Source organism: Streptomyces sp. JH34, from assembly GCF_029428875.1.
GTDB lineage: Bacteria > Actinomycetota > Actinomycetes > Streptomycetales > Streptomycetaceae > Streptomyces.
The window spans coordinates 4,670,669-4,725,434 of the sequence record NZ_JAJSOO010000001.1 but is presented as its reverse complement, the minus strand read 5'-3'; the positions used below and the strand labels follow the sequence as shown (position 1 = coordinate 4,725,434).

The 54,766-nt window shown below is 68.5% G+C and carries 58 protein-coding genes (2 of these 58 cut by a window edge); 31 read left to right on the top strand and 27 right to left on the bottom strand.

Annotated elements, in window-relative coordinates:
• From LWJ43_RS21180 to LWJ43_RS21170, 3 genes are all read left to right on the top strand, one after another.
• Positions 1-182, top strand: partial view of a hypothetical protein gene (locus tag LWJ43_RS21180; RefSeq protein WP_103510037.1) — the 3' portion only. 88 nt of this gene lie to the left of the window's left edge; only the last 182 of its 270 coding nucleotides appear in the window; its start codon lies beyond the left edge, outside the window; the stop codon is at positions 180-182.
• Entirely contained in the window at positions 175-792 is a 618-nt protein-coding gene (locus LWJ43_RS21175; RefSeq protein ID WP_277333795.1) for a DUF6879 family protein, read from the top strand. The genes LWJ43_RS21180 and LWJ43_RS21175 overlap by 8 nt, the downstream gene beginning before the upstream one ends.
• Before the next feature lie 90 nt (positions 793-882).
• Entirely contained in the window at positions 883-1,734 is an 852-nt protein-coding gene (locus LWJ43_RS21170) for a methionyl-tRNA formyltransferase (RefSeq protein WP_030881320.1), read from the top strand.
• 22 nt (positions 1,735-1,756) lie between these two features.
• On the opposite strand, the gene LWJ43_RS21165 is transcribed toward LWJ43_RS21170, so the two are convergent.
• From LWJ43_RS21165 to LWJ43_RS21155, 3 genes are all read right to left on the bottom strand, one after another.
• Positions 1,757-3,913, bottom strand: coding sequence for a tetratricopeptide repeat protein (locus tag LWJ43_RS21165; protein ID WP_277333794.1), 2,157 nt, complete (start codon positions 3,911-3,913; stop codon positions 1,757-1,759).
• Positions 3,910-4,320, bottom strand: a complete 411-nt coding sequence (locus LWJ43_RS21160) for a hypothetical protein (RefSeq protein WP_277333793.1) — start codon at positions 4,318-4,320, stop codon at positions 3,910-3,912. The genes LWJ43_RS21165 and LWJ43_RS21160 overlap by 4 nt, the downstream gene beginning before the upstream one ends.
• A 564-nt stretch (positions 4,321-4,884) precedes the next feature.
• Positions 4,885-6,168 carry a hypothetical protein gene (locus tag LWJ43_RS21155; protein ID WP_277333792.1) on the bottom strand — a complete coding sequence of 428 codons (1,284 nt, stop codon included), beginning with the start codon at positions 6,166-6,168 and terminating at the stop codon, positions 4,885-4,887.
• Positions 6,169-6,266: 98 nt separating this feature from the next.
• On the opposite strand from LWJ43_RS21155, the gene LWJ43_RS21150 reads away from it, so the two are divergent.
• On the top strand, positions 6,267-6,986 hold the full coding sequence (locus LWJ43_RS21150; protein ID WP_277333791.1) for a hypothetical protein: 720 nt from the start codon (positions 6,267-6,269) through the stop codon (positions 6,984-6,986).
• A 150-nt stretch (positions 6,987-7,136) separates the two neighbouring features.
• Here the strand turns inward: LWJ43_RS21150 and LWJ43_RS21145 are convergent, their stop codons facing one another.
• The 9 genes from LWJ43_RS21145 to LWJ43_RS21105 all read right to left on the bottom strand — a co-directional run bounded on the left by LWJ43_RS21145 (position 7,137) and on the right by LWJ43_RS21105 (position 14,209).
• The gene (locus tag LWJ43_RS21145; RefSeq protein WP_277333790.1) at positions 7,137-7,328 is read right to left on the bottom strand and encodes a hypothetical protein; all 192 of its coding nucleotides are present in this window, start codon (positions 7,326-7,328) and stop codon (positions 7,137-7,139) included.
• A gap of 314 nt (positions 7,329-7,642) precedes the next feature.
• Positions 7,643-9,412 (bottom strand): relaxase/mobilization nuclease domain-containing protein, encoded by a 1,770-nt coding sequence (locus tag LWJ43_RS21140; protein ID WP_277333789.1) that lies wholly within the window; start codon positions 9,410-9,412, stop codon positions 7,643-7,645.
• A complete protein-coding gene (locus LWJ43_RS21135; protein ID WP_277333788.1) occupies positions 9,412-10,077 on the bottom strand; it encodes a MobC family plasmid mobilization relaxosome protein in 666 nt (221 codons plus the stop codon). Before LWJ43_RS21135 ends, LWJ43_RS21140 begins: the two co-directional genes overlap by 1 nt.
• A complete protein-coding gene (locus tag LWJ43_RS21130) occupies positions 10,074-10,298 on the bottom strand; it encodes a hypothetical protein (RefSeq protein ID WP_277333787.1) in 225 nt (74 codons plus the stop codon). Before LWJ43_RS21130 ends, LWJ43_RS21135 begins: the two co-directional genes overlap by 4 nt.
• A 101-nt stretch (positions 10,299-10,399) precedes the next feature.
• Positions 10,400-11,464, bottom strand: coding sequence for a DUF2637 domain-containing protein (locus LWJ43_RS21125; protein WP_277333786.1), 1,065 nt, complete (start codon positions 11,462-11,464; stop codon positions 10,400-10,402).
• On the bottom strand, positions 11,461-12,027 hold the full coding sequence (locus LWJ43_RS21120; RefSeq protein WP_277333785.1) for a WhiB family transcriptional regulator: 567 nt from the start codon (positions 12,025-12,027) through the stop codon (positions 11,461-11,463). The genes LWJ43_RS21125 and LWJ43_RS21120 overlap by 4 nt, the downstream gene beginning before the upstream one ends.
• Positions 12,028-12,151: 124 nt before the next feature.
• A complete protein-coding gene (locus LWJ43_RS21115; protein ID WP_277333784.1) occupies positions 12,152-12,859 on the bottom strand; it encodes an ATP-binding protein in 708 nt (235 codons plus the stop codon).
• Complete coding sequence (locus LWJ43_RS21110) at positions 12,859-13,878, bottom strand: hypothetical protein (protein ID WP_277333783.1); 1,020 nt, start codon at positions 13,876-13,878, stop codon at positions 12,859-12,861. Before LWJ43_RS21110 ends, LWJ43_RS21115 begins: the two co-directional genes overlap by 1 nt.
• Before the next feature lies 1 nt (position 13,879).
• Positions 13,880-14,209: a transcriptional regulator gene (locus LWJ43_RS21105; protein WP_277333782.1), complete on the bottom strand. Its 330-nt coding sequence runs from the start codon at positions 14,207-14,209 to the stop codon at positions 13,880-13,882.
• Between the two features lie 367 nt (positions 14,210-14,576).
• On the opposite strand from LWJ43_RS21105, the gene LWJ43_RS21100 reads away from it, so the two are divergent.
• From LWJ43_RS21100 to LWJ43_RS21085, 4 genes are all read left to right on the top strand, one after another.
• Positions 14,577-15,041, top strand: a complete 465-nt coding sequence (locus tag LWJ43_RS21100; RefSeq protein WP_346771992.1) for a helix-turn-helix domain-containing protein — start codon at positions 14,577-14,579, stop codon at positions 15,039-15,041.
• A gap of 494 nt (positions 15,042-15,535) precedes the next feature.
• Positions 15,536-15,769, top strand: coding sequence for a hypothetical protein (locus LWJ43_RS21095; protein ID WP_277333781.1), 234 nt, complete (start codon positions 15,536-15,538; stop codon positions 15,767-15,769).
• Between the two features lie 4 nt (positions 15,770-15,773).
• Positions 15,774-16,946, top strand: a complete 1,173-nt coding sequence (locus LWJ43_RS21090) for an MAB_1171c family putative transporter (protein ID WP_051754706.1) — start codon at positions 15,774-15,776, stop codon at positions 16,944-16,946.
• A gap of 59 nt (positions 16,947-17,005) precedes the next feature.
• Positions 17,006-17,527 (top strand): phosphatase PAP2 family protein, encoded by a 522-nt coding sequence (locus LWJ43_RS21085; RefSeq protein ID WP_277333780.1) that lies wholly within the window; start codon positions 17,006-17,008, stop codon positions 17,525-17,527.
• Positions 17,528-17,652: 125 nt separating this feature from the next.
• On the opposite strand, the gene LWJ43_RS21080 is transcribed toward LWJ43_RS21085, so the two are convergent.
• Positions 17,653-18,540: an aminoglycoside phosphotransferase family protein gene (locus LWJ43_RS21080; protein ID WP_277333779.1), complete on the bottom strand. Its 888-nt coding sequence runs from the start codon at positions 18,538-18,540 to the stop codon at positions 17,653-17,655.
• Positions 18,537-19,928: a helix-turn-helix domain-containing protein gene (locus tag LWJ43_RS21075; protein ID WP_277333778.1), complete on the bottom strand. Its 1,392-nt coding sequence runs from the start codon at positions 19,926-19,928 to the stop codon at positions 18,537-18,539. The genes LWJ43_RS21080 and LWJ43_RS21075 overlap by 4 nt, the downstream gene beginning before the upstream one ends.
• Before the next feature lie 175 nt (positions 19,929-20,103).
• Here LWJ43_RS21075 and LWJ43_RS21070 point away from each other — a divergent pair, with 175 nt between their 5' ends.
• The 9 genes from LWJ43_RS21070 (at position 20,104) to LWJ43_RS21030 (ending at position 29,323) form a co-directional block, all read left to right on the top strand.
• On the top strand, positions 20,104-20,577 hold the full coding sequence (locus tag LWJ43_RS21070) for an ATP-binding protein (RefSeq protein ID WP_051754707.1): 474 nt from the start codon (positions 20,104-20,106) through the stop codon (positions 20,575-20,577).
• Between the two features lie 39 nt (positions 20,578-20,616).
• Positions 20,617-21,069 carry a DUF6415 family natural product biosynthesis protein gene (locus LWJ43_RS21065; RefSeq protein WP_277333777.1) on the top strand — a complete coding sequence of 151 codons (453 nt, stop codon included), beginning with the start codon at positions 20,617-20,619 and terminating at the stop codon, positions 21,067-21,069.
• A gap of 334 nt (positions 21,070-21,403) precedes the next feature.
• Positions 21,404-21,604: a DUF5999 family protein gene (locus LWJ43_RS21060; RefSeq protein ID WP_277333776.1), complete on the top strand. Its 201-nt coding sequence runs from the start codon at positions 21,404-21,406 to the stop codon at positions 21,602-21,604.
• The gene (locus tag LWJ43_RS21055) at positions 21,601-22,266 is read left to right on the top strand and encodes a hypothetical protein (protein ID WP_277333775.1); all 666 of its coding nucleotides are present in this window, start codon (positions 21,601-21,603) and stop codon (positions 22,264-22,266) included. The genes LWJ43_RS21060 and LWJ43_RS21055 overlap by 4 nt, the downstream gene beginning before the upstream one ends.
• Positions 22,267-22,470: 204 nt before the next feature.
• Positions 22,471-23,706, top strand: a complete 1,236-nt coding sequence (fxlM, locus tag LWJ43_RS21050) for a methyltransferase, FxLD system (RefSeq protein WP_277333774.1) — start codon at positions 22,471-22,473, stop codon at positions 23,704-23,706.
• Positions 23,707-23,756: 50 nt separating this feature from the next.
• Positions 23,757-23,963, top strand: a complete 207-nt coding sequence (gene fxlA, locus LWJ43_RS21045; protein WP_277333773.1) for an FxLD family lanthipeptide — start codon at positions 23,757-23,759, stop codon at positions 23,961-23,963.
• 94 nt (positions 23,964-24,057) lie between these two features.
• On the top strand, positions 24,058-27,123 hold the full coding sequence (locus LWJ43_RS21040) for a lantibiotic dehydratase (RefSeq protein WP_277333772.1): 3,066 nt from the start codon (positions 24,058-24,060) through the stop codon (positions 27,121-27,123).
• Positions 27,120-28,352 carry a lanthionine synthetase C family protein gene (locus LWJ43_RS21035; RefSeq protein WP_277333771.1) on the top strand — a complete coding sequence of 411 codons (1,233 nt, stop codon included), beginning with the start codon at positions 27,120-27,122 and terminating at the stop codon, positions 28,350-28,352. Before LWJ43_RS21040 ends, LWJ43_RS21035 begins: the two co-directional genes overlap by 4 nt.
• Positions 28,334-29,323 carry a thiopeptide-type bacteriocin biosynthesis protein gene (locus LWJ43_RS21030; protein ID WP_277333770.1) on the top strand — a complete coding sequence of 330 codons (990 nt, stop codon included), beginning with the start codon at positions 28,334-28,336 and terminating at the stop codon, positions 29,321-29,323. The genes LWJ43_RS21035 and LWJ43_RS21030 overlap by 19 nt, the downstream gene beginning before the upstream one ends.
• A 904-nt stretch (positions 29,324-30,227) precedes the next feature.
• Here LWJ43_RS21030 and LWJ43_RS21025 read toward each other — a convergent pair.
• Positions 30,228-30,479, bottom strand: a complete 252-nt coding sequence (locus tag LWJ43_RS21025) for a hypothetical protein (RefSeq protein ID WP_277333769.1) — start codon at positions 30,477-30,479, stop codon at positions 30,228-30,230.
• Positions 30,480-30,507: 28 nt separating this feature from the next.
• On the opposite strand from LWJ43_RS21025, the gene LWJ43_RS21020 reads away from it, so the two are divergent.
• The gene (locus LWJ43_RS21020; protein WP_277333768.1) at positions 30,508-30,948 is read left to right on the top strand and encodes a hypothetical protein; all 441 of its coding nucleotides are present in this window, start codon (positions 30,508-30,510) and stop codon (positions 30,946-30,948) included.
• A 263-nt stretch (positions 30,949-31,211) separates the two neighbouring features.
• Here LWJ43_RS21020 and LWJ43_RS21015 read toward each other — a convergent pair whose 3' ends face one another.
• From LWJ43_RS21015 to LWJ43_RS21000, 4 genes are all read right to left on the bottom strand, one after another.
• Complete coding sequence (locus LWJ43_RS21015; RefSeq protein WP_277333767.1) at positions 31,212-31,535, bottom strand: hypothetical protein; 324 nt, start codon at positions 31,533-31,535, stop codon at positions 31,212-31,214.
• A 509-nt stretch (positions 31,536-32,044) separates the two neighbouring features.
• Positions 32,045-32,434, bottom strand: coding sequence for a hypothetical protein (locus LWJ43_RS21010; RefSeq protein WP_277333766.1), 390 nt, complete (start codon positions 32,432-32,434; stop codon positions 32,045-32,047).
• Positions 32,435-32,447: 13 nt separating this feature from the next.
• A complete protein-coding gene (locus LWJ43_RS21005) occupies positions 32,448-33,566 on the bottom strand; it encodes a nucleotidyltransferase domain-containing protein (RefSeq protein WP_277333765.1) in 1,119 nt (372 codons plus the stop codon).
• Positions 33,567-33,615: 49 nt separating this feature from the next.
• Positions 33,616-34,563, bottom strand: a complete 948-nt coding sequence (locus LWJ43_RS21000) for a CBASS cGAMP-activated phospholipase (protein WP_277333764.1) — start codon at positions 34,561-34,563, stop codon at positions 33,616-33,618.
• 217 nt (positions 34,564-34,780) lie between these two features.
• On the opposite strand from LWJ43_RS21000, the gene LWJ43_RS20995 reads away from it, so the two are divergent.
• Both LWJ43_RS20995 and LWJ43_RS32920 read left to right on the top strand, forming a co-directional pair.
• Entirely contained in the window at positions 34,781-35,806 is a 1,026-nt protein-coding gene (locus LWJ43_RS20995) for an XRE family transcriptional regulator (RefSeq protein WP_277333763.1), read from the top strand.
• A gap of 698 nt (positions 35,807-36,504) precedes the next feature.
• Positions 36,505-36,777 carry a helix-turn-helix domain-containing protein gene (locus LWJ43_RS32920; protein ID WP_346772015.1) on the top strand — a complete coding sequence of 91 codons (273 nt, stop codon included), beginning with the start codon at positions 36,505-36,507 and terminating at the stop codon, positions 36,775-36,777.
• 385 nt (positions 36,778-37,162) lie between these two features.
• Here LWJ43_RS32920 and LWJ43_RS20990 read toward each other — a convergent pair whose 3' ends face one another.
• On the bottom strand, positions 37,163-37,918 hold the full coding sequence (locus LWJ43_RS20990; RefSeq protein WP_277333762.1) for a GbsR/MarR family transcriptional regulator: 756 nt from the start codon (positions 37,916-37,918) through the stop codon (positions 37,163-37,165).
• A gap of 584 nt (positions 37,919-38,502) precedes the next feature.
• On the opposite strand from LWJ43_RS20990, the gene LWJ43_RS20985 reads away from it, so the two are divergent.
• From LWJ43_RS20985 to LWJ43_RS20935, 11 genes are read left to right on the top strand one after another with little or no spacing between them, the layout of a single operon-like run.
• Entirely contained in the window at positions 38,503-38,811 is a 309-nt protein-coding gene (locus tag LWJ43_RS20985) for a gas vesicle protein GvpO (protein ID WP_277333761.1), read from the top strand.
• Positions 38,812-38,865: 54 nt separating this feature from the next.
• Positions 38,866-39,312, top strand: a complete 447-nt coding sequence (locus LWJ43_RS20980; RefSeq protein ID WP_277333760.1) for a gas vesicle structural protein GvpA — start codon at positions 38,866-38,868, stop codon at positions 39,310-39,312.
• Positions 39,313-39,315: 3 nt separating this feature from the next.
• Complete coding sequence (locus LWJ43_RS20975) at positions 39,316-40,029, top strand: GvpL/GvpF family gas vesicle protein (RefSeq protein ID WP_277333759.1); 714 nt, start codon at positions 39,316-39,318, stop codon at positions 40,027-40,029.
• Positions 40,030-40,062: 33 nt separating this feature from the next.
• Entirely contained in the window at positions 40,063-40,320 is a 258-nt protein-coding gene (locus LWJ43_RS20970) for a gas vesicle protein GvpG (RefSeq protein WP_277333758.1), read from the top strand.
• Between the two features lie 25 nt (positions 40,321-40,345).
• The gene (locus LWJ43_RS20965) at positions 40,346-40,963 is read left to right on the top strand and encodes a hypothetical protein (protein WP_277333757.1); all 618 of its coding nucleotides are present in this window, start codon (positions 40,346-40,348) and stop codon (positions 40,961-40,963) included.
• Positions 40,956-42,176: an SRPBCC family protein gene (locus tag LWJ43_RS20960; RefSeq protein WP_277333756.1), complete on the top strand. Its 1,221-nt coding sequence runs from the start codon at positions 40,956-40,958 to the stop codon at positions 42,174-42,176. Before LWJ43_RS20965 ends, LWJ43_RS20960 begins: the two co-directional genes overlap by 8 nt.
• Before the next feature lie 37 nt (positions 42,177-42,213).
• The gene (locus tag LWJ43_RS20955; RefSeq protein WP_385451273.1) at positions 42,214-42,687 is read left to right on the top strand and encodes a gas vesicle protein; all 474 of its coding nucleotides are present in this window, start codon (positions 42,214-42,216) and stop codon (positions 42,685-42,687) included.
• The gene (locus LWJ43_RS20950; protein ID WP_277333755.1) at positions 42,684-43,508 is read left to right on the top strand and encodes a GvpL/GvpF family gas vesicle protein; all 825 of its coding nucleotides are present in this window, start codon (positions 42,684-42,686) and stop codon (positions 43,506-43,508) included. The genes LWJ43_RS20955 and LWJ43_RS20950 overlap by 4 nt, the downstream gene beginning before the upstream one ends.
• Entirely contained in the window at positions 43,505-43,765 is a 261-nt protein-coding gene (locus LWJ43_RS33100) for a gas vesicle protein (RefSeq protein ID WP_462100899.1), read from the top strand. The genes LWJ43_RS20950 and LWJ43_RS33100 overlap by 4 nt, the downstream gene beginning before the upstream one ends.
• 51 nt (positions 43,766-43,816) lie before the next feature.
• On the top strand, positions 43,817-44,236 hold the full coding sequence (locus LWJ43_RS20940; RefSeq protein ID WP_277333754.1) for a gas vesicle protein K: 420 nt from the start codon (positions 43,817-43,819) through the stop codon (positions 44,234-44,236).
• Positions 44,237-44,283: 47 nt separating this feature from the next.
• Complete coding sequence (locus LWJ43_RS20935; RefSeq protein ID WP_277333753.1) at positions 44,284-44,757, top strand: hypothetical protein; 474 nt, start codon at positions 44,284-44,286, stop codon at positions 44,755-44,757.
• Positions 44,758-44,855: 98 nt separating this feature from the next.
• Here LWJ43_RS20935 and LWJ43_RS20930 read toward each other — a convergent pair whose 3' ends face one another.
• From LWJ43_RS20930 to LWJ43_RS20900, 7 genes are all read right to left on the bottom strand, one after another.
• The gene (locus tag LWJ43_RS20930; protein ID WP_277333752.1) at positions 44,856-45,902 is read right to left on the bottom strand and encodes a LacI family DNA-binding transcriptional regulator; all 1,047 of its coding nucleotides are present in this window, start codon (positions 45,900-45,902) and stop codon (positions 44,856-44,858) included.
• A 295-nt stretch (positions 45,903-46,197) separates the two neighbouring features.
• Positions 46,198-47,655 (bottom strand): GH1 family beta-glucosidase, encoded by a 1,458-nt coding sequence (locus tag LWJ43_RS20925; protein WP_277333751.1) that lies wholly within the window; start codon positions 47,653-47,655, stop codon positions 46,198-46,200.
• Positions 47,656-47,838: 183 nt separating this feature from the next.
• On the bottom strand, positions 47,839-48,762 hold the full coding sequence (locus tag LWJ43_RS20920; RefSeq protein WP_277333750.1) for a carbohydrate ABC transporter permease: 924 nt from the start codon (positions 48,760-48,762) through the stop codon (positions 47,839-47,841).
• 15 nt (positions 48,763-48,777) lie between these two features.
• Positions 48,778-49,776, bottom strand: coding sequence for a carbohydrate ABC transporter permease (locus LWJ43_RS20915; protein ID WP_277333749.1), 999 nt, complete (start codon positions 49,774-49,776; stop codon positions 48,778-48,780).
• A gap of 169 nt (positions 49,777-49,945) precedes the next feature.
• On the bottom strand, positions 49,946-51,268 hold the full coding sequence (locus LWJ43_RS20910) for an ABC transporter substrate-binding protein (protein ID WP_277333748.1): 1,323 nt from the start codon (positions 51,266-51,268) through the stop codon (positions 49,946-49,948).
• Between the two features lie 716 nt (positions 51,269-51,984).
• Entirely contained in the window at positions 51,985-53,451 is a 1,467-nt protein-coding gene (locus LWJ43_RS20905) for a glycoside hydrolase family 18 protein (RefSeq protein WP_277333747.1), read from the bottom strand.
• Positions 53,452-53,612: 161 nt separating this feature from the next.
• Positions 53,613-54,766: the 3' portion of a sensor histidine kinase gene (locus LWJ43_RS20900; RefSeq protein WP_277333746.1), read on the bottom strand. Its footprint extends 307 nt past the window's final position; the window shows 1,154 of its 1,461 coding nt (coding positions 308-1,461); its start codon lies off the right edge, out of view; the stop codon is at positions 53,613-53,615.

The following is a 54,766-nucleotide window of genomic DNA, read 5'->3' as shown; positions in this document are numbered from 1 at the left end:
AGCAAGGGTGCCCGGACATCTGGGAACTGGAGAACGGGGACATCGCCGTCGTTGGCCGCGACCTCACCGATTCCTACCTGCCGATCCTGCCCCCAGGGCTTGTTGTCGCCCCGGATGAACGAATCGTCGTAATCCCCCGCAGGACAGCCGCTGCGGCGAAGGTAGACCTCCCTGATGCTTAGCTCACAGGCCCACGGCCCAGGTCTGCGCCTCGGGCTTGACGACTACTCCGAGGACTTCGGTCGCCATTTCTGGGGTTCCGGCCCCGAGGGTTTCTGGAAGCTTGAACGTCAGCAGAGCTTCCAGGAGCCGGGGGTGGAGAGCTGGGAGGCCTTCCGCAAGGGGCGCTGGGATGAGGCCCTGGCGCTGATCGAGGAACAGCGGGGGCACTACGAGGAGTACCTCCGGCGAATCGCCGGAAGCGGATTCGCCCTCCACCGTGTCCGCTGTGTGGAGGAGCCCATCGCTCCGTACCTCCAGTGGGAGCTCCACCTGCTGAACCTGAAGGCCCAGTGCGGGGAGGACACGAGAGTCCTCAGCGGGGACGGAATCCTCCGGCACGAAGCGCAGCATCCGCTTCCGGAGGTCGTGGTCCTCGGCTCCTCGGTGATGTACGAGGTGCTTTATGACGACGACGGGAAACTCGCCGGCGGTATCCGCTTCGACGATCCACGCGACATTTCCCGATGGCGGAAGACGATCCAGGAGATGCACCGGGCTGCTGAGTCGTTGGACGACTTCTTCACTCGCCGGATCGCCCAACTGCCTCCGCCGACCGTGACCGAGGAGTAGAGCCGAGCAATCCCGCCCCGAGCTCGATGGAGAGTCCGGGATGGGCATAAGAGTTTCGGCCGGAAGCCTGCCGCAGCATAAGGGCTATAAATGCGCATTATTCTGATTTCATACTCCGCGCAGGGCTTCGCCCTCCTGCACCGCGTGTGCGAGCGGGCCGGACACACGCCCGTCGCTTACCTGCACGCTCGGTCGCTGCGGCCGGGCGAGCCGTCGCGACGCGGTGCGGGCGATGTCGTGGGCGAGATCGTCGACGCCCTGCCGAACGGGATGGATCTGCTGATTCCGGGCCGGAAGAGCATGTTGCCGCACATCATCGCGGGATACCAGGCCGATCTCATCGTCTGCTACGGCTTCCCCTGGAAGCTACCGTCGGCGGTACTCCGGTCGACGAACTTGGGGGCCATCAACGTGCATACGTCGATGCTGCCGAAGTACCGAGGCCCCATTCCGGTCAACTGGGCGATCAGGAACGGCGACAAGGATATCGGCGTCAGCATCCACTGGATGGAGAGCGAATTCGACTCCGGCGGGATCCTGGCGCAGGAGGCAGGTATCGCGTTGGGCGACGATGTCGCCCCCCAGTTGTTGTGGGAAGAGGTTGACCGATTCATCGAGCGGCTTCTGCCCCGCGCGCTCTCGCTGGCCGTGGCCGGTTCGCCTGGTACACCGCAGGAGGAGAGGTCGGCCACCTACGCGGGGTGGATGGAACCCGAGTTCTCTCAGATCGAGTGGAACACCGCCAGGGAAGATATCCACAACCAGGTACGCGCCGTCAGGTTCGGCAGCTCCGGAAGATCCGGCCCAGTTGCCGTGGTGGCTGACCGTCGTCTGCGAGTACTGAGGACATCGTTGCAGCCGGCGGACGGAATCAAGGTGATGTGTGGAGATGGACCCGTGTGGATCACGGAGTCCGCACCGGTGGCGGACTCCGATTCCTGAACAGAGCCCGGACCACCGCGAGTCAGTTCGGGTCTGGTGACGTTGCCTCTGCCAGGGAACGCCGGTACCGCGCGAGCTTGTCCCGGATTGCCCTCGTCCACGGGTGCTCCGGACCGAGTACCCGCTCGCGCCATTTCCTGACGATTTCCGCCTGTTCGATGGCTTCCCGGTCCTCGCCGACCGCGTGCAGGACGTTGCTGAGCAGGCTTCGTGCCGCCAGCGTGATGGGGTATCGAGTTCCGAACCGGCGTTCATGCGCCGCCAGCGCACGGCGGGCCGACAGCAATGCTTCGGCGTGCTTTCCGGTGTTGAGCAGCGCACCTGCGCAGTTGAGGTCGGCCGACAGTGTGATCGGGTGGTCCGGGCCCAGCTCACGGCGACAGTCGGCGACCAGATCCGTTCCTGCCAGTGCCTCTCGGTCCAACTCCGGGCCAGGAGGCAGTTCGAGCAGACATGCCCTCGCCTCCAGTGTCAGCGGGTGCCACGGGCCCAGCAGTTCGGCTCGCCCGGCAACCGCCCGGTGCATCAACTGCACGGCTTCCGTCACTTGACCGAGCCAGACCAGCGGGCGGGACAGATGGAGGCAGGTGGTCAGGGTGTCGAGCGCCTCGGGACCGCAGACCCGTTCGAGGTCGTCGAGCAGCCCGCGGTGGAGATCCGCTGCCTCCTCAAGGCGCCCCAGACGATCGGTCGCCTTCCCGATCCGCTGCCGCAGGCGCAGCACCAGGACGTGATCGTTTCCCAGTCGTCGTCGTACGAGAGTCGTCGCTTGTTCGGCCATGGCCAGTGCAGATGCGTAATCGCCGGAGCGATGCTGGGCCGTCACCAGGCGCAGGACGCAGGTGGCTGCGGACTCGGCGGTGCCGATCGTGATCTCAGGCCAGGTGATGACGCGGCGAAGCAGCGCCAGGACATGGGGAGCGAGGGGGGTGAGGAGGCTGTCCCGCAAGCCGCGTACCGGGGATGCAGGTAGGGAGTGGAGAAGGAGTCCGGCTGCCGCGGCGGCGAGTTGGTCGCGTTCATCGACCGGGGTGATGCGTGCGACGCTGTCGAGCAGCACTCCGTGCGTGCGCAGGCAGCGGATGTCGCCGGGGACGAGTTCGGTGAGCGAGTGGTCGAGCAGTCCCCGAAGTGCCAGTTCCACCCGGTCTGCGGGCAGGGGCAGGTCGAGCCGGGCGTTGGCCAGCAGCGACAGGGGCAGCGGGTCGTTCGACCAGCAGGCCAGAAGGCGCAACAGGGTGACGGCCTCGGGCAGGTTCTGCCCGGTCAGGGAGTTCAGCGAGAGTTGCCACGTTCCGCTGACCAGGTGCCGCGAGTCGTTGCCCGCCTCGACGGCTCCCTGGTCGATCAGCTCGATGGGGTCCGGACGCTCCTGCAGACGACGCCCGTACTCCACCATCGTCCAGGGGTCGATCACCTGGTGGGCCAGGAACCCGCCGGCCAGAGTCAGGGCGAGCGGGAGTCGGCCGAGGCTGTCGGCGATGGCGGCCGCGTCCTCGGCGGAACCCGTTCCCGGGGCGAGATCACGCAGGACCTGAGCCGCCTCCTCACGCGGCAGGACACCCACGTACAGCAGCTCAGCGGCGGGCCACCAGTGTCCGGCAGCCTGCCGTGTCGTCACGAGGACGGTTCCGCGCGGGCTGGTGCGCAGCCATCCGCCGTCCCGTAGCACCGCTGGGTCATCGGCGTTGTCCAGCACCAGCAGCCATGGTGCGTCGGACCGGTCGAGATGGTCCCAGACCAAGTCCGCAGCCGCGCGTAAGCCGTTGCGCGCGGCCATCAGCTCACCGTCGCCGGCGCCTCGGTCGGCGGCCACAGCAAGCATCCCGGCCCGTAGGGATGCCTGATCGGAGGCATTGACCCACAGGCCCAGGCGTCCGCGTTCGCGGGTGGCGTGTTCGAAGAGTGCGCACGCAACGGCAGTCTTCCCGCATCCTCCCAGGCCGTGCAGGACGAACACGGTGCTCCCGGCGTCCTCGGTCACGGCCTCCTTCAGGCGTCCGACGAGTTCGCCGCGATCCCTCAGGATCGCCGGTGCTCGGCCGATGGGCGGATGCCTTACCGAGTCCGGGCCGGCCCAGGCGGCACTGTGATGGTGGTGTTCGGTGATGTGCTGGTCACCGGAAGCCTGGTAGACGCGTCCCTGTTCAGTGGCCCGGCCGTCGTTGCGGCCGGTCACCGCTGGTCAACGTTCAGGTCGCGGCCGGCCTGGTAGACACGCGAACTGCCGGAGGCGGTCGCACGTTGGGTGACGGCCGGGATGGAGGGTGCGCCGGGGTCGAGTTCGGTCAGCAGGGAGCGCAGTTCCGCCACCAGCTCGGGGTGCGCGACCAACAGGCGGCGAATGCGGCCCTGCCACTCCGCCGCGATCTCCCGCTCGGCCTCCTCGTCACCACTGCTCTGCGCGCCCAGGAGGTCCCGGCGCGACGTGTCGAGCTGGGCGCCGACTTGCTCCTCGTAGTCCGGCCGGACACGTCGCCACAGACTGACCACGCCGTTCCGCACACCGTTCCACGTGTCGGTCGCCAGCAGCGTCGCGATCGTCGTACCGGCAGTACCCGCTAAAAGCGCGATCTCCGCGTCCATCCTTTGCCCTCCCTCGATCCGGCTCGGGTTACAACTCTATGGAGCCGACGTGGTGTCAGTACACCGGGCTTTCAGCGGCATCTCGCGCCGTCCTCGGCCCACTGCCACGGACCTACCGCTCCCAGTTGTCACTCGGCTCGCCACCGAATCCCCCAGACTCCCTGTCGGACGCATCCGCCACCACCGGCAGCCGACTTCCCCCGCCGGCTGGAACGTCACCGCCCACCTGAGCCTGGCTACTACCGAGGTACGCCTCACCTCCTGGCCCGCCGCACCGGACGACCGGCCGCGTCTGGTCCACCCGACCATCCACGAAGCACTCGGCCTGTGCACCGCCCTCACCATCGCGACCGCCGCCCTCGACCTTTCAAATTAACTCGCCCATTACTAACCGGAAGGACGCCCGCGCCGAACAGGCAAGGGCGGCCTTGCCGTACTCGGTAAGGCGAAGCACGCCACGGAGCGCCGGACGTCGTCCATCGCCTCCGTCCATCGCCTCTGTCCATCGCCTCGCGTGGTCCGGCCGTCATCAGCCTCGTTCTGGCCGCCTCGGTCGGGCCGCTTCTAGGATTCGTCGGCCCACACTGGATTGCCGGCTTCTTGCACGTGCAGGGTTGGCGAATGCTCCCGGTATGCCCACTGTGTCGCGTCGTACGGCGCTACCCAGACTTTGGCCTGGAATGCCTGAATGGGTGTCAGTGCAGCGGTGCAGGTGTCAAGCGGGCTGATTCGAGTGGCCCTGGCTGGGATGGTGATGGTCGCCGAGGTTCCCCAGGGAGCAGGGCAGGTCTGCTCCACGGAAGCTTGGACGTAGGCGAGTTTCGCTTTCACTGTCATCGGCCTGCCCGAGGTGTTGGTGAACTGAACGAGGAAAGCCATCATCGCCTCGTCAGCGACAAGCAGGCATGGCTTCCACACCACCGTCCCCGCGCTCCGCGTTCTTCCGCATCGGTGATTCCCGTTCAGGCTGCCTGACACGGCGGAGGTATCAGCGTTGGGACCGTCGGCGTCCATGGCATGCGCACTCGGTGACGCCGACCTGGCCGGGCCCCTGAGAGCCGTGGCCGGCGTTTCGTCGCCCGACCACGTCCACAGGCCGATCGACACGGCCGCCGCGGCGGTGAGTGCTAGTGCCCCGATCCACCTCTTCTTCGCCGGGCGCGATGTCCGGTCGGTGATTCCCGCCGCCACGATCACGCCGGATTCCGCCTCAGTCGCAACTGCTGCACCAAACGCCCCGGGTGAGACTGCAATGGTGACGGGTTCGACCGGAAACAGCTCTGCCAGTTCCGGCTCGGTAACTGCCGTCGATTCCACGTTCGCCCGGAGTGGGACAGATTCTGTGAGGTGTGGTTTAACTGCTTCGCTCGATGCAACGGCCACGGAAGTCCCGATGGACTCTCCATGACTGATCTGCCCGGGGGAATACAAACATCCGTTCTCCCCCATCCGACGGCGCCACCCGCGTCCGGCTGTCTCCTGAAGCCTGTGTGCCAGATCGGCGATCTCCCGGCCGATCATCGGTAACCGCTTCGCATTGCCGGGTGCATACAGCTTCAGCGCTCGTGCGATAGCCGCACTATCCTCCACGCTGGGCAGCCGGTTGTGCTTGGTGCCGGGAAGGAGTTGCCTGCGGCCGCGTAGCCAATACGACAGTATTGGCCCGTCGATCGGCGCACGCGATGTGCACTCTGGTGTAGCCCGCTCCTGCTCCAGCGCCCTGACCAATACTTTCCGTGCAGGCCTATCCTTGGAGATCGGCTCCCCCACACACGCTGCCCATGCATCCAGTGCCTGCACGAGGCCGCGCGCGAGGTCCGCGAACTCATCCCCTGATTCCTCGGTCATTGGCTCCCTTCCGGCTGTCTCTTCGTTGCAGTGCAACGAAGAGACAGCAGGTTACGGAGCTGCAAGTTGCGCTGCAAATCCCTGGTTCTCTTGCACTGGTGTTCTCCCGATTCGGCTACGGCACAGTCAGTTCCGGCGGCACGGAGATTCCGGCCGCCGTCCCCAACGACGGCGAAAGCAACAGGAGAGCCGACACCATGAACAATCTCAAGAGTGTTATCGCGGCGACGGCGGCCACGGCCGTACTCGCCACTGGAGTGGTCACCACTATGGCCGCACCGGCCACTGGTGCCCCGTCGACTCAGCACTCCGCTGCTTCGGCATCCCGCGTGGCCCTCGTGTTCGTGAAGAATGCAAAGGACCCGTCCAACTCAACTTTGCAGATCTGGAACGGGAGGGACCGCATCGCCACGTACCGGGCGGGTTCCGGGCTGGGAACGGCCGCCAACTACAATACGAAGAAGGGCGAAAGCTACCGGGATGACTGCACGAGCGAAGCCGGGTGGCTTCCCAACGGCACGTACAAGCCGACCTCCTTCGAGACCGGCCGGAACGGCGCGATCAAGGGCTACGCCATCGGCCTGCCGGACACGAATTGCCGCACCGGCAAGGTCGAGCGCACCGGACTGTTCATCCACAGTGAGATGACGAAGGACAGGAAGCAGGGTCCGCGCAACGGTGCCGACAGCCCGCGGCGCTGGGAGGGCGTGCAGGACTACAAGTCCTACGGCTGCATCAAGCTCCACCCCAGCCACGTCGCTCAGCTCTTCAGCTACATGAACAAGCATGGGCGTGCTGTCTTGCTCACCGTGCGCTGACCCGCCGGCAGCCCGGTCCCCGAACGGCCCGCTCCGGTGTTTGCGAGGTGCTGCGACGCCGGAGCGAGGCGTGGTCACGGATGGGCTATTCGAGTCAGACGAGGTTCAGGATGGAGCGCTCTGACCCCAGCGGGCCGCGCAGACGTGAGCCTAGTCCAGGTAGGTGCCGGCGAAGGTCCCGTCGAAGCCGAGCGCGGCGAGACCGTGCTCGATGCTGGGGTACGTGGTCCCGTCTGGGATATCTATCAGGGCGTCGAAGTCGGCGCGGCTGATATCGGGTTCGAGCCACTGGTTGCTGCAGCGGCAGACGATCCAGACGTTGCGGCCATGGTTGATGAGCAACCAGTCTCGTCGGGCGTTGCAGGCTGTGCACATCGCCGGGATTCCGCGAAGTGCCAGTTCGCGTGGGTGGTTGAGGCAGCGTGTCACGCCGGGCCCGGTGGGTGGCTGTGTCTCGTACTCGTGTTGCAGCAGTGGATCGGTTCCGGTGGGAAGGGTGGGCTGCGCGGGTGTTGTCGGCTCTGTGGTGCGGTGGGTGGTTCTGAGCACGAGTGTCATCTTCCGGTCGGGGTCCTTCTGTTTTCATCCATAGCGGCCTGTGGGGTCGGTTGTCCACGGGTTTCGTGGTCTCCGGCGGTCCGGAGGCCGGACTCTGATCAGCGGCGCGGTGGGCGGTTGCGGGGGTCGGAGGCTGCGGGGCGGGCTGCTGCAGTGGGCGCCGTCCGGTTGATGGTGTGGTTGGTCGCGGTCTTGGGCTGGCTTGTGCTGGCCTGCGGGCGGCGGGTTGCTTCGCCCGGGTGTGCGGGGAGATAGGCGAGGCGGCGTAGGCGCCAGACCAGGACGTCGTTCGTGTTCTCGGCGGTGTCGAGTTCACGCATGTCGATGGCCTGCTGGAGAAGAGCCTTGGGGTCGTGACCTGCTTGCTCGGCCTGGGCGAGGGTGGCGGCCAGGGCATCGGTCTTCGTCGACGAGCTGTCTGCTCGCGGCCCCTGTTCCGGCAGGGCTGCGCGGATGGTGGCCTCGTGGGTTCGGCGTTCGGCTTCGGGCAGGGCGCGGCCTTGGTCGCGCAGTGCCCGCATGGGCGTGGCGGCAGCCTGGCGGTAGGCGGCTCGTAGGTGCTCGGCGGCCTGTCGGGCGGCGTGGGCCTGCTGGGCATGGCCACGTGCGGAGTGCCAGCGGGCGGCGGCGAGGGCGACCAGGACCAGGGTGGAGAGGAGCATGGCGGTGGTGCCGCCGTCCTCGCCACGGCCGAGAGCGCTGCCGGCCTGGATGATGCCCCGGGCCGCCGTGCGAATCGCCCGGGTGTCGGCGCGCTCCGCTCGGACGTGACTGCGAGTGGCACGCTCGAAAGTCCGGGCGGCTGCGCCCAGTTCGGCGCGGGTGGCGGCCGGGGAGGTCTGTGCGACCGCGTCCAGAAGTTCTCCGACTCCGACGAGCTGGGCGGCGGCTTCATCGTCGTCGCTGTCGAGGAGGACGGCGGCACGCTCGGCGATCCCGGTGGCGCTCCGTCGCTCTCGGGCGGGCGGGGACCAGTCGGGTCGGCCGCCGACGGTCGAAGTCGTTGTCCGCTCGGCGGTACCGTCGGCCAGCCGGAGGCGGATCTTCGGAAGCGACAGGTCGGGGGCCAGTTTGGAGCCGGGGTACCAGACCGGTTCGCCGTGGCGGTTGCGGTCGCCGGGCAGGGCCACGTTGTAGCCGAGCGCGTCACCGGACGGGGCGTGGCGCATTTTCACGCGCAGGCCCGCCTTGTGGAGCCGGGTGAAGAACTCCTTCTCGTCGTCCGCTCCCGCGACGGCCTGGCGGACGGCTTCACGGAGCGTCTCGCGGGAGGTCTCGGGGCGGCCGGTACGTTCGGCCTTGAACTTCTCGGCGCTGGTGGGGTTTTTCGCTGCGGTGCCGTCGCCGGCGTTCAGGCGGCGCAGGCCCATCTCCTTCTCGATGCGGCGGCAGATGGCCTGGGCCTTGTTGAAGTCGTAGTTGAGGCGGGGGTTGCGCAGGTCGCCTCGCACCAAGGTGGCGACGATGTGGATGTGGTCTTCCGCGTGGCGGACGGCGATCCACCGGCAGCCGTCCGGATCACCGTCCGGGTCGATGCCTGTGGCGTGGACGATGCGTTGGGCGACGGCGTTCCACTCCTCGTCGGAGAGTCGCCGGTCGCCGGGGGCGGTCCGGACCGAGCAGTGCCATACGTGCTTGGCGGGCGCGCGGTCGCCGGCCTGCTTGACCCGGAGGTCGAGGGCGGCGGTGAGGCGGGCGAGGGTGACTTTCGGATCGGGGTCGGGGCTGGTGTCGCGGCCGGGGTCGGGGGCGAAGCCGTCCCAGGAGCCGACGAGGTGCGCGTCGGTGTGCTCCTCGCGCCTGCCGGGGCCGTAGAGGTAGATGAGGAGTCCGTGGGTGCGGGAGCCGCGTCCGATGTCGGGAACCATCACAGCCGCCTGTTCACCAGGTCGTTCGCCGCGTCGTCGAGACGGCCGAGGAGCTGGGTCAGGACGCTCAGTGCGTGTTCGAGTTCGTCGGCGCGCGGGCGGCTGCCGCTGTTGAGGACGTAGGCGATCTGGTTGATGTTGTTGCCGATGCGGGCCAGCGCGGAGCGCAGCGCGGCGAGTTCGTCGATGGCCGCGTCGAGACGGTCGTTCCTGTGCATGGCTGCGGGCCCGCGGGCGGCGGTCAGGGCGGCGGTGGCGAGGAAGCGGGCGACGGTGATGCCGCGCTGCGCGGCTGCGGCGGCGATCTCGGCCTTCTCGTCGTCGGAGAGGCGGGTGGTCGTCTTGCGGGTGCGCTCGCTCGGGTTGCGGGTGCGGCGGCGCGGTTTGCGGTCGGGGAAGGCGGGCGTGCTCGGGCTCGGCTGCTCGCGGTGGTCGTCGCGTTCGGCTTCTCCCCCGGTGACCGGCGCCCCCTGGTGCCGGTCACCCGGCTGGTCCCCGTGCGCCCTCGCTCGGGAACCAGCCGGGCTCCCCCCGCCCTCCTGGGCGGGGGCAAGTGCGTACGACGGGCCGTAGGACCGTCGTACGCGATAGCTTGCTCCGCCAGGAGCCGTCGTGGGGTCTCGCTGCTGTCCGGACGTGGGGACCGCCGGGTCGTTGGCGCTCACCTGGTCGTCTCCGGGTTCTGCTGCCGGATTTCGTGGACGAGTTCCTCGATCCAGTCCATCGCGAGAACCGGGTGGTGCAGGGTCCAGGGGCGGGTGTGCGGGGTTCGTTGCACGATCCAGGTGTTGTCGGGGGCGGACCGGGCGTGGTGGAGGTGGCAGTGCTGGTGCAGGACGGTCAGCCAGGAGTCGACCTCGGCGGGGGTGGCCGGGTGGGTACGCATGAGGTGCTCTTCGCTTCGCTTCGGAAGGGTGTGGGTGTACGTGTCCGGGGCGGGTGACCTGCCGGGGTGTCCGGCTCGGTCACCCGCTTCGGGCTGTCCGGTCAGTTCCGGGTGGAGGTGACCGGCTGTCCGTGCTGCGCGCGGAGCTGGGCCATCAGGACGGTCAGCGTGTCGCTGGAGAGCGGGATCTGCTGACCGCGGATCGCCTGGGCGACCACCTTGCGGGTCAGCTTGTCCTCGGCCCTGACCGCTGACCGGGCGATCTTCAGCAGCTCCTCGGTGTCCGGGTCAGGCCGCTGGTCACTGGTTGTCCGTGGGCCCCGGTCAGTGACCGGGCTCGGAGTGACCGGCTGGTCGGTGACTGGTACGGGGCTGTCCTGGTGACCGGTGACCGGCTCGATGCCGACCGGGCGGTCAGTGACCTGCCGTGTGGTGTCCGGCTGTCCGGGCAGGTCAGCGGCCTCGTGCAGCTGACCGTGCTGACCGGTGACCGGGTCACCGCTGTCCGCCAGGGCGCTGTCCCCGGTCAATGACCGAGAACTCGAGGTCGGCTTGTCCGGGGACGGGTGCGGCCGGTCGGTCAGGGCAGTGACCGGCTGTCCGGCGCTGACCTGACCGGCCCGGTCGGCCCGGGTGACCTCGACGCCCTTACCCCGGTCAGCCTGACCGAGGTGACCGGGGTGACCGACCTGACCGGCCCGACCGAGGTCCGCGCGGTCGCTGTCCTTGACCGGGCCCCGGGCTATGAGGATGTAGAGGTGGACAGCCCCGGCCAGTGCGAGCGGGGCGATCGTGGACAGCACGGCGACCACCGTGTCCCCGAGCCGCAGCCCGGTGACCGAGCCCGCCTCCTCGTTGAGCCTGACCGCGTGCAGCGCGTTGGCCCAGATACTGGCGGCCGTCGCCGTGCCGAAGAGCGTCCAGACATAAAGCCGGGCGCGCAGAGGTGCGTCGCGCAGGACCAGCAGGGCCCGGACTCCGTAGGCGATGAACCCGTCGATCACCAGGGGGAAGAGGTAGGTGAGGAAGCCGCGGATGTGGATGGCGACGGCCATCTGTTGGAGGGCGTCGTACGACAGGGCGCAGCCCGCGCCGCCCAGGGCGATGACGACCGTGCGGTCCCAGCCGGTGATGTGCGCCGTCCTTGGCGCGTGCGCGGTGGTCATGCCGCGGTCCCGAAGTCGACGCGGCCCAGGCGCTCGCCGTCGGTCACGGGCGGCGGGACGGTCTTCGTCCCCGGCTCCAAGTCACGGTGTACGAGTGCCCGGCGGGTCTCGCGGTACAGCTTCTGGGCGTGTTCCTCGGTGATCTTCAGGAGCCAGGCCAGGCGCCGTTCGGTGAGGCCGTGGCGGTAGGCGGCCTGGACGACCGCGCGGCGTTCGGCCTTTGTGAGGTGGACGTCGCGCCCTGCGATGGTGGCGTTGACACGGCTGTAGTCGAGGCGGTGGGCGAGCTTCTCGTGCAGCGGCCGGCGCTCCTCCTCGGTCAGTCCGCCCCGGATGCCATCGGTGTCGTTGTTCTCGAGGGCGACGTCCAAGCAGGCGCGCCGCACCGGGCACTGGCCGCACAGCGACTTCGCGGCGGTGATCTTGGCGGTCTCGTCGGGCTCGGGGAAGAAGATTTCGGGGTCCACCGGGTTGTACTCGGTGGACTGGCAGACGGCCTCGTCCTGCCAGATGTGGTCACCGAGGGACCGGTGGTGGTCAGGGCTGATCGTCGTGGTGGTCATGCGGGTTGCTCCGATCGCTCTCCGCGCGCAAAGGGGCGTCGGCGGAGGGGTGCGCTGGGTCGTGAGGTGCATGGGGCGGCCCGCTGAGGGCGCGGCCCGGTGGGGCTGCCTGTGGTGGGTTGGGTCAGGCTGCGGTGCGGTGGCGTCTGCGGTCGACCGGTTGGAACTCGACCCGGGTGGTCATCTGGGCGAGGCGGGAAGTGACGCGGTCGCCGAGGTAGGCCTTGAGGTCCTTGATCGCCAAGTTGGTGGTGATCAAGGTCGGGAGCATGTGGTTGTACCGGCGGTTGATCAGCCGGTACGTCACTTCCTCGACCCACTCGCTCGCCTTGGCCGCACCGAGGTCGTCGATGATCAGCAGCGGGCAGCGGCTGACGGCCGCCAGCCCCCGCTCGCTGTCGACCCCGGGCCGGGGCCGCAGGTCGGCGTACAGGTCGGCGGCGGTGGTCGCGCGCCAGCGCACGCCGACTCCGCTCTGCACCAGTCGCCGGACCGCGCCGTACGCCTGGTGCGTCTTGCCCGCCCCGACGACCCCGGCCATCAACAGGCTGGGTCCGGTGGTGACCTGCCGCCGGGCTCCCGGGCTGGGGGCGACAGCCGCCTCGGCGACCTCCCGGGCCCAGGCCAGGACCTGGGGGTGGTCGGCGACGGCGGCCTGGTAGCGCGGAGGCATGCCAGTCGACAGGGCGTCCAGCGGGGAGAAGGGCTCGGGCTCGTCGACCAGTTCGGCGACGGCGGCCGGGTCGATGTTGCGGGCGGCCAGAATCCGGGCCATCCGGTCCAGGGTGCCCTCGCTGGCGAGGGTCTGAGGTTCGCGGTTACGGGTGCGCATCACAGTTCCTCGGCGTAGGCGGCGGCAGCGTCAGCCGGGTTGGTCCACGCCTGGTGAGCGGGCACGTTAGGCCAGCTTCCCGGCCGTACCAAACCGCCGGACCTCGCGTTCATGGCCTCGTTGACCATGCTGGTCAGGACGCTCGGGTGCTTGGGGTTGGCCGCGAAGTTCCGCAGTCCGGCCCGGATGTGCTCCGGGGCGATGCCCTCGGCCAGGAGCTTCTTGGTGATCCGCCCGAGGTGCCCGATCACGTCGCTGGGCGGACGCTCCTCGCAGGCGGCGATGTACTCGCCGACCAGCTGATTGGCGGAGACGGTGTCTGCGGGCGCCGTGCGCCCCGTAGGGAAAGAAGATCCAGGATCCAAGATCCTAGATCCAGGCGCCGAGCCCTCGGGGAGGCTTCGGGGAAGGTTCGGGGAATCCCCGACGAACGCGTCCTGACCTGCGCTTTTCGTGCCCGTGTGGTGATGGGTGCCGACCGTGCCGCCGAGTGGGTCCTGCTGGGCGGCGGGAGGCCCGCCTGCGTGGCCGGGATGTGTCGCGGCGGGCTGGGCGGGCAGATCGAGGGCTCGGGGAGTGTTCGGCGAAGCCTCGGCGAACACTCCAGGAGGCGTCGGCGGCACCTGCGTCCGCTCGGTACAGATGCCCTTACAGGGTGCGCACCGGTGAGCGGCTTGATGCTGAGGGCAGGAGGGCAGGCGCGACTGACTCGGCTTGTCGATCTTCTGGTGCTCGGACCAGGTGACGATGTGGAGGTAGCGGCGGCCGTCGCAGCCGGTGTACCGGCAGATCAGGCCAGCGTTCGCGAGCTGCTGGAGATCATCCTCGACGTGGACCGATGTGTGTTCGGCGCGCAGGGGCCAGAGCAGCCCGGCGATGATCGCGGCGTTGTCGCGGTGGCGGCCATGGTCGTCGGCCTGAGTGAGCAGCCCGAAGAAAGTCCGCTCGGCCTCGACGCTCACTTCGGCGAGCGACTCGGAGACGAACGCCTCCGGCTTGATGGTGCGTATCCGCGCCATGTCAGCGCCCCCTGCCGACCGCGAGGTCGCTACGGATGAGGGTCGCGTCGGCGAGGTCGAAGGTGTGCGGCCGTGTCCAGTCCGCCTCCGGCCAGACCCGCAGAACCCAGCGGGCCGTGACCCTGGCGGTCGTCCGGCTCAGCGCCACCGTTTCGCCGCCCTCGCCCTCGCCCTTGGCGCTGGCGTGCGGGTGCGGCCAGGCCTGGCTCGGGTCGGTCAGGCTGACGCGGATGGTGACCGCGCCCGGGATCATGTCGGTGAGCTGGGCAGCGAGGCGGTGCTGGCGGCCAGTTTCCGGGCAGGCCGGGATTCCGCTCGGCGTGGCGAGCATGCGATACTCCGTTGTTCGTAGGAGCGCGGTGCGGTGGTTCTCCTGAAAAAGCCCGCCGCCCGCGAGATGTGAGTCGGCCCCTCCGGGGCGCCGGCCTGGCGCTCCGGGAGTTGGTAGCTCCCGGGCACTGGGCCCCCTCTTCCTTCCCTGTCGCCTCCCTCTCGTCCGTGGCCGCAGCGCCTTCAGGCGATCTACCGGGACCAGGACCATAGGGTGAGCCTCGTTACAAGTCCACCTCTCGCACCCGCCCTGACCAGGCAATCACCACTCCAGTGGATTAATACGCGATCAACATACACCGCAATCACGAACCTCCGTCAACCACAGTGTTGCCATTCGGTACGATCAGACGCGTAGCACCACCGAAGTGGATGGGCTCGGCCGCGAAGCGAAGGGATCCGGAATGACCACAGAGCGGCAGTTCGCGGAACTGCTCGACCGGCTCTTCAGAGACATGCACCCCAAGGGGCGCGGGCCGTACACCTACGCCGAGGTGTCCGCCGGCATTCGGGAGAGCACGGGGACATCCATCTCGGCCAGCGCCATTCAGCAGCTTCGGACCGGCTCCAACCGCAACCCGAAGCTGGAAACGATCAGAGCGTTGGCCACCTTCTTCGGCGTACCTCCGGCGTACTTCTTCGACGCCAAGGAGTCGGAGCAGATCGAAGCCGAGCTGGCCCTCCTGACGACCATGCGGGACGCCGACGTCCGCGCCGTGGCCCTGCGTGCCGCCGGCCTGTCGACTGAAACGCTCTCGACGATCAGCGGATTCATCGAAAGGGCGCGCGCACTGGAGGGGCTTCATGACGACCCCGAGAAACCGAGCGCGTGACGGTCGTCACCACGCCGATTCCGCATCACAAAGATCAACGCCAAAAAGACGCACTATGCACCATTTTCAAGCTTGATCAACTGACACCAGATCAGTAACGGCCGGCCTCCGCATTCCCCCCGCCCATTCGAGCGCGATCACTGTCGTATCGTGATTCGGCCGAAGAACGCTTCGGTAAGACATCGAACCGGAGCATTACGTTGAACCTGCGCAGTCACTTCGGTCGGGTGGGCAGCAGCGCGGCAAAATCCCCGAAGCACAAAGGCTTGCTCGCCACGACAGAGATCCCCGACCCGTTTGACGTACAGACCTTCTGCGAGATGCTGTCCGCGCAACGTGGACGCCCCGTATACCTTCACAGCACTCCGGGAATCACGTCCAGCGGAGTTCCCTGCGGGGCCTGGATCGCCACAGAGCGAGCCGATCACATTTTCCACGAGGAATCGACTTCCCCGCTTCATCGCACACACATCGTCCTCCACGAAATAAGTCACATGCTGCTGGAACACACTTCGTTGCAGGTTGAACGAATGGCGCATCTTTTCAAGCGGGTTGACTCATCAGCTGTGAAAAGTGTGCTCGGGCGGGCCAGTTACAACACGGAGGATGAGCGAGCCGCCGAGCAGCTCGCCGACCTCCTTGCCAGGAAAGCCAACTTGTTCTCCCCGAACGAGACCCGAAGCGACCCCGTCCTGCAACGCCTCGACGACGCGCTGAGCGACTCCTGATCTGATGGTCTCCCTCATTCCCGCAGCCCTCCTGTGGATCGTCACGGTGTGGCGCGCGCCGGCCGCCTGGCATGTTCCGGCGAAGCGCGCTCTTTGGGTGGCGTTCTTCGCGCTGTCCATAGCCATGACCATCCGTCCGGACGGTGTCTCATCGGCTCTGGATTCCTGGCTGGGGATCCACAACGTGGCGACCCTCTGCAAGCACCTGGCAGGCATCACGGCCGCCTACGCCGTACTGACCTTCGTGTATGACGTTGCACAGGAGCAGGCCACCTCGCTCCGCGGATCACGTCCGCGCATCGTCGTCCCTCTTGCCGCAGGAGCCGGTCTGACCCTGCTGTTCTTCGCCGCTCCGCAGCCCAGGGAAGCCACCGACCTCCTCACCGACTTCGCCGACGACTGGCGTATCGCCGTCTACGGCGTCATCTGGTCCAGTTATCTCGGTACGGCTCTCGTCAGTGCCACTCGACTGTGCCGACGATGGGGCCGCCTCCCGGGGGCGGGCCTCCTGGGGCGCGGACTTCGGATCACCGGCATGGGAACGGCGCTGGGCATCGTGTACGCGGGGCACCGCGTACTGGCCTTGACGCTTCGTTACGTCGGCCTGACACCGCTATCCCCGCGGACTGATGAAAACGTCAGCAGCGTCCTCTTGTTCGGGGCATTGGTCTTCATCCTCGCCGGATCCACCTTGCCGGTCGTCCGCCGGCTCCATCAATGGGGCCGCGCGCATCTCGCTCTCACACGGCTCTATCCTCTCTGGCTCGAGCTCACTGCCGCTGTCCCTTCAGTTCGTCTCGATCCACCGCGCAGCAGGCGAGCGGATGCTCTTCTTTTCCGCCACACCCGCCGTCGTCTGTATCGACGGGGGATAGAGATCCGAGACGCGATTCTGGATCTCGGAGATCATGCCTCCCCGACCCTACGGTCGGAGGCCGCACGCTATGTCGCGGAGAAGGGCCTCATAGGCGCCCAGGCCGAGATATACGCCGAAGCGTGCTGGATCGCCAGGGCCAAGGAGGCACGGGAAAACGGAGATGCCCGCGTGGGTGAGCACACAGCCCCGGCCAGTGGCGGCAAGGACCTTCGCAGCGAAGTCGAAGCCTTGCGGCACCTGGCAACAGCCTACGAATCAGCACTTGTTCGAGAATTCGCCTCCGCCCGGAGTTCAGGATGAAACTCACGTCCACTCGTCTAGCCCGTACAGTCACCGACACCCTTGCGCCGGCTTACCTCGTGATAGCCATCCTGCTGATCATCGGCTGGCACAGCACGGGAAGCCTCGAAGGGCTCGCTTGGGGGCTTCTCGCCGCATTGTTCTGCGGCGGAATTCCCTTCGCCGTCATCCTGTTCGGCGTGAAACGCGGGTCCTGGACGGACAAGCACGTCAAGGTCCGGTCCCAGCGTGCCGTCCCACTCACGGCGACCATGGTCTCCGTGCTCGTAGGCATCCTGATCCAGGTCGTCTTCGACGCTCCGCGTGAACTCTTCGCTCTGGTCATCGCCATGCTCGTCGGCCTGGCGGCCACCATGGTGGTCACCGTCTGGTGGAAGGTCTCGGTCCACACGGCCGTCGCCGGTGGAGTGGCCACGATCCTGACACTCGCCTTCGGGCCGCCCCTGGCCGCCCTCGCCCTAGTCGTCGCCGCAATCGGGTGGTCCCGTGTCCAGCTCCGGGACCACACGGTCGCGCAGACCATCGTCGGTGCCCTGCTGGGCGGAGTTGCCGCTGCCGTGACGTTCGGGCTTCTCAGGTAGCGCGGTCTCGGTGAGCGGGCCGGCTCGTACAACTCGACGAGCGCGAGGTGTGTCATCACGCCGCCAGCACAGGCCCGATTCGCGCCGCCGAGCTGACCCCGGCAGCGAGTCGGCGAACATCCTGATCAGAGGATTCCCGTCCACGTCCACGGCCTCGGACCGGATCGACCACGCAGGCAGTCGATCCGGTACTGCGCTTGGCTGATCCATTCTTCGTTGGCGGCCGCGTGCTGTGCTGCGTACGTCGTCATCCGCAGCTCCCGAGCGCGCGCGAGGATGGGATAGCCCTCCCACGCCGTGACGTCGTGGCCGTAGGTCGCACAGAACTGGTCGTACTCGCGCATGGTGACCGCGCCAGTGGTCTTCGCCCGCACTGCGGTGGATACGAGATCCCACTCCGGAGGCCCCACGGAGAAGCGCTCCAGGTCCATCATCAGGACCCCGTCGGCCGTGCGGACGAAGTTGCCGGGCCAAGCGTCGCCGTGCACAGCCCGGTCGGGGAGGCCGGCCGGCCGCTCGGCCCAGGCCGCCGCGAGGTCGCGGTGGAGTCCGTGCAGCCACTCCCTGTCGTCGTCCCGGATCGTAGTGGCCGCTTGCAGTCGTTCTCCGACCCGGACGAAGGGATCGAGATGCCCCAGCTCTATGTCTGGCAGGGGCAAGGAGTGGAGCCTCGCCAGGAGTTGGGCGACGTCCTCAACGGAACCGTGCTGTTGTGGTGGAAGTTCCGCCCAGAACGTCACAGGCCTGCCGTCAATCTCGACCGGCTGCTTCACGTCGGCCAAGCGAACAGCCGCGACGTTCTCCTGGGCGAGCCAACGCGCGACGCGGACCTCACGGGCCGCCGCGTCGCTCTGGCCCGCCCGTGATATCCGCACGATCACCTGCCGGCCCGGTAGCCGCCATATCTGGTTCTCGGCCAGCCGTAGCGGTTCCGCCCCGACGGAATCCAGTCCGACTGCGGAACATGCCTGCTCCAGGACGTGACGCGCAGGGGCGGCTGCCGGAGAAGTCATGCGGAAACCGTAGCGGCGATCCGCTCGCGCAGCCCGATAGCCTCTTGGACCGTCTGATGCTTCGAGGCGAAACGGCCGAGCTGCCGTAGGTCGTCGGCCGCTCGCCGGGAGGTGAGTCGGCCTACCTCGTCCAGGGCCTCGTGGCCGAGTGCCGCTGCCTGGCGGGGGTCGCCCTTGGCCATGATCAGGGAGGCCAGTTTGGTACGCGAGATCGCACGGGATCGCTTGTAGGCGTCGGTGTGTCCCTTCACCGCTGTGCCGAATCGGCGGGCTGCCCGGCCCGGGTCCTGTCCGGCGAGGATGGCGAGATCGAACAGGGCGTGGGCTGTGTCCCCGTTGTGCTGCGCCTCGTCGTAATAGGCCATCCACGGCGCCTCTTCGGCAGGCCGGGCCCGGGCGAACGCTTCATCCGCGGCGCCGACGGCCGCCATGGTGTCGCGCACGTTACCCATTTTCCCGAAAGCCCTGGCCCGTGCCGCGTGAAGCATCGCCTGCTCTGTCGCGGACAACCGGTCGGCGCGTACGAGTCCCTTCTCGGCGTAGGTCAGGCCGTCGTCGGGGGCTCCGATCCATACGGCCTGCCGGGCGAGGAACGAGTACGTCTTGGCCCGTAGATGCCAGTCGCCAGCCTCCTCGGCGCAGTCTGCTGCGAACCGGAACGTCCGGGTGGCGTCATCGTGGTGGTAGGCGTCGAACGCGGAGGCACCCACCACGATCCCGAGTCGCGACACAGAGGCGAACAGTTCGGTTCGCAGGTGCTCAGGGAACTGGGCCTGGAGGAGGCCGGCCGACCACTGCATCGCTCGGCTGGCTACGTCACGCACCATGCCGCCGCCCCCCAGCTCGTTGTCCATGCCGCTGATGGCGGTGGCTGCGGCCAGGACCTGGTCGACGTGGCCGGGGTTGACGTTCGCCGGGAGAGTCAGCTCGGCGGGGGCGAAGATCTCGGTGAGGTCGAGGGGCGCGATGGCGGCGAGGCCACCGAGTTGGAGGAACGAGCGTCGAATCACGGGCTCATGGCTCCCAGGGCGAAAAGTCGGTTCGTCTCTGCCCAGGATGCGGCCTGCCGGCACCTGAGCGGAGCTCTCCCCACTTCCCGTGGATGTCTTATCGGCATCAGCGCGCTTTCTGTCGGCATCGCGGATACCGAAGGCCATCGGCCACGCCCGGTCGAACAGCCCTCCCGTACGGAGGACATCATCGAGCCGTTGAGCCACGTCGCGCCGGCAGCTTGGATATTTCCCCTTCTCGATCGACAAGATCATGTCGTCGCTGACCTGCACCAACCGCCCCAGTGCCTTGGCCGACAGCCCGTGCTCCAGACGCAGGTTGCGCAGCTCGTTGCCGAACCACTCCTGGGGGGAGGCGCCCGGATCGAGCTGCTTCATTGGCTGCGGCATGTTCTGTCCCCGAAGTCGTTGATGCCGAACTTCTCATCTGTCGGCATCAGGCTCTGCACGCTCTCGGTGTGCTCTGCCTAAATGGTTGCTGACCGGTTCCAGTCCAGTACACACCGCAACCCACCCCTGCTGAAGGGGTTCTGGCAGAACGGAGGAAGCAGCGATGGACCTACTCGTCGGCACCCGTGACCGGGACGCTTCTGTTCGAGCCACGTCCAGAAGCGTGGGCGGTCAACTCGACATGCGTTTCGAAGTCCGGGCCGAAGATCTGGGAACCGTCAGGAGCATCGTCGCGGCGCACCTTTGCTGGTGGCGTATCGACGACAGCACTGCGCACCGCACGCTGACCGTGGTCAACGAACTGATCACCAACGTCTTGCAGCACACGGTGGCGGACACCGACGGATGCCGGATGGCCAGCCTGCTCCTCCAGAAGGTGCCGGACGGAGTCACCGCTGTCGTCCGCGACCAGGACCCTTGCCCGCCCGTGTACGCGTCTCCGGGCCCCCTGGCCGAGGAGGGGCGCGGGCTGTTGTTGCTACGCGCCCTGGCCGACGACACGTCCGTATCCGTGACCCCAGGGGGCAAGGACGTGTGGGTCTTCATCGGAACCCCGGAAACCCCCGAACACTTCTAACCCCCCACGGCCGGCACTTGGCCCTCTACAGGAGTTCCGATGTCCCTCACTGCTCTGGTCCCGGACAACGACGTGGTTCCTCCGCCGGCCGACGAGCCGAGCATCCCGCAGTGGACACCTCCACTCGATGCAGAGGGCTTGAGGTCCGTCCTGGAGCGGATCAAGGACTCGAGTCCGCTCGATGTCGAGGAAGTCTTCGACGACCTCGACACGGCAATCGGCAATCAGCTGCCGTCGGTCACGACGACCGGCGCCTTGATCGACCGTCTCCGCAGCCACTTGAAGCAGCTCAGCGACATCGCCGTCGCGGACGAGCAGTTTCCGCCCACTCGGGCGATGGTCCAGCTCGCTGAACGAGGGCTCCCCTTGAGGGGCGAGCGAACGCCGGCCGCACATCGGCAGGCTGTCGGCCTTGCACGTCGCCTGGCCTTCGTGACCTCCGACCTGGTCGAAGAGCTGATCGAAGCCCGCTACATCACGGGGGCGGAGTGATACACAACCCCAGCACCGTCAGACACCCGTCGTGACCGCAACGGCGGCAGCCCTTCCGCGAGACGCGTACGACTTCGGCTCGTCCTGCCCGGACGCCTGCCCCGTTCCGGACGCCCGCCCCGTTATCGAGTGGGGAGAGAAGCCACCGATGCTCCGGGGCGAACGCAGCGTCACCGCCCTTGGTCGGCTTCTACGGCTACAGCGAAACAGCCATCACCGACTTCATGCAGCGGCGCCCCACCACTCCCTCTTCGGCCATCTCCGTTCCGTGTTCCCCCACGGCACCGTAGCCCGCCGAAGAGGGCCCGACTTCCCACCCGAGAGGACGAGCACCATGTGTGCGCACAACCCGCTGTGCCCCGTGGCCGAGGCTCCCGACAGGGAGGCCGCGCGCCCCGTCGCGCACCGCCCTGAGCAGGGCTGGAGCCTGCTGTGCAACGGAGTGCTTGTCTTCGAGGACACGGGCGAACTCCTCCCCGACGGCCGTGTGATCGCCCCGCACCGGTCCCTCGACAGGGCGAGGGCAGCAGCGTGAGGCGGTCCAGCGCAGCACCGAGACTCGTCCCGTACATCACTTCCCGGGAGGGTGAGTACGGCGCGCTGGAGTCGGAGCTCACGCTGCGCATGAACGTCTTCGGCGCCGTAGGTCTCGCTTACCACGACGAGACTCCGGCCGACCGGGGCCCGCGCGGTGAGCTGTGGGCCCGGTGTTCCCAGTCGCTCAACACTGCCGGGAGGCCGGCGGGCAAGCCGCAGTGGCGCTTGGTCAACCCCGCCCGGCAGCGGGTAGCCATGCAGCAGCTTCGCTGCCAGATCAGCTTCTGTCCGGCCGAAACCGTCCGGGGGTACGTCTTCCTGGCCGGAGCCGCGGAACACCCGTCTCATCGCCCCGGTGAGCCGGTGAGGACGGCCCAGCCGCCGGTGTGCCTGGAGCACGTGCGACCGGCCGTCGAGCTGTGCCCGCATCTACGGAAGGGGCACGTCGCCTTCCTCGCGGGGGCGACATCGGTCTGGGGTGTCATCGGCTCCCGATACCGCCTCACCGCCACCGGCCTGGAGCCGCTTCCTGCCGAGGACGACGACGCGCCCGTGGCGTACGGGCACTCGCAGTTGGGCTGGTTCCTGGCAAGCCAACTCGTGCGCGAACTACACGACTACGAGGTCGTCGAGCTGGACGACCTCGTACCCGCCGCATAGACGGCCGCCCGGCGGTCCTGAGTGGTACAGACGGGACTGTCGGGCGGCTCACCACCGGCGCGCGAGCGCTCACACGTCGCCCGGCACAACACCGCCGGACTTCGGCGGTCCGACGAGAACGGAGAGCGTTCACCAACAATCTCCCGGCCCACCGAACGCGGTGTCGGCCTTCCTCCCCCGAACACGAGCGACCGAAGGAAGTCCATGACGAACATGACCGTCGAGCCCGACGAGGCAACCCGTCTGCGGAACAAGGTGGTGGACGAACTGCGCGCGGACGGCAACATCTCCTCCCCGGAGATCGAAGCGGCCATGCGCAAGGTGCCCCGGCACGAGTTCACGCCCAACACCCCTCTGGACAGGGCGTACGACGCGTACGCTGCCGTGATCACCAAAACGGACGAGCACGGTGTGCAACTCAGTTCCGTCTCCGCCCCGCAGATCCAGGCCATGATGCTGGAGCAGGCCCAGGTGAAGCCCGGCATGCGGGTGTTGGAGATCGGCTCGGGCGGGCTGAACGCGGCCTACCTCGCCGAACTCGTCGGCGAGGACGGTGAAGTCGTCACCGTGGACATCGACCCCGTCGTCACCGCTCTCGCGCGCCAGCTCCTGAACGAGCACGGCTTCGGCCGAGTTCACGTCGTCACCGCCGACGCCGCCGAGCCCATCCCGGACCTCGGTGAGGTCGACGTCGTGATGGTGACCGCCGGGGCCTGGGACGTCTCCCCGGCGTGGACCGCGCAGCTCAGGCAGGGCGGCCGGCTCATCGTCCCGCTGCGGATGCGCGGCCTGACCCGGTCGGTCGCCTTCATCCAGGTCACGGGCGAGCACGGTCCCTATCTGGAAAGCGAGTCGGCGCGGATCTGCGGCTTCGTCCCGATGCAGGGCTCGACCGCCCACCGGGAAGAACTCCTCCTGGTCAACGGCACCCCGGAGATCGGGCTCAAGTTCGATGACGGCCTGCCGGCCGACCCGCACCGGCTCGACAACGCCGTCACGTTTCCGCGCCACGAACTGTGGACCGGCGTCACTGTTCGCATCCAGGAACTCATCGACACCCTTCAGATGGCGATGGCGATCTCTCTGCCGGGCTTCTGCACGATGGCCGTCGATGAGAACTCGGACTCGGGGCTGGTCGCCCCCGTGAACAAGCGATTCGCCCTCGCGGCCGTCGAGGACGACACCTTCGCCTACCTCGTCACCCGCCGCACCGAGGACAACAAGCACCTGGAGTACGGCGTGCATGCCCTCGGCCCGGACGCGGAGCAGTTCGCCGACCAGATCGCCGACGTGCTCCGCGACTGGGAGGCCCACCGGCGCGGCGGCCCCAGCCCGGTCATCCGGGTCTATCCGGCCAGCACCCTCGATGACCAGATCCCGGCCGACCGGGTCATCGACAAGGTGCACAGCCGGATCTCGCTCTCCTGGCCCTCGGCGTAACACCGGGAGCCAGGTCGTCCCGCACCACCCCAACAAGAGGAAGGCACATCATGACGAGCGCCACTCTCGCTCCGCCCCCGGTCGCGCCCGCCCCACTGGCGGGCCTGGACGACGACGACTTCGCGCCCCTGGACGTGAAGGTCGTCATCGCCGAGCACTCGTACGGCCATCTCATGTGCTCCACGGGCGACGGCTGTGGCCAAACCTGCGCGACCGGTGCCTCCGCCTGCGGTTCCTTCACGGAGGACCCGGCCTGATCCAGGCCGACCCGTCACCTGTGGGCCGGGCGAAGCGCTTCGCCCGGCCCACGGGCCCCTCTCCTCTCCCCGCGCCGCCTCATGGAAGGGCCTCATGGCTTCCCGAGCAGCCGCCGGATACCTGTGGCAAGGCGTTGCGATGCTGCGCGCCACCACCAGCTCCGGGTCGGCAGACATCCCCCGTACCCTCGACCTGGACAACGTGGCCGTCACCCGCGGATGGCTAAACCGCATCTGGCAGCGCGAGGACTTCCGCAGCGCGCTGAAGCTGGCCACCCCCGTACTGTCGGACGCTATCGAGGCCGTCGTCCGGGGTCGGCAGACCGAGCCACGTCACGTCCGCCGCACCGCGCTGTCGACGGTCTCCTACCTCCTGCGGTGGCAGCACCGGCCGACCCCGCTCGGACTGTTCGCCGGCACCGCCCCGGTATCGGTCGGGCCCCGGGCGAGCGCGCGGTGGCGCGACAAGCACCGCGCGATGATCCGGCCGGACTCTGAATGGGTCACCGACATGGTCCTCCGGCTCCAGCGCACGCCAGCGTTGCTGAAGCGGTTACCGCTCGTCGCCAACAACGCCGCCCGCGCACGCGGTGACCGGCTCGTGGCACCGGGTCCGCCCTCCGACGGCCACGCTGTCCTGCTGGCCCCGGTCGAGATATCCGTCCGCAACGCCCGGCCGGTGGCCGCCGCCATGGACGCGGCCCGCACCTCCATCCTCTACGGCGACCTCCACAGCCACCTGCGCGACCGCTTCCCGCAGGCGACACCGGAGAAGATCGACGCCCTTCTCACCAGCCTGGTCGAGCAGCAGTTCCTCATCACCAGCCTCTGGGCGCCCATGACCACCGTGGACGGCTTTCAGCACCTGTGCCGCGAACTGGACCGGCACCAGGCGGACGACGTCCCCGAGGTGCGGGACCTGGTCCACGCGCTGTACGCGCTGCGCGACGACGTCTCCGCCCACCAGCCGACGCTTTCCGACACCAGCGTGAGCGCCGTCGCCGCGCGGATGCGCGACCTCACCACCGTCACCCCGACACCGCTGCTCATTGACACCGCCCTCGACTGCGAGACCCAGCTCCCGCAGTCCGTGATCGCGGAAGTGCAAGCAGCCGTGTCGGCCCTCTACCGGACCACCCCGCAGCCCTACGGCTACCAGCACTGGCGCGACTACCACCGCCGCTTCCGGGCCCGGTACGGCGTCGGGGCCCTGGTGCCGGTGATGGACCTGGTCGCCGACAGCGGTCTGGGCCTGCCCGCCGGATACGTCGGCTCCGAACGCGGCGCCGCCCTGAAGGTGCGCACCGACCGCGACGAACTGCTGCTCGCGCTGATGCAGCAAGTCCTCTTGGACGGTCGCGATGAACTGCGGCTGACGGACGACATGGTCGACGCCTTGGAGAAGGCCGCCGGAGAGGACCAGCGGCTGTTCGTACCCCGGGTGGAGACCGCCTTCGAAGTCCACTCACCCAGCACCCGGGCACTGTCCAGCGGCACCTTCGATGTCCTTCTCACCGCGGTCCCCCGCCCCGGCAGCAGCATGGCTGGCCGGTTCGCCCACGTCCTGCCGCCCGAGGATCAGGACGCGCTCGCCGCCACGTACCACGGGGCGCCGGACGCCCTCACGGCGCAGCTCGTGTTCCCGCCTCGCCGCCACCGCAACGAGAACGTCACCCGTACGCCGCGGCTGCTGCCGCACCTCATCGAACTGTCCGGCCACCAGGAGACGGACGAGACGACGATCCCGCTCGCCGACATCGCCGTCACCGCGGACCCGCGCAGCTTCCACCTCGTGCAGCTCTCCACCGGCCGGCGCATCGACGTGCGGGTTCTGCACGCCCTGGAAGGCGGGACACAGACCCCACCACTGGCCCGGTTCATCGCCGAAGTGGCCAACGGGCGGTACGCCGCCTACAAGCCTTTCGACTTCGGCGCCGGCTCCCGGCTCCCGTTCCTCCCCCGGGTGCGCTACCGCCGCACCATCCTCACGCAGGCCCGATGGCTGCTGATGGCCGACGACCTGCCCGGCCGCAAAGCCTCGACCGAGGAGTGGGAGGACGCCTTCACCGCCTGGCGGGACCGGCTACGGGTCCCCATGCAGGTCGCGATCATCGAGTACGACCAGCGCCTTCCCCTCGACCTGTCCCACCCGGTCCACCGCCGGACCCTGCGCACCCACCTCAACAACGCCCGGCGTCTGGAGCTGCGCGAGGTCCCGGACACAGACGCCCACGGCTGGATCGGACGGGCACACGAGATCTGGCTCTCCCTGGGCCGGGTGCAGCCGGAGACCTCCGATGTGCCCCGGCCGCGCTCCGCTACGTCACCGGTCCCCGGGCGGCACCTTCCAGGCGCCGGTGACGTGCTGCTCGCGCAGCTCCACGCCCACCCGCGCCGCCACGACGAGATCCTGTGCCACCACCTGCCCACCCTTCTCGCCGCGTTCGGCGACACCCCGCCGGTCTGGTGGTTCACCCGGCACCGGGAGATGGCCCGCCCGGACGCCGACCAGCACCTCGACCTCACGCTGCACCTGCCGCCGGACGCATACGGGGCCGCCGCCCAACACGTTCGTACGTGGGCGGACAGGCTGCACGGGATCGGTCTGGCGGCCGGGCTGGTCCTGGCTACCTACCAGCCGCAGACCGGGCGCTTCGGCGGCGAGGCAGCCATGGATGCTGCACACCAGGTGTTCGCAGCGGACTCCGCCGTCGCCCTCGCGCAGATCCAGCTCATCGAGCACACTGACGCCCTCGCCCCGCAAGCCCTCGCCGCAGCCAGCGCCCTGCACCTCGTCACCCCCCTGGCGCCGAACACCGCAGCGGCCGAAGAGTGGTTGGTGCGCAACCTTCCCCAAGGCACGGGGCCACTGAACCGGTCCCTGCGTACCCAGGTGCTCGAACTCGCAGCGCCGAACGACACCTCCGCGCTCACGGCCCTCCCTTGCGGCCCTGCGGTCGCCGAAGCATGGCGGGCCCGCGCCGCCGCCGTGGACGCCTACCGGAACGCCTTGACCGGTCAGCGTGATCCGCTCGACGTTGCCCGGTCTCTCCTGCACCAGCACCACGTCCGGGCCCTGGGCGTCGACCCGCGTGCCGAGGAAACCACGATCCGGCTCGTACGAACCGCGGCCCTCCAGCACAGGATGGCCGCCCGATGACCGCGCCGGCCGCCACCACCGCAACGATCCTGGAGCAGTACGCCGCCCACCTCGCGCAACCCGCTCCGCCGCCCCCGGACGAGCCGTGGGCAGTGCAGTCCCTCGCCGACGGCGCCGCCGGAATCAGTCTGCTGCACATTGAGATGGCCAGCCGTCACGGCGGCTCCTGGCGCCCCTCTCACCGGTGGATCACCTCCGCAGCGGCCGGGCACATCAGCGCGGCCGACACCGCCGGACTGTTCCTCGGCGCCCCGGCCCTCGGCTTCGTCCTCACCACCGTCCCGCCGTCCTTCCAGCACCTGTACGAACCGGCGCGCCGGACACTGCACCAGCGCATCACCGATCTGACCCACCGACGTGTGGACGCCGCTCTCACCCGCATCCGCAAGGGCGACCTGCCCACGTTCGCCGAGTACGACCTGTTCTACGGCCTCACCGGCATCGGGGCCTACCTCCTGCGGACCGACCCCGAAGGGCTCCCCCTGGAACGGGTCCTGAAGTACCTCGTTGCCCTGACCCGCCCCGTCGCCCTCGACGGCCGCGGCCTGCCGGGCTGGTGGGTCCGCCACGACCCGGCCCGCGGTGAGTCCCCCCACTTCCCGGGCGGCCACGGCAACTTCGGTGCCGCCCACGGCATTACCGGCCCGCTCCTCCTCCTGGCCCAGGCCATGCGCCGCGGCATCACCGTCGGCGGCCACCGCGAAGCCATCTGGAGCATCTGCGAACACCTTGACGCCTGGTGCCAGCTCAGTCCCTCCGGTCCCTGGTGGCCCGAGTACATCTCGCGCCGCGATCTCGACCTTGGGCGCCCGCACCACGACGCTCCCACCCGGCCGAGCTGGTGCTACGGAACCACGGGCATCGCACGGGCCGGGCAACTCGCCGGCCTCGCCCTGGGCGCCCCCGACGTCCAGGCGTTCTACGAGGACGCCCTGTACCGCGCCCTGACCGACCCCGAACAGCTCGCTCACGTCACCGACTCGGGTCTGTGCCACGGCTGGGCAGGCATCTACCAGACCGCAACCCGCGCCGCCGCCGACGCCCTCGACCACCGACTTCAGACCCTCCCGAAGCGCCTCGGCGAGACCCTCGTAGCACAAGCCCAACCCGGCGGCCACCCCACGACCGGGCTGATCAACGGCGATGCCGGCACCGCGCTCGCCCTGACCACCTATGCCTCACAGCAGGCCCCGATCACCGGATGGGACTCATGTCTCCTGATCAACTGACCCAGGCGGAACCACCCCTGATCCAGAACGCGGTCCTCGCCGTCCTCACCGGACTACCGATCGCCGACGCCGCGCACCAGTACGGGATGGACACCGTGGCCCTGTCCAGCGCCGTCAAGGTCTACGACCAGGCCGGCCGAGAAGCCCTGGACCGTCGCTCCGCCACCATCGACTGGTGGCACGCATACCTCCACTTCACCGACTGGGCGAACGCCGACACCACCTTCACCACACACGTGCTGCCCGTCCTGCGAGACGCTGAAGCAGCCGGCGCCATCGACGGCTGGTGGTACACCCGCAAGCACCCCTGCTGGCGCCTGCGTCTGCGCGTACGGCACACGATCGGGCCCAAGTTGACTGTCGGTGCCGACTTGGACCGCCTCGTCGCCGACGGGCATCTACAACGATGGTGGCCCGGCATCTACGAGCCGGAGACCGCAGCGTTCGGAGGAGCAGCCGGTATGACGGCCGCGCACGCCCTGTTCATCACCGACAGCCGGGAGGCACAGCAGTTACGGCAGCGCGGCGACCTGGCCGTGGGTCCTCGCGAGCTGTCCGTCCTTCTCTGCACACTCATGATGCGCGAGGCCAAACTGGAGTGGTACGAGCAAGGTGATGTCTGGCACCGCGTCATCACAGAAGAACACCGCTCAGCCATCAATGATGTCTCAACTGACAGCCTCGACGCCCGCGCGCGGGAGATCCGGCCCCTACTCTTCGCCGACAGCAAAGCTCTGCTGCGCCCAGGCGGACCGCTGGAGCCCGTCGCCGAGTGGGCCACCGCCTTCCGCGACGCGGGGCAGAACCTCGGCCACGCAGTCCAAGACGGAACGCTCGACCGCGGATTGCGACAGGTACTCAGCTACCACGTGATCTTCCACTGGAACCGACTAGGACTGTCCATGAGGGGACAGAGCGTCTTGGCCTGGGCAGCCAGGGCAGCGATCCTCCACACGGAGAACGGGGCATGAGCGCTCGGGTTCCACGTCCCAGTGTCCGCGCCCCAAGAGTCAGTCCGAGCAGGCCCTGCGCGTAGACACACGACCCGCAAACGGCCTGATCAGAAGCATTCGTGCGCTCAGTGATCGCGCCGCCGCCGCACTCAAGCAACGCTGGCGCACCCTGCGGTACGTCACCCTCAGCCAGCCAAACGGGCGGCATCTCCCCTGCCGCCCTTGTTCTCAACGAAGTCTGGAAATGATCACCGATGAGAAAAAGGTCAGGCACGCTGGTCCGTGATGACGCGGTCGCCCATCTTGACTAGCCGCCCATGCGGCTCTGCGCACCCTAACCTCGATCGTTCATAAGTCCTCGTCGGTTCGCTGACGAGGCTCTGTGCTTGCGAGGTGCGGAATTTCGTGGGCTGGGGCAGGTTGGCGGCGCGGCTGTCGCGTCGGGTGGGCGCCGAGGTTCCACGGCTCCGAAATGTTGCTGTGGCTCGTCGGGACGGTCGGAGCTACTGGTCATCCGGGGTTCGGCAGGGCTGCGAGTCGCTCGATCGCGCGGGTGATCACATCCGTCCAGAGCCATCGGGCGGTGAAGCGGAGCCAGCGGCGGCAGGCAGTGGCTGACGCAGTCGAGTCACACGCTCACATCTCGGCCCAGGAAGCTGAGGACTGGCTGTTCTCGGACTGGTGCGGCGTGAATTCGACCCGGAAGCGGGTCTCATACGCACCCTGGGTCGGTTCGAGGCCGTGTCGGCGCGAACCGCCCTCTCACTTCCCTCCGATCCGGAAGCGCCCTCGGAGGAGTTCCTCTTCCCAGTGAGGGACTGAGAACTGCACCGCTACACCGACTGGTTCCTGCTGTCGCGTGTGGTGCTGCCCTGGGCCGTCGAGCAGTACGACGCCGCTCTGGTGCTGGTCGGCTGAGAACCTACCGTTGCTCGGCGTTCGGGTGGGGCTGGGACTGGAGCCGTTCGCGCAGGTCAATCTCCTTGGCGGCGAGTTGTTCCCCGGGCCTGCGGATGCGTACGGGCTTCGGACGCAGCGGTAGGCCGTCGTCCGCCGCGGCGGTCTTGGCTTCCGCGAGCGCGCGGTTAGCGACCCTGGCGACTGCGGCGTACAGGCGCCTTTCCGCGACCGTACGGGCCTCCCGTCTTCCGGTGCCGTGGGAAGCGATGGCCATCCTCCTCTCGCGGTGGCACAGTGTGGCCATGACTAACTCCAAGGAATCTTGCGGAGATTCCACCGAGGGCGGCGGTCGGCTCCCTGCTGTTCGGCGCCGGATCGCCTCCGCCGCCAAGACCGCGACGACGCTGTTCCAGGAGAACAGGGAGGTGATCATCGGTGCCCTCGCGGTCACCGCCGCAGTAGCCGTCGCGTTCGCGGGGACGCCGAAGGCTGGCGGGGAGAAAGAGGTCGACGCGCCGCTTGTCCCTCCGCTGCCCCCGGGCGAGTACAAGTTTCCGTGCAGTGAGTGCGCAGGAGACGGATCCGTTCAAATCGGCACCGATGAGGATGGGCCTGAGGATGGGCCGTCCTGGGCGACGTGTGAGGACTGCAGGGGACAAGGCGTCGTGTACTTGGATGAGGAAGAGGCAAACGAACGGCTGGAATGTGAGGCTTGGCTGAGAGGTTATCGCTCGGCCGCATGACTCATGGTCGGCCGTACCGTGGTGCGTGGCGTCCGCACTATGGGGTGCCGTTCACGCACGACGAACCAAGTGCCAACTATCGCCAGTCTTCGCTTTACGGTTCGTCACTCTTCGGTGCTTGTGCTTTCGTTCGGTGTTCGTTAGCCGAGGCCGTTCACGAGTTTTCGTCGGTTCACTGACGGGGCTCTGTGCCTGCGAGGTGCGGAATTTCGTGGGCTGGGGCAGGTTGACGGCCCGGCTGTCGCGTCGGGTGGGCGCCGGGGTTACTCGGCGGCATCGGCGGGCTGGACCGGCTGAAGCTCGAGGGCGACGGCGCCGCCCAACCGGGCCTTCTTGGCAGTGAGAGTAGCCTCCTTGGTACGGGAGATCAGTACCAACCGAAACGGCGCGGGCCCCAGCGCACTCACCATCGCGGCCCGCAGCTTGCCGCTGACTTCATCGAGCCCATCAAGGAACAGCGCGACGCGGCCTGTCTCTAACAGTTGACGAGCACGCTCTCGTCCGCCGCGACCGCGACTCACGGTGTACTCGCGGGAAAGCCGGTTCGCGGCCCAGGCAGTTGCGCTCCGCCCGTCGCCCGCGAGCACGCCAACACACCCTGTCTGGCCGCCGCCCTCGATGCGGAGTACGCCTCCCGCGTCGCGCAGGCCGAGCCCTGCTCAACACCTGGGCAAGAGGAAGACCACCAAGCCCTACACCGTGCCGCCCACAGAGTGCCTGGCCACGGGCGCGGCACTCGACATCGCGCCGAAGTTGCTCGACACGCATGATCCGGGAGACGCCCGGCGTCGGTAGGCGCCGGGCGTTCAACGGCTGAGTGAGGCCGACCTCGCGCTTAGCACCTGGCTCCGCCGCCCGTCTTGGATCTCGGGCTCGCTGAGGCAAGCCGTCATTGATCTTCCGGCGGTCAGAAGGCTGCAGCGTGATCGCTCAGCTGGTGACGCACCACGCCAGGGGCATCGGCTGTGGCTTACCCAGGTGCATGGCTTGATTATCCCCTGTCACGTCCGTGAGCCGGTGGTGGAATTCGGGAGCGGCAGAGCCATACCGCCCGCATCTTCGCCTGTTGGAGGAGGAGACCGTGGTCGTGAATCGCCTATCGGATCCGGTTAGCGAGTGACGGTACAGCGTGCTCGTTGCCGCTGCCGGTCCAGCGCCCAAGGACCAGCCAGAGTTCGTAGTGCAGGAGCCACGCCGACGTCCACGGCAGGATCGTTTCCGAGAGGAACATGTGCTCTCTCCACTCCCCGGGCAGATGCAGGCACAGGTCGCCGTCGGGGTAGACATGCGGGAGCGCCGTGGCGTCCGGATGCAGCGCCAGCGGCGGGTCAGTGACAGTCACGCGTGGCCTGCGCCGGTGACGGTAGACGATCCGCACCGTGTAGTTCCTGCTCACGGGGGTGGGCTGCAGTGTGAGCGTGCAGACGAGTTCACCACCTCGTACCGTCCCGTGGGCGCCGGGGATGGCCCCTTTGATCGCGGCCATCTGACGGCCAAGGTTAACCGCGCGCGTTGGGATGCTGGCCATAGAAGGTGTTCGACTTCCTACGAGGACCCACAGCGGTCGCGGAGAGCAGTCCGGTGGCGCCCATCCGCTGACCGACGGGGGCCTTCACACGGGCCCCGTAGCTCGCGAAGGAGCGCGTCACTGGGCCCTCTGCGAAGGATTTGACGAGCTGGGAGTAGACCACGTCTAGGCCCTTGGACTCCGACAGGGCCAGGTTGTCCATGATCGTGTTGATCTCGTTGAACCAGGAGAGGAACGCCCGTCGCCGCTCAGGGTACTCATTCCACTTATCGGTGAAGTTCTCCTCCTCGTGGGCGGGGTTGGGAACCCACCACTGACCGTCGCGCTTCTCGATGAAGTGCGACATGGCGGCGAGCACGTTGCGCACGGCGGTGAAGAGATCGTCCTCGCCGCGGTAGGCACGGCTGGCCAGTGTGGTCAGGAGGATAGACGGCGGCCGGTTGTCCATGTCTTCGGCGAAGAAGAGCATGCAATGCCACTTGATGATCTGCACGAGGCGCTGCAGGGTGCTGCGGATGTGGTGGTCGGGGACCTTCGCGACGTTGGCATACCGCTTTTCGAGCAGTGCGCGGGAAAGTTCCGAGCGTGTGCGGAACCAGTCCGCGTAGCCGAGGGGGTTGCTGTGCTGCCAGGCGCGGAGCTTCTTGTCGGTCAGGAGGATTCCAGTGGGCGGGTGTTCTTCGTCGGGGATGGCGGGCAGGACGTCGAGGTGGAAGTCCGGGTATCCGAGGGTCCAGCAGCGGCGGCGGGCTTGAAGGCTCTCCGGGCCGTCGGTGTGACCCTGGCGCTGCTTCCAGCGTCGGTAGGTGGCGAGTTGGTTGCCGACTCGCTGCTTGAGCTCTTCCTTCGTCGTGCTGTCCCGGTGCACCGGGAGCCGGCAGACGAGGTCGATGTCATACTCGCCGGTCTCTGTGTTGGGGCGGACCACGGTGCCGAGGAGGAAGGAGCCCTGGGAGTGGATCTGCCATCCGGGACTGCCGTTCTCGGCGAGCCAGTTCCCGACCTCTTCGTAGCGTTGGATCGCGGTGTCGCGGAGGTGCGGGGCGATGTCGAGGACTTCCACGGCGCCACCGAGCAGCATAGAGAGCATCTGTTCTGGCGAGTCGGTGTTATCCCGCGTCTGATGGTGCGCGTTCACGTCATTCCTTACGAGCGGGATGGAGGGGGACGAATGCCGGTGCGTGGTGATCGCAGAAGATGCGGTGGACCGCCGGGGAGACATCGCGGCTGACGTGTCCGGCCAGTCCCGAAAGGGTTTTTGTGTCGACATCGTCTAGGGCGACGGCGCCGGTGGGGACCATCGGGTTGAGGCGGAGCACGTTCTCCTTGCCGACGAAGTGGCGTACCTGCTTGGCCGCGCTCTCGCTCTGTGCGCGCATGAGCACCTCGACCGCGTCGCCGGCCCAGGGCAGCAGGCCCCCACGGTCGAGACGGCGGTGACGGTGGCGGACATCGGTCGTGGTCCCGAGGCTGAATACCCGGATCGTGTCGAGAGGCACAGACAGCGGGCCCACTGCCTCGGTCAGCGCGACCATGGCCGGGTTGTTCGCCCAGACGCCGCCGTCGACGAGTCGTGCTCCGTCCAGGGGCATCCCGGGCAGGTAGGTCGGCGCGGCGGAGGTGGCCAGCGCGACGCTGACGGCTTTCTCGCGCCAGTCGCGCTTAAGGCCTGGCAGATGCGGGGTCCGAAAGAGGTAGACGTCGTCGGCGGCGATGTTGTAGGAGGTGATCACCAGGCGTTTGGTGCTCTCCCCGAAGGTCCGGTCGCCGAAGACTTGGGTAAGAGCCGCGCGCAGCGGTTCCGTGCTGTACTTCGCGCGCACCAGGTGCCTCAGGCTCCGCATGCGGCTGCGGTCCCGGAAGATGCGCGGCCCGTGCTCGGTGTAAAACTCCAGGATCTGCTGCGGGGACAGCCCGAGTCCGAGGCCCATCGCGATGATCCCGCCTGTCGAGGTGCCCGCGATCAGGTCGAAGTGGTCAGCAATGCGGACACCGAGATCCTCTTCGAGGCGGGCCAGGACCGCGGCGGAGAACATGCCGCGGAAACCACCGCCGTCGAGGGCCAGTATCTGGAAACGCTCCGTCACTTCAACCGCCCCCGCACCATGGGTCCTTCGAAGGCTCCGCCAGCCGAGGCCGGATCTCCGCCATCGAGAGTACTTAATATCACGACACACATTTCCGTGCGGGTTTCCACGCGCAAGTCGTAAGGTCTGTGTCGGCCACGCACCCTGGAGCGTGCGCGGCTTCCGTGTTCCGCCAAGATGTGGAGATCAAGATCAGACAGGTCAGGCAAGGGGAAAGATGAGCACGCAGGCGTTCGAGCGCTCTCGGCTGCGGACCGCCCGCGAACTGGCCGGGCTGAGCCAGGCGCAGCTCGCCCGCGAGAGCGGGCTCACTCCTGCCGCGATCAGCCAGTTCGAGAGCGGCGCGGCACGGCCCAGCCCGGACACGAGCGGTGTCCTGGCCACGGTCCTTGGGGTGCCCCCGACGTTCTTCCATGAAGCAATGGTCGAAAGCCATGAAGGCTTCTTCCGATCACTGCGCCGGACCTCGGTGCCCGACCGCCGCCGCGCACGGGCCATCGCTCACGTCGCCCACGATCTGGCCGTCCATGCCTCGTCCGCACAACGGTTCTGCGCCGGCGACGTGCCGACGCTCCCCGTAAGCGGACTACAGGCCGAACGAGCCGAGATCGAGGAGACCGCGGCCCGAGTGCGGACGATGTGGGGGCTGCCCTCAGGGCCAGTCCCCGACGTCGTGGGACTTCTTGAGATGCACGGCATCGCGGTGATCCGCCTTCCCCTCGACAACACGGACGTCGACGCCTTCTCCTTGCCCTTTCCCGACCATCCGGTCATCGTCCTGGGCGCCGACAAGAACGACCGTGCCCGCTCCCGCTTCGACAGCGCGCACGAACTCGCCCACCTCGTGCTACATGGCGAGCAGATCTGGGGTGTCAAAGAGGTCGAGACTCAGGCCCACCAGTTCGCGGCGGCCTTCCTCATGCCCGCCGATAACATCCACGACCAGTTGCCGACCACGGTCGACTGGCCGACCCTATTCGCGCTCAAACGGCAGTGGCAGGTGTCCCTGGCCGCTCTGCTCATGCGTGCCCGGACCCTGGGACGCATGAGCGAGAACACCTACCTGACCGCCATCAAGGCGGCGTCCACCCGGGGGTGGCGCCGCGTCGAACCGGTCCCTCTCGGCCGGCCGGAGCAACCGACAAGGCTCCTCGCCTACCTCACCTCTGCCGATAGTGCCCCGGCACGGGCCATCCTGCCGTCTCAGATCGTGGAAAGCCTCCAGGCCGCGTCAGCGGCATGACCGCACCGGCTGCGTACGCGTAAGACGTCCGTACGCAGCCGCATCACGCCGTCCCCGCGCAAGGGCGTCGGGACCTCCGAGGCAGCCCGCTGCCCGTTCCTACGCCTCGCCCTCGTCCGTGCGCGAGGGCTCCGGGTTGCGCTCGTTGTGGCTGAGTGCTTCGGGGATCAGCTCGCAGCACACTCTGACCAGTTCATTCGGTTGGCCGCGTACACCTCCCAAACGGACGGAACGCTCCACGACCGCCTGGTTGCCCAGTGAGTCGAGCCAGATCCGGACCGTCTCTGCCTCGGGCCCTTCCGAGGAAGGAGCGAGGACCTCAACGAGACCGGCACGGGCGACGACACTTATGGCTCTACGCGCGCCCCGCACGCATTTTGTCCGTTTTGCTAGGTATAACGCCCTGGTAGGGCAGGTCAGTGGTCCTGACGACCTGCCAGCCCCGTGCCACCGTCGCAGTGCGTCCACCGCCGCCTGCTGCGCTCTTGCCTTCACCGCCATGCCGGCGTTCCAGGCCAAGCACCTTCCGCAGTACCACCGTCACCAGCCGGTAGACGTTGCCTCCATCTGTATCTCGGCGAACCCCAACGAGCCGCCAAGCCTGACGGCACCTACCAGCCAAGTCCGGCTTCTCCAAAGCGCACCACTCCGTACAAGCTGCGGCGGTCGCAAGAAGGAGAACCGCCTTGACGCAAGAAGTGCACCCACCGATCTCACTCCACGGTTACGCGGAGGCCGCCGCCATCCTCAAAGTTGATGAGTCGTGGTTGCGCCGCCACATCAAGAAGATGCCGCACAGCAAACTCGGGGGACGCGTCCGCTTCACTGACGAGGACGTCCGACGCATCGTGGCTCTCTTTCACCAAGAACCATCCACGGCAAACCTGGCTGCGTCCTGCGCCACCATCAGCCCGAGCCCTCTCCGAGCCCTTCGACCGATTCCCCGCTCCACGACGGGGCGCGCGTCCTGACTCTGCCCTCCGCCCTTCGCGAACGGCCCCGGAAGTGCTCCGGGGCCGTTTCACCGTCCGCGTCAGTTGCAGTCCTGGAGAGGCGCGGACAGGAGATTCGTCACTCGCCTCCACCGCCACCTGGCTCCTACGCGGTGAGGGCGTTTGGCCATGGCCAAACCGAATCGCACACAGCGGCACACCGCGGCACTTCACGTCATACATCTGCACCCATTCGTCCGCTTTCCCAGCAAAGCCGCAGGTCACGATCGGAATACAGAACAGGTTCAAGTCCCGTTACTCACCCTGAATGATCAGCCCCTGACCTGGGACAACGGGTCAGGGGCTGATCCTTTTTCGTTTGCGGTCCGGCCCGGGGGCCGTCCGGACCGGTTCGGGCCCGGGTTCATCCGTTGTCCGGGCTCTGTTCCTCGAGGTCGTCCGCGGCCGCCCGCGGTTTGACGTAGAGGATCTCGCGGGCCTGTTCCGCCGCGCGGGTCGTGCTCTCGCCGATGAAGTCGAGGAAGCGGGCGATGTTCTCCAGGCGGACGGCCGCCGGGGTACCCGGGCCGAGGACGCCGACGCCCTGCCGCGCGGTCTCTATGACCTGCACGAGGGCCTGGGCGCTGGCGATCGTCGCCTGGTACCAGACGTCGTCGTCGACGATGTAGCGCTCGCGCCGGCGTTCGTCGCGCTCCCTGCGGACCAGGCCCTGGCTCTCGAGAAACGTGATCGCCTTGGAGATGGACGCCGGGCTGACCTGGAGGCGCTCGACGAGCTCGGAGGCGGTGAGACTGCCCGAGTCGGTGATGTAGAGGCAGGACATCACGCGTGCCATCATCCTGGGCGTGCCCGACGCCATCATGACGGTGGTGAACACCTCTTCGTACTCCTTCACCGCCTCGGCGTCACGCCCGTGGGGCTGCGGCGACGCCCCGGATCCCCGGGGCGTGGCCTGCCTGCGGCGTCGGGTGCGCTGCTCGGTGGCACGCTGGGCGAGGTCGGCGCGGTATCCGGTGGGCCCGCCGTTGCGCATCACCTCGCGCGTGACCGTCGAGGTCGGGCGGTCGAGGCGTCTGGCGATCTCCGCGTAGGCGAGACCGTCGCCCAGTCCCAGCGCGATCTGCTGACGTTCCTGCTGGGTGAGTCTGCCTCCCGGCATCGCGGCCTCTCCTTCATGTGGTCCGTGGTGTCGTCACCCTAGCGTCCCCGTAGTTCGTTGCAACGAAAGATGCGAACATTGTTGCATTCGAGTCCCACTCACCGCAACGAAAAAGCGCTCGTGGACTGCATCTAGACTTTCGCCCTGCAACACATTAATTTCTGCATTGTGAAATGCAACGTAGCGTTTCCAGTAACAGAAAGTCACGCGTCCAGGATTGCGCGGTGCGTGTCCCGGACCCGCGGGCGCCGCGAACGGCCGAGGGCGCCGAAGCGCGCGGCCCGGCCTCCTGCGACCGGCTCGGTGACACCGGCCACACGCGACTCCGGGTCGCGTGCCGATCCGCATGCCGGGCACCCGGCCCCACGGGGCCTGCCGCACTGTCCCCCGACGCGGCGGGGCCTTTTCGTGCCCGCTCCACGGGCGGGCCCGCTGCTCGCCGAATATCCGCAGCTGTGTGGAAGGCGTGATGAGGGTTCATGCATACGTTCGGATCCCATGGGCACGCGCAGTTCATCCCCGAACGAATGGCTGACCGAACAGAGCGGACAGGAAGCCACACTGACGCACGGCAGGTGAACCACATGGCGACGACCGGAAACACCAAGAACGATCAAGGCGGCAATGGAAGCAGCGGCCGGGTCGATGTCTCCACGGCGATGCGAGGCGCAGCCGAACAGCTTTCCCAACTCCTCCAGCGCGAGCCCGATTCGGTGTCTTCGCTGAGCGCTACGGACGACGGCTGGACGGCACATGTGGAAGTCGTCGAGATCGAGAAGATCCCGGACACCACCAGTGTGATGGCCTCTTATCGCGTGAACCTCGACAGCCAGGGCCAACTCGTGGGTTACGAGCGAATTCGACGGTACTCGCGAGGTCAGGTCGACCGCTGACCGCCGACCGAGCAGCCACACCCGAGTGAAAACTCATTGGAAGGAAGACCGACCATGAGTCTTGTACAGCAGAGCAACGCCTCCAACAGCGGGGGTGGATCAGGAAATCTCTACGACGTTCTCGAGCTCATCCTCGACAGGGGGCTCGTCATCGATGCCTTCGTCCGTGTCTCGCTCGTGGGAATCGAGATCCTCAAGATCGACGTGCGTGTGGTCGTCGCAAGCGTGGACACGTATCTGCGCTTCGCCGAGGCATGCAACCGTCTGGACCTCGAGTCGGGCCGAAAGGCACCGGCGCAGCTCACCGACATAGTCGGAGACACGATGGAGAGCGGCGCCAAGGGTAAGTCGAAAGGCGCGCTGACCGGCGCCGTCGAAGCCTTCACGGACTCCCTGGGTGGCCGTGAGGACTCCGAGGACAAGGAGAAGGAGAAGCGGCCGGCGCGCAAGTCCACCGCTTCGAGCAGCAGCCGCCGTACCGCTCAGCGGCGGGAGGAGTAGCAGATGTCGACCTACGTCTACGCCATCACGGCCGCCGACCACCCGCTTCGCCTTGACGGCCTGTCCGGCATAGGGAATCCGGCCTCCGACCTGCGCACAGTCAAGACGTCGGAGCTCAGCGCGGTGGTCAGCGACTCACCGCCCGACCTGCGGGCGAAGCGACGTGATCTCGTCGCCCACCAGAGCGTGCTGGAGCGCCTCATGGCCGACGGGGCGGCGCTGCCGATGCGGTTCGGCCTGGTCGGGCCCGACGACGACCAGGTACGCGCGGCGCTCGACCAGGGGAAGGACGGCTACACGGCCCGCCTTTCCGAACTGGACGGTCGTCTCGAATACAACCTGAAGGTCTCGCGCGACGAGGAGAGCCTGCTCCGGGAAATCCTCTCGGAATCACCCGAGGCCCGCCGGCTCAGCGAGTACACCCGGCAGAATCCGGGAGCCCAGGACCAGAAGATGGCACTCGGCGAGCTCGTTTCGCACGAGGTCCAGGCCAGGCAGGAAGCGGCGGGAAGGGAAGTGGCGGCCGCGCTGGCGACGGCCGCGGAGCGGGTCTCCGAAGGAGAACCCACGAAGACCCACTTCCTGAACGTGTCCTACCTCGTTCGACGCGACAAGGCATCCGCCTTCTCGCAGGCGGTGCACGAAGAGGCCGAACGCAGGGGTGACGAGTACACGTTCGCCCTCAACGGGCCTCTTCCGCCGTACAGCTTCGTCTGACGCACGTCCCTCGCAGAGGGGAGGCACCTGTTCATGGGCCTCATTTCACATCTGCTCACTCTTCCGCTGGCCCCGGTGCGCGGTACGACATGGGTTCTCGATCAAGTGGTGCTGGCAGCAGAACGCGAGCACTACGATCCGGGCCCCGTGCGCACGCGATTGGCGGAGCTGGAACGCGAATTGCTGAGCGGAGGAATCGACGAGGAAGAATTCGACCGGCGCGAGGACGAACTGCTGGACCGGCTCGCCGAGTGCGAGGCCCACCAGCGCCGTCTGAACGAAAATTCCTGACCCTGGAGATTGAGGTGCTCGACAGATGACCGGCAACGCCAAGATAGGTGCGGCCCTGGTGGGTGGATACCTGCTGGGACGCACGAAGAAGGCCAAGCTGGCGATCGGCTTCGGAATGTTCCTGGCAGGCAAGAAGCTGAACCTGGACCCGAAACAGCTCGGCAAGATGCTGGCCGACTCGCCGCTCCTCGGCACCGTCAACGACCAGGTCCGCAACGAGCTGGTGGGCGCCACGAAGACGGCCGCCACCAACGCCCTGACCCAGCGCGCGACCGGCCTCGCCGACTCCTTGCGCCGACGCACCCTGGAACTCGAGGACCGCTCCAACCCGGAGACGCGGGACGACGAGGACGAGGAGGACGAGACCCTCGACGCGCGGGACTCCCAGGACGCGGAAGACGAGGACGAGGAGGGCGTCGGCACGGAGGAGAAGCAGGCCCCGCGCCGCACGGCGGCCAGGAAGACCGCCAAGAAGACGGCCAGGCCGGCGGCGAAGTCGGGAGGATCCGCCGACGGAGCCCGCCGTACCGCCTCGGGCCGCGCCGGCAAGAAGACGGCTTCGGCCACCCGCAAGAGCGCCTCCGGGGCCCGCAGGACGGCTTCGTCGAGCGCTCGCCGGGACCGGGGTGGCAGCAATGACTGACTCGGCATTCAGCAAGCTCAAGGACGACGTGGCGAACAATCCCGCCACCGACCGCCTCAAGGAAGAGCTGCAGAACTACCTCAGGGCCAGGACGCAGAGCGCCGTCACCAGCCTCGGCCACAAGCTGGGCGAGGGGGTCGGCAGACTCGCGGACGGCAAGGACGCCCCCGGCGGCGCGGTGAAGAGCCTCGCCAAGGGCGGCAAGGCCCTCAGCGAGGGCAAGTCACCGGCCCAGGCCGCTGTCAGCGCCGGAGCCTCCCATGTGAAGGAGGCCGTCAAGGACAAGGTCAAGGGTCTGTTCGGCAAGGGGCGCAAGGGCGGCGGAGGCAAGTCCAAGAGCGTCACGATCTCCGAGGACATCGATGTGGGCGTCCCGGTACGTGAGGCGTACGACCAGTGGACGCAGTTCCAGGAGTTCAGCACCTTCGCCAAGGGTGTCGTGAGTGTCGAGAAGTCCGACGACACGAGCAGCAACTGGAAGGTGAAGGTCGCCAAGTCCACGCGCAGCTGGAAGGCGAACGTCACCGAGCAGGTACCGGACGAACGGATCACCTGGACCACGGAGGGCGCCAAGGGAACGGTCAAGGGCGTGGTGACGTTCCACGCCCTCACCGACGACCTGACCCGTGTCCTGCTGGTTCTCGAATACTTCCCCAAGGGGCTGTTCGAGAAGACCGGCAACATCTGGCGCGCCCAGGGCCGCAGGGCCCGTCTCGATCTGAAGCTCTACCGCAAGTTCATCATGATGCGGGGCGAGGCGACCGACGGATGGCGCGGTGAGATCCGCGACGGCGAGGTCGTCGTGGAGCACGACGAGGCCGTCGAGGCGGAGGAGTCCCGCGCCGAGGAGGAGCACCCCTCGGAGGCGGAGGAGTCCGGCCCTGAGGACGCCGAGGCAGAGTCCGGACAGGACGATGAAGCCGACGACGAGGACGACGACGAGTTCGCCGACGAGGACGACGAGGCGGACGACGCGGACGACGCGGACGACGAGCACGCCTCGGAGTACGACGACGAGGAACTCCCGCCCGAGGACGAGGAACTCCCGTCCGAGGAGGAAGCGGACGAGGACGAGGACGAGGACGAGGCTGCCGCCGACGAGGCTCGCGCTGAGGACGCCTACGAGGACGAGGAGGAGCCCCTTGAGGACGAGGAAGAGACCGAGGAGCCGGCCCCTCGCACCCGGCGCCGTACCGCCTCCGCACGCAGCTGACGTGCCCCGCCCACAGCACGGATGGGACTGATCCGAAGTGACCGATTCACTGGCCGGCCGTATGGGTGCCTCTTCGGCGGCGTCCCCGTACGGCCGGCAGGAGTCCTCCGCCAATCTGGCGGACATCCTCGAACGCGTCCTGGACAAGGGCGTCGTCATCGCGGGTGACATCCAGATCAACCTGCTGGACATCGAGCTCCTGACGATCAAGTTGCGGCTGCTGGTCGCCTCCGTGGACAAGGCCAAGGAGATGGGCATCGACTGGTGGGAGCACGATCCCTCGCTCTCCTCCAGGGCCCGCTCCTCGCCCCGGGGCGAGGTGCACGGATCGTCGGGGGACGACGATCCGGCGGTGGGGCGGCTGGAGGCGGAGAACGCCCGCCTGCGGGCCGAGATGGCCGAGCTGAGGGCAGCGGTGGGCCTGCCCGGCTCGTCGGCGGACGGAACGGGTCAGGGAGCGCTTCCCGGGCGTACCGGGGCGCAGGACGCGGAAGGTGAGGAGTCGAAGTGACCGCGCGAACGGAACCGGTGGCGGGCTCGGTGATGTCCTACGTCTACGCCGTGGGCCGCGCCGGGACCCCTCTCGAAGCAGCGCTCACGGGCCTGCCCGGTCTTGAGGGAACCCCACTGCGCGCCGTCCGCGCCGGGGACCTCGTGGCGGTGGTCTCGTCGGTCCCCTCCGCTTCGTACGGAACCGAGGGCGTGAAGGCGCGGATGGAGGATCTCGACCGGCTCGAAGTGATGGCACGCACCCACCACGCGGTCGTCGAGGCCGCCTACGAGCACGCGACCGTACTGCCCATGCGCCTGGTGACGGTCTACCTCGACGACGGGCGTGTACGGGAGATGCTCAACGAACGCGAGCCGGAGTTCTCCCCCCTGCTCGCCCGCCTCGAAGGCCACGTCGAACTCGGGGTCAAGGTCTACGCCGACCCCCGTGAGGCGGTCGCGGTGGGCAGCCGCGACGCGGCGGAGACCACAGCGGCCGGCCCCGGACGGGCCTACCTGCAGAGGCGCCGCGCCCATCAGCAGAACCACCGAGAGACCTATCGTGCAGCGGGCGTGGTGGCCTCCGAGGTGCCGGCCCGGGTGGCCGAGATCGCCAGAGCGCATGTCACGCACCGACCTCAGCAGGGAGATCTCGCGCAGGCCGCGGGCGAGAACATCGTCAACGACGCCTACCTGGTCCGCGCCACCCAGGCCGACGCGTTCCGCGCGGCACTCACGGGTCTCGCCGACGGTGTACCGGGCGTGCGCGTCGACATCACCGGCCCCTGGGCGCCGTACTCCTTCGCGACACCGCCCGCGCCGGGTGGCGGCGAGCCACGATGAACGACGAACTGAGCGCGGCCATGCCCGGCGCGGGCTTCGCCGAATCCCGTGCCGGGCACCCCGGGGCACCCGACGATTCCGTCGATTCCCTGGCCGGACGCCAGGTGGCACTCATCGACCTGCTGGACCGCTTGCTGAACGGTGGAGCGGTGCTCACGGGCGATCTGGTGCTCTCCATCGCCGACGTCGATCTGGTGCACATCAATCTGAGAGCCGTGATCCGGTCGATCACGTCGGAGGAACCGGCGCCGTGGTGACCGCCGCCGTCATGTCCGGCCCCGCGACCGCGCACGTACGAAGGGCACTCCATGGCCGAGCGAACTGAGCAAGCCGGGCAACCGGGACCGCGTGCGCAGGCGACGGACCTGCAGGAGGTCGCCCAGGCCGCGGCCCGTGCCTTCGACCTCGTACCCGCCGGGCCGGAGGAGCGGGTGACCCGCGACGGACTGGCCCAGCGCCTGGAGACCGACCCTGAGACGGTCGAACGCGACCTCATCAAACTGGTGCTGACCATCGTCGAACTGCTGCGCCAGCTCATGGAGCGCACCGCTCTGCACCGGGTCGATGTGGGTGATCTCCGCGAGGACCAGGAAGAACGCATCGGGATGACGCTGATGATCCTGCAGGACCGGATGTCGGAGCTCTGCAGCCGCTACGACCTCACCATGGAGGACCTCAACCTCGACCTGGGGCCGCTGGGTTCACTGCTTCCACGGGATCCCGGCTGAATCCGACCGCTTCGTTTCGAGATGCACCGAGGGGTTACACGAACACCATGACTGCAGAGAGCGAAGGATCCAAGAACGTGAACGGTTCCGCGGCGAAGGCCGGTTCCGGTGCCAGGACGGCCGCCGCCAAGGGGCGACGGGCCACCGCGGCGGCCGGCGACCACGCCGAGTCCGGCTCGGCGGTCGCCGCCTCGAAGGCCAAGTCGTCGGCGCGGGAGGCCAAGTCGTCCGCCCAGGACGCCGTCGGGTCGGCGGAGACCGGCGTACGGTCGGCCGGCCTGGCCACGAAGCGGGCCGCCGTCGCGGGCTGGGACACCGGTCGGCAGACCGTCCTGGACACGGCGGGCAAGGTCACCTCGACCGCCGCCACCGCGTGGACGGTCGTCAAGCACCGCAAGGCCATAGCCGTGGGCGCCGCCGCGGGCCTCGGCGGCCTCGTCGGTGGAGCGTTCGCCCTCGGACGCCAGACGGCCAGGACCCACGCCGGTCCGATCACCCGTCTCACCGGCGGCCGGATCTGACCGGACCGCTGCAGGCACATGCCCAGGAGAGGGCCGGCAGAGCGCTGCCGGCCCTCTTCGCCGTGCGGCGCCCGTCACCGGACGGCAGGCCGCGCGCCTCAGGACGACTCGCGTACCACCAGCTCCGTGGGCAGCACGATCCTCGGGCGCTCCCGTGTGCCGTCGCCCGAGGAGCGGTTCGCGATCTCCTGGAGCAGGACGCGCGTCATCGTGCGGCCCATCTCCTCGATCGGCTGGCGCACGCTCGTCAGGGGCGGGTCCATGTGGCGGGCCACCGCGGAGTCGTCGAAGCCGATCAGGGCCACGTCGTCCGGGATGCGCCGGCCCGACTCGCGCAGGACGTGGCGGGCGCCCGCCGCCATCACGTCGGAGGCGGCGAAGACCGCGTCGACGTCGGGGCGGCGCTCCAGCAGCTCGCGCATCGCGCGGGCCCCGCCCTCCTCGCTGAAGTCGGCGGGTGCGATCAGCCGTTCGTCGGGGTCGAGACCGGCGGCGGCGACGGCCTTGCGGTAGCCGTCGAGGCGGCGCTGGGCTCCGTAGACGTCCAGCCGGCCGGTGATCGTGGCGATGTTGCGGCGACCTCGCGATATGAAGTGGTCGACGGCCGCGCGGGCACCCTCGAAGTTGTCGGAGTCCACGGAGGGCAGCGTCTCCGCCGCGTGCCTGCGTCCGCTGATCACGGCGGGCATGCCGAGCTGTTCGAGGAGGTCGGGCAGCGGGTCGTCCGCGTGGACGGAGACCAGGAGTACCCCGTCGACCCGGTGCGCGGTCAGGTACTGGGCCAGCCGGCGGCGCTCACGGTCGTTGCCCGCCAGGGTCAGCAGCAGCTGCATCTCGGTGTCGGCGAGGGCCGCTCCGACCCCCCGCACGATGTCGGAGAAGTACGGCTCGGCGAAGAACCGGGTCTCGGACTCGGGCACGACGAGGGCGATCGCGTCCGTGCGGTTGCCGGCGAGTGCGCGGGCCGCCCGGTTGGGCACGTACCCCAGCTCGGCGACGGCCGCCTCGACGGCTTCCCTGGTCTGGGCGCTGACCCGCGGCGAGCCGTTGATGACGCGTGAGGCCGTACCCCGCCCCACTCCGGCCCGGGCCGCTACCTCTTCGAGCGTGGGCCGCCCGCCACTCCGTACTCGCGCTGCCGCCATGGCTGCCTCCCGTTCGCGGTCAATTTCTCACAGCGGGATGGCCAAACCAAGTCCCGCCGTCCGATCCCTTGACACTCGTCGGGACCCAGCGGTCCTCAGCAGCGCCACACTCTTGGGAGCGCTCCCAAGCGTACGGGGTCCGGATGACGAACACGTGAGGCGGGCCGTGGAGCGGGCGATGCCGCCCCCGCGATCACCGGCCGCTCCCGGGGGCGGGCACACAGAAAAGCGGGACCCGGCGAAGTGCCGGGTCCCGCTGTTTCGTCCTGCCGGGGTCAGACGGAGCCGACCGGGGTCAGGCGGAGCCGACCGGGGGCAGCGCGTGGCGGCGGATCACGTCGGAGTACCAGTGGGCACTCGTCTTGGGGATCCTGCGCTGCGAGGCGTAGTCGACGTACACGGCACCGAAGCGCTTCGAATAGCCGTACGCCCACTCGAAGTTGTCCATCAGGGACCAGAGGAAGTAGCCGCGGACGTCCGCGCCGTCGGCGACGGCCCGCTGCACGGCGTCGAGGTGCCCGTGCAGGTAGGCGACACGCTCGGGGTCCTCCACCTTGCCCTCGGGCGAGACGTAGTCGTCGAACGCCGCGCCGTTCTCGGTGACCATGAGCGGCAGGCCGGGGTGGTCCCGGTGGGTGTCCATGAGCAGGTTGTAGAGCCCGTCGGGGTCGATCGACCAGTCCATCGCGGTGCGCTCCTTCCCCTCGGGCAGGTGGAAGGCGACGTGCTCGGATCCGGGCCACGGCGAGTGGTCGCTGGCGCCGTGGGCGTCGCTGCGCGCGTAGTCGGCCCCCTGCGTCGGGGTGGAGACCAGCGTCGGCGTGTAGTAGTTGATGCCGAGGGCGTCGACCGGACGCGAGATGGTGGCGAGGTCGCCGTCCTTGACCAGCTTCGACCAGTCCACCAGGTGCGAGGTGTCGGTGATCAGGTCCTCGGGGTACTCCCCCCGCAGCATCGGACCGGTGAAGACGCGGTTGCCGACCGCGTCGATGCGACGGGCGGCGTCCGCGTCCGCCTCGCTGCCGGTGAGCGGGCGGACCTGGTGGAGGTTGAGGGTGACCGAGGTCTGCGCCGCAGCGGGGAGTTGGGCGCGCAGAACCTCGATCGCCCGGCCATGGGCGAGGTTGAGGTGATGGGCCGCCTGCAGCGCCGCTGCGGGCTCGGTGCGTCCGGGGGCGTGCACGCCGGAGCCGTAACCGAGGTAGGCCGAGCACCACGGCTCGTTGAGGGTGGTCCACATGCCGACGCGGTCACCGAGTGCTCCGGAGACGATCGCGGCGTAGTCGGCGAAGCGGTCGGCGGTCACGCGCTCGGGCCAGCCGCCGGCGTCCTCGAGCTCCTGGGGCAGGTCCCAGTGGTAGAGGGTCGCGACCGGCATGATGCCGGCGTCCAGCAGTTCGTCGACGAGCTTGCGGTAGAAGTCCAGACCGCGCTCGACGGCCGGGCCGCGGCCGGTGGGCTGGACCCGGGACCAGGAGACGGAGAAGCGGTACGCCTTCAGCCCGAGCTGCTTCATCAGGGCGACGTCGTCGCGGTAGCGGTGGTAGTGGTCGGCGGCGATGTCGCCGGTGTCGCCGTTGCGGACCTTGCCGGGCGTCCGGCTGAAGGTGTCCCAGATGGACGGCGTGCGGCCGTCCTCGGCGGCGGCACCCTCGACCTGGTAGGAGGCGGTCGCCGCGCCCCAGATGAAGCCCGTGGGGAACTGCGCCCCGGGCGCCTGCTTCGGGGTGGTGTCGGGTCGTACGGCAGTCATGCGGGAGCGCTCCCATGGGTGGAGGGACAAGGACAGGAAGTGCGGGGCCCCGGCCCCGTACGGCCTGTGGTCAGGTACAGGCCGTACGGAACGGCCGCGGGCCGGACCGGGGAAGGACAGCGGGCCGGGGTCCGGCCGGGTGGAACGGCGGGGCGGGGATCGGACGGGAAGGGCCGGCCGGGGTCAGCCCTTGACGGCGCCGGACATGATTCCCCCGACGATCTGCTTGCCGAAGATCACGAAGACGACGAGCAGGGGCAGGGTGCTGATCAGTGCGCCCGCCATGACGATGCTCTGGTCGGGCACGTAGGACGCGCTCAGCTGGCCGAGGGCCACCTGGAGCGTGGGGTTCTGCTGATTCAGCGCGAGGTACGGCCAGAAGAAGTCGTTCCATGCCTGGACGAACGTAAGCATACCGAGCACCATCATGGCCGGCCGGGCCACCGGGAGCACGATGCTCCACACGATGCGGAGGTTGTTGGCCCCGTCCATCCGGCCCGCCTCGATGAGTTCGTACGGCAGCGCCTCCAGGAGGTACTGACGCATGAAGAACACACCGAACGCGCTCACCAGGGTCGGGAAGATCACCGACTCCAGCTGACCGCCCCAGCCGATGTCCGACATCATCATGAACAGTGGTACGACGCTGAGTTGCGGGGGGATCGTCAGCGTCGCGATGACCGCCGTCATCAGCACGCCGCGGCCCTTGAAGCGCATCTTGGCGAAGGCGTAGCCCGCCAGGGTGCAGAAGAACAGGGTCGCGAGGGTGATGCTGGCGGAGACGATGACCGTGTTGACGATGGCCTTGCCGAGGTTGGCCTGTTCCCAGGCCGCCTCGAGGTTGTTGAGGAGGTTGCCGCCCGGGACGAGCGGCGGCGTGGTGTCCAGGACCTCGTCCTGGGTGCGGGACGCGGCGACGAGCGTCCAGTACAGCGGGAACAGCGAGCCGAGGCCTACGACGGCGAGCGCGAAGTAGGCGAACGGGCCGGCGTGGTGCTGGCGGCCGGCTCCCGGCTTGAAGCGGCGCCGGTGCGGAGCCTCGCCACCCGGCGCGGCCTTGGAGACGCGGCGGTGGTCCGGAGCGGTGACGGTACTGGTGGTGGTCATGGATATCGCTCCCCGTCAGGCCGCGGTCTTGCGCATGAAGCGCCCGACGAGCCAGTTGATCGCGGCAATGAGCAGCAGCAGGACGAGCATCGCCCAGGCGACCGCGGCGGCCGGACCGAGGTGTCCGAGGTTCCAGCCGTAGTTGTAGAGGTAGATGCTGAGCGTCTCGTACTGGTGCTCCGTGCCGCCCTGCGCTCCGATCTGGCCGCCCTCGAGCAGGAGGGGCTCGCCGAAGAGCTGCATGGACCCGATGGTCGAGATGACGATCGTGAAGAGGATCGTCGGGCGCAGCGCGGGGATCGTCACGTTGCGGAACTGCTGCCAGCGCGAGGCCCCGTCGAGCGACGCCGCCTCGTAGAGGTCGGACGGGACGGCCTGCATCGCGGCCAGGTAGATCAGCGTGTTGTAGCCGGTCCAGCGCCAGATGACGATGACCGCGATGGCGATGTTGGACGTCCAGTGCCCGTTGGCCCAGTTCGTCTCGCCGGCACCGAAGAAGCCGAGGACCCAGTTCAGCAGGCCGCCGTCGGCCCGGAACACCAGCGCGAAGACCAGGGCCGCGGACGCCACCGAGGTGGCGTAGGGCGTGAGGATCACGGTGCGCCAGAAGGTGCTGGCCCGCAGCTTGTAGTTCAGCAGGTGGGCGAGCCCCAGCGCGATCATCAGCTGCGGGACGGTCGAGATGACGCCGATGACGAAGGTGTTGGTGACCGCGGTCCAGAACTCGGAGTCCTGGAGGATGTTGCTGAAGTTCTCCCAGCCGACCCACTCCATCTGGTCGAGACTGGTCATCTCCACCCGGTGGAGGGCGATCCAGCCGGTGTAGATGAGCGGGTAGAGCCCGAAGGCCCCGAAGACGAGGAAGAAGGGCGCGATGTAGGCGTACGGGGACGCCTTGTCGTCGAAGCGCCACAGCCGGCTGCGCCATGCCTGGCGGCTCGGCGTCATGGGCTTCGGGGCGCGGCGGCCGGGCCGGGAGCCGTGTGCGCCCCTGGTGGGGGTGGTCGTTGCCACAGGTGGGAGTCCTTCCCTGGGGTGTGCCGACACCGCAGGGGCAGGCCGGACCTCTGTCAGGTCCGGCGGAGGTGTCGGAGAAGGTGCGCGGTGCCGGTGGGGTAACCGGCACCGGTGCGGGCCGGCCGGGACGCGTGGAAGTCGTCCCGGCCGCCCGCACCGGTGAGGATCAGCCGATCACCTTGTCGATCGCCTCGGTCGCCGCCTTCCAGGCGTCGTCCGGCTTGGTGCCCCGCTGCTCCATGTTGTTGATCTGGGTGGAGATGGTGTCCTTGATGACGCCGTCCTTCGGGCCGAGCACCGCCGCGGGGATGGCCTGGGCCTCTTCGGCGTAGATCTCACCGATGGGGGCGTTGTTGAAGTACTCCAGCTTGGCGGTCTTCACGTCGGGGAGCTCGTAGGCGCCCTTGTTCGACGGGAAGAGACCGGCCGCCTTGAAGACGGCCGCCTGCTGCTCGGGGGCGGTCAGCCACTTGACGAGCTCGCCGGCCTCCTTGACGTGCTTGCCCTTGGCGGGCACGGAGAGGAAGGAACCGCCCCAGTTGGCTGCGGTGTCACCCGGGGTGCGGGCGATGTCCCACTTGCCCTTGAACTCGTCACCGGCGTACGTGGAGATCTGCGCGGCCATCCACGCGGGGCAGGCCACGGTGGCGATGCTGCCCTTGCGCAGGGCCGCCTGCCACGGCGGGCTGAACTGGGCCAGGCCCTGGGTCAGCTTCTTGTCGACCGCCTCGGAGGCGAGCTTCCAGCCCGCCTTGACGCCGGCGCTCTCCTTGTAGATCGCCTTGCCGTCCTTGGAGTAGTACTGCTCCGAGTCGGAGCTGACCACGCCGTTGTACATGGCGCTGGCCGAGTCCATGAAGAACGAGCCCGCGGGGGCCTTCTTCTTGTACTCCTCACCGAGCGCGAGGTAGTCCTCCCAGCCGCCGGCGAGCTTCGCGGCGACCTCGGTGCGGTCGGCGGGCAGCCCGGCCTTCTCGAAGAGGTCGCGGCGGTAACAGATCGACATGGGGCCGATGTCGGTGCCGGCACCGATGACCTTGCCCTCGTCGGTGCTCGCCTGCAGCGCCTTCCAGTTCACCCACTGGTCGGGGTCGACCACCTTGGAGAGGTCGGCGAAGGCGTCCGCCTTGGTGTCGACGAGCTCCTTCACCCGGCCGACCTCGATGCCCTGCACATCGGCCAGACCGCTGCCCGTGTTGAGCTGCTGGAGGAACTTGGGGTAGTAGACCTTCTCGTCGGCCGTGACGTTTTCCTTGACCGTGATGTTCGGGTGGAGCTCGTGGTACTTCTCGAAGAGCCCCGCCTCCTTGTAGCCGAACTGTCCGAAGTCGGCCACGGTCAGGGTGATGTTGCCGTTCGCGTCGGCCTCGTCGGAGTCCGACCCCGAGTCGCTGCAGCCGGTCAGCATCAGGGCGGCGGCCGTGAGGCCCGTGGTGGCCATGACGGCGGTTCTGCGGCTTCGACCTGCGACGGTGCGGGTGATGCGCATTCCACTACTCCTTGTTCCAGGGTGGGACTGGCGTTCGATCTGCTCGGCATACGCGCTGGTGCTGCGGGTGCCGGTGGTACGGAGAGGACATGGGCGGTGCCGTCCCCGTACGAGCGAAAAACCTCGTTCGATATGGGAGCGCTCCCATGCGCTGATGCCGGAAGGTTGCTGCCTCAAGGGGGTGGGTGTCAAGAGTTGAAGACGCTTCCGTTGCCCGAGCGTGTCCTGCAAGTCACGGGAACGTGTCCGACCGAGGGCTTGCCTTTGCTGTCGCGCCCTGCATGCCACGCGCGAACGTATCCGAATTACCGCAGGTCAAGCGGCTGTTGGGAGGGATTGAACCCGTGCGGAGCAGGAGAAGGCCGGTGTGTGGCGCGGATTTCCGCACGCCCGTCGGACCCGGTGCCGACGGCCCCGTCCGCACGGGAACGCCCGCCGGAAGATGAACGGGCCGGGGCGTCGCGGGGGTGCACAGGGGGGTCACGGGGCGTTTCCGTGTTCTTTCCCCGAACTCCACCCCCGGGCGCAGGGGTTCCGCTCCATGACCCACGAGGGCGGGGCGCTTCCGCCTCATCGCGTACGGGTGGGACAGGGCGGACACACCAAGGCCCCTCCGCGCGCCGGGCTGCGCGAAGGGGCGCGCGCCCCGGCCGGATGTGGGGGGTGTGGGGGGCCGGCCGGGGCGCGCGGAGGTGGTGGTCGAAAGGTGCGCCGGACTACCCGAAGGCGCCGAACGCCTTGGTGAAGGCCAGCGGTTCCTGGAGGATCGAGCTGCACGTCGCGTCCGCGGTCGGCTTCGTGCCGCCCGCGCACTGCGCGTCCCGCGTGCCCGACCACATCGCAAGCCTGCCGATGCCCTTCTCCTGTGCGAACTTCACCAGCTGCGTGGCGTCCTCGACGGTGAAGATCTCGGTGGCGACGTCGTTCACGCCGATCATCGGGGTCACCGCGACCGCCTTCCAGGCCGCCGCGTCCGAGAGCCCGAGCACACCCTTGATCTGGGCCTGCGTGGCGGTGGCGGCCTGGGCCGCGTAGTCGCCCATGTCCCCGCTGTACGACGCCCCGTAGTCCATCGCCATGATGTTGACCGCGCCGATCGTCACGCCGTTCTTCTTCGCGTCCGCGATCAGATCCACACCGGGCTGGGTCAGGCCCTCGGGCATCACCGGCAGCGTGAAGGACACGTCCAGTCCGGGGTGTGCCTTCTGGAGCTGCGTGATGGCCTGCGCGCGGCGGGAGTTGGCCGCGGCGTCGGGCAGCGCCCCGCCCTCGATGTCGAAGTCGACCTTGGTCAGCCCGTAGGTGTCGATCACCTTGCCGTACGCCGTGGCGAGCTCGGCGGCGGAGGAGCAGTGCAGCGCCAGTTCGGCACCCGCTGCCCCGCCGAAGGAGACCCGCACGTCACCGCCCTCGGCTCGCAGGGCGGCGATCTGGGCGGCCACCTTGTCGTCGCCGAGTCCCGTCACCCCGCCCCACAGCGGGGCACAGCCGCCACCCGAGGTGATGAACGCCAGGTTGAACTCCTTGACGCCCGTCTTCGAGACGGTGTCCAGCAGGTCGTAGGCGGGGTGGAGGGACGTGTCGACGTACGGGGCGAATCCGGCCCCTCCGGCCGTGCCGCCGGGCGACTCCGGCGGGTCGGACGGCTCGGGCGTCGGCTCCGTGGTGGCGGTCTCCGTGGGTGCCGGGGCCGGCCCGGACGTCGGGGTCACGGTCGGGCGCCCGCTCGGTTCGGGCGCGGTGCCGCCGTCCGCGGAACAGGCCGCGTCGTTGATGAGGCAGCCCCGCGGGTCGGCGGCGGTCCCGCTGGAGGCCGCGACGAAGCCGACGGTCACGGACGCGCCCGGGGCGATGTCCTTGTTCCAGTCCGCGGGCCTCACCGTCACGTGGTTGCCGCTGACGGTGTGCTCGCCGTTCCAGAGGGAGTCGATCTTCGTGCCGGCGGGCAGGTCGAATTCGAGCGTCCACCCGGACTGCACGGTCCCGGTGTCGTTCGAGACGACGTACTGCCCGGTGTAGCCGCCGGTCCAGCCGCTGGCCCTCGTGTACGTGGCGCCGACGGCCGCCGCCTGCGCCGTGCCGGTGAGGGCGAGGACCGTGCCGCCCACGACCGCCGCGGCGACGAGCGCGCCGACCGCCTTCGTGCGGGTACTCGCCGTGCGGCGGTGCGTGCTGGTGCCCATCGCGTGCCTGCCTTCGTGCTGCCGGGGGGTGATTGCGCCTGAACGCTAGCCGCCGCGAACCGGGCAAAAGGCACTCATGGGAAGCGGGCCGCTGTTCTTAGGGTTCGCTTAAGGAGGGCATCGGCACGGGTTAAGACCGGGCGGGAGAGGACGACACCCCGTCAGCTCTTCCCCCGCGGATCCGGGGTGCCACGGAGTTCGGCGTTCCGCCCTCTCACTCCCCGCGGCCCCCGCCTTCCGCCTCGCCGGCCGATGCGGTGCCCCCGGCGTGCCCGCTCGGCCGGGCCGCCGTCGAGCCCTATCCAGATGCGCACCTCCGTGCCGCCGAGCACCGACCGCCCGATCCGCAGGTCACCACCGGTGGACTCGGCGACCCGGCGGACGATGTCGAGCCCCAGGCCGGTCGATCCCACCCCGCCCCGCGCTCCGTCCCGTCCGCTGGCACCCCGGGCGAGGGCGGACTCCGGATCGGGTATGCCGGGGCCGGCGTCCGACACGAGCACGAGCACGGCGTCGCCGCTGTGGTGCACGTCGACGGCGAAAGCGGTGCCCTCGGGGGTGTGCCGGAACACGTTTCCGAGCAAGGCGTCCAGAGCCGCGGCCAGTTCGGGCCGCGCGACGGGTATCCGCACCGTGCGGTCCACGCCTGCCAGCCGTACCGTGCGCCCCTCGTCCTCGGCGAGCGCCGACCAGAAGCCCATGCGTTCCCGGATGACCTCGGACGCGTCGCACCCGGCACCTGCGCCCGGTTGCCCGCCCTGGGTCTGCGGACGCTGCTCACGCGCCGTACGGATGATCGTGTCGACCTCGTGCTCCAGCTGTTCGACGGCCGCCCTGGTCTGCTCCGCGGCCGGGCCCTCACCCAGGGAGGCGGCGTTGAGGCGGAGCACCGTCAGCGGGGTGCGGAGCCGGTGGGAGAGGTCGGCCGCCAGTTCACGTTCGTTGGCCAGGAGCTGGACGACCTGGTCGGCCATGGAGTTGAACGCGACCGCCGCGGAGCGGAGTTCGGTGGGCCCGTCCTCGGGGACCCTGGTCCCCAACCGCCCCTCCCCCAGGTCCTGGGCGGCGCCGGCCAGACGCTGGGCGGGCTCCACCATCCGTACGCCGAGCCGGTCGGCCACGGCCACCGAGCCGACGATCAGCGCGATGCCGACCCCGGCGAGCACCAGCCAGGCGGCGCCGACGCCGTTCGAGACGTCGTCCCCGGCCACGAAGACCTCCACGACGGCGATGCCTCCCGAGCCCAGGGCGGTGGGCTGGAGCAGCGCGGAGCCGCCGGGTACGTCCGCGATGGAGGCGCGCCCGGACGTGCCGA

What these genes read in the sequence shown, in the direction of transcription:
- LWJ43_RS21175 (WP_277333795.1), top strand. Translation starts at nt 175, where the DNA reads ATGCTTAGCTCACAGGCCCACGGCCCAGGTCTGCGCCTCGGGCTTGAC.
- LWJ43_RS21170 (WP_030881320.1), top strand. Translation starts at nt 883, where the DNA reads ATGCGCATTATTCTGATTTCATACTCCGCGCAGGGCTTCGCCCTCCTG.
- LWJ43_RS21160 (WP_277333793.1), bottom strand. Translation starts at nt 4,320, where the DNA reads ATGGACGCGGAGATCGCGCTTTTAGCGGGTACTGCCGGTACGACGATC.
- LWJ43_RS21155 (WP_277333792.1), bottom strand. Translation starts at nt 6,168, where the DNA reads ATGACCGAGGAATCAGGGGATGAGTTCGCGGACCTCGCGCGCGGCCTC.
- LWJ43_RS21140 (WP_277333789.1), bottom strand. Translation starts at nt 9,412, where the DNA reads ATGGTTCCCGACATCGGACGCGGCTCCCGCACCCACGGACTCCTCATC.
- LWJ43_RS21130 (WP_277333787.1), bottom strand. Translation starts at nt 10,298, where the DNA reads ATGCGTACCCACCCGGCCACCCCCGCCGAGGTCGACTCCTGGCTGACC.
- LWJ43_RS21125 (WP_277333786.1), bottom strand. Translation starts at nt 11,464, where the DNA reads ATGACCACCGCGCACGCGCCAAGGACGGCGCACATCACCGGCTGGGAC.
- LWJ43_RS21120 (WP_277333785.1), bottom strand. Translation starts at nt 12,027, where the DNA reads ATGACCACCACGACGATCAGCCCTGACCACCACCGGTCCCTCGGTGAC.
- LWJ43_RS21115 (WP_277333784.1), bottom strand. Translation starts at nt 12,859, where the DNA reads ATGCGCACCCGTAACCGCGAACCTCAGACCCTCGCCAGCGAGGGCACC.
- LWJ43_RS21110 (WP_277333783.1), bottom strand. Translation starts at nt 13,878, where the DNA reads ATGGCGCGGATACGCACCATCAAGCCGGAGGCGTTCGTCTCCGAGTCG.
- LWJ43_RS21105 (WP_277333782.1), bottom strand. Translation starts at nt 14,209, where the DNA reads ATGCTCGCCACGCCGAGCGGAATCCCGGCCTGCCCGGAAACTGGCCGC.
- LWJ43_RS21095 (WP_277333781.1), top strand. Translation starts at nt 15,536, where the DNA reads ATGCTGCTGGAACACACTTCGTTGCAGGTTGAACGAATGGCGCATCTT.
- LWJ43_RS21090 (WP_051754706.1), top strand. Translation starts at nt 15,774, where the DNA reads ATGGTCTCCCTCATTCCCGCAGCCCTCCTGTGGATCGTCACGGTGTGG.
- LWJ43_RS21080 (WP_277333779.1), bottom strand. Translation starts at nt 18,540, where the DNA reads ATGACTTCTCCGGCAGCCGCCCCTGCGCGTCACGTCCTGGAGCAGGCA.
- LWJ43_RS21075 (WP_277333778.1), bottom strand. Translation starts at nt 19,928, where the DNA reads ATGAAGCAGCTCGATCCGGGCGCCTCCCCCCAGGAGTGGTTCGGCAAC.
- LWJ43_RS21070 (WP_051754707.1), top strand. Translation starts at nt 20,104, where the DNA reads ATGGACCTACTCGTCGGCACCCGTGACCGGGACGCTTCTGTTCGAGCC.
- LWJ43_RS21065 (WP_277333777.1), top strand. Translation starts at nt 20,617, where the DNA reads ATGTCCCTCACTGCTCTGGTCCCGGACAACGACGTGGTTCCTCCGCCG.
- LWJ43_RS21060 (WP_277333776.1), top strand. Translation starts at nt 21,404, where the DNA reads ATGTGTGCGCACAACCCGCTGTGCCCCGTGGCCGAGGCTCCCGACAGG.
- fxlM (WP_277333774.1), top strand. Translation starts at nt 22,471, where the DNA reads ATGACGAACATGACCGTCGAGCCCGACGAGGCAACCCGTCTGCGGAAC.
- fxlA (WP_277333773.1), top strand. Translation starts at nt 23,757, where the DNA reads ATGACGAGCGCCACTCTCGCTCCGCCCCCGGTCGCGCCCGCCCCACTG.
- LWJ43_RS21040 (WP_277333772.1), top strand. Translation starts at nt 24,058, where the DNA reads ATGGCTTCCCGAGCAGCCGCCGGATACCTGTGGCAAGGCGTTGCGATG.
- LWJ43_RS21035 (WP_277333771.1), top strand. Translation starts at nt 27,120, where the DNA reads ATGACCGCGCCGGCCGCCACCACCGCAACGATCCTGGAGCAGTACGCC.
- LWJ43_RS21030 (WP_277333770.1), top strand. Translation starts at nt 28,334, where the DNA reads ATGTCTCCTGATCAACTGACCCAGGCGGAACCACCCCTGATCCAGAAC.
- LWJ43_RS21025 (WP_277333769.1), bottom strand. Translation starts at nt 30,479, where the DNA reads ATGGCCATCGCTTCCCACGGCACCGGAAGACGGGAGGCCCGTACGGTC.
- LWJ43_RS21020 (WP_277333768.1), top strand. Translation starts at nt 30,508, where the DNA reads ATGACTAACTCCAAGGAATCTTGCGGAGATTCCACCGAGGGCGGCGGT.
- LWJ43_RS21010 (WP_277333766.1), bottom strand. Translation starts at nt 32,434, where the DNA reads ATGGCCGCGATCAAAGGGGCCATCCCCGGCGCCCACGGGACGGTACGA.
- LWJ43_RS21005 (WP_277333765.1), bottom strand. Translation starts at nt 33,566, where the DNA reads ATGCTCTCTATGCTGCTCGGTGGCGCCGTGGAAGTCCTCGACATCGCC.
- LWJ43_RS20995 (WP_277333763.1), top strand. Translation starts at nt 34,781, where the DNA reads ATGAGCACGCAGGCGTTCGAGCGCTCTCGGCTGCGGACCGCCCGCGAA.
- LWJ43_RS20990 (WP_277333762.1), bottom strand. Translation starts at nt 37,918, where the DNA reads ATGCCGGGAGGCAGACTCACCCAGCAGGAACGTCAGCAGATCGCGCTG.
- LWJ43_RS20985 (WP_277333761.1), top strand. Translation starts at nt 38,503, where the DNA reads ATGGCGACGACCGGAAACACCAAGAACGATCAAGGCGGCAATGGAAGC.
- LWJ43_RS20980 (WP_277333760.1), top strand. Translation starts at nt 38,866, where the DNA reads ATGAGTCTTGTACAGCAGAGCAACGCCTCCAACAGCGGGGGTGGATCA.
- LWJ43_RS20975 (WP_277333759.1), top strand. Translation starts at nt 39,316, where the DNA reads ATGTCGACCTACGTCTACGCCATCACGGCCGCCGACCACCCGCTTCGC.
- LWJ43_RS20970 (WP_277333758.1), top strand. Translation starts at nt 40,063, where the DNA reads ATGGGCCTCATTTCACATCTGCTCACTCTTCCGCTGGCCCCGGTGCGC.
- LWJ43_RS20965 (WP_277333757.1), top strand. Translation starts at nt 40,346, where the DNA reads ATGACCGGCAACGCCAAGATAGGTGCGGCCCTGGTGGGTGGATACCTG.
- LWJ43_RS20960 (WP_277333756.1), top strand. Translation starts at nt 40,956, where the DNA reads ATGACTGACTCGGCATTCAGCAAGCTCAAGGACGACGTGGCGAACAAT.
- LWJ43_RS33100 (WP_462100899.1), top strand. Translation starts at nt 43,505, where the DNA reads ATGAACGACGAACTGAGCGCGGCCATGCCCGGCGCGGGCTTCGCCGAA.
- LWJ43_RS20940 (WP_277333754.1), top strand. Translation starts at nt 43,817, where the DNA reads ATGGCCGAGCGAACTGAGCAAGCCGGGCAACCGGGACCGCGTGCGCAG.
- LWJ43_RS20935 (WP_277333753.1), top strand. Translation starts at nt 44,284, where the DNA reads ATGACTGCAGAGAGCGAAGGATCCAAGAACGTGAACGGTTCCGCGGCG.
- LWJ43_RS20930 (WP_277333752.1), bottom strand. Translation starts at nt 45,902, where the DNA reads ATGGCGGCAGCGCGAGTACGGAGTGGCGGGCGGCCCACGCTCGAAGAG.
- LWJ43_RS20925 (WP_277333751.1), bottom strand. Translation starts at nt 47,655, where the DNA reads ATGACTGCCGTACGACCCGACACCACCCCGAAGCAGGCGCCCGGGGCG.
- LWJ43_RS20920 (WP_277333750.1), bottom strand. Translation starts at nt 48,762, where the DNA reads ATGACCACCACCAGTACCGTCACCGCTCCGGACCACCGCCGCGTCTCC.
- LWJ43_RS20910 (WP_277333748.1), bottom strand. Translation starts at nt 51,268, where the DNA reads ATGCGCATCACCCGCACCGTCGCAGGTCGAAGCCGCAGAACCGCCGTC.
- LWJ43_RS20905 (WP_277333747.1), bottom strand. Translation starts at nt 53,451, where the DNA reads ATGGGCACCAGCACGCACCGCCGCACGGCGAGTACCCGCACGAAGGCG.